This window comes from Pseudomonas turukhanskensis (assembly GCF_027922365.1).
Taxonomy (GTDB): domain Bacteria; phylum Pseudomonadota; class Gammaproteobacteria; order Pseudomonadales; family Pseudomonadaceae; genus Aquipseudomonas; species Aquipseudomonas turukhanskensis.
In genome coordinates, this window is sequence record NZ_BSFN01000007.1 from 1 (window position 1) to 57671 (window position 57671).

The 57671-nt window shown below is 61.6% G+C and carries 42 protein-coding genes and 1 pseudogene (1 of these 43 running past the window's edge); 24 read left to right on the plus strand and 19 right to left on the minus strand.

Going from position 1 to position 57671, the window contains the following annotated elements; genetic code table 11:
• Positions 1-322: 322 nt before the first annotated feature.
• Positions 323-760 carry a hotdog fold domain-containing protein gene (locus PKE98_RS13430; RefSeq protein ID WP_271195808.1) on the minus strand — a complete coding sequence of 146 codons (438 nt, stop codon included), beginning with the start codon at positions 758-760 and terminating at the stop codon, positions 323-325.
• Between the two features lie 107 nt (positions 761-867).
• On the opposite strand from PKE98_RS13430, the gene PKE98_RS13435 reads away from it, so the two are divergent.
• Positions 868-1446: a TetR/AcrR family transcriptional regulator gene (locus PKE98_RS13435; protein ID WP_271195809.1), complete on the plus strand. Its 579-nt coding sequence runs from the start codon at positions 868-870 to the stop codon at positions 1444-1446.
• A 91-nt stretch (positions 1447-1537) separates the two neighbouring features.
• Here PKE98_RS13435 and PKE98_RS13440 read toward each other — a convergent pair whose 3' ends face one another.
• Entirely contained in the window at positions 1538-2035 is a 498-nt protein-coding gene (locus PKE98_RS13440) for a DUF934 domain-containing protein (protein ID WP_271195810.1), read from the minus strand.
• Entirely contained in the window at positions 2019-3677 is a 1659-nt protein-coding gene (locus PKE98_RS13445; RefSeq protein WP_271195811.1) for a nitrite/sulfite reductase, read from the minus strand. The genes PKE98_RS13440 and PKE98_RS13445 overlap by 17 nt, the downstream gene beginning before the upstream one ends.
• 356 nt (positions 3678-4033) lie before the next feature.
• On the opposite strand from PKE98_RS13445, the gene PKE98_RS13450 reads away from it, so the two are divergent.
• On the plus strand, positions 4034-4168 hold the full coding sequence (locus PKE98_RS13450; RefSeq protein WP_271195812.1) for a hypothetical protein: 135 nt from the start codon (positions 4034-4036) through the stop codon (positions 4166-4168).
• Between the two features lie 118 nt (positions 4169-4286).
• Positions 4287-5381: an ABC transporter substrate-binding protein gene (locus PKE98_RS13455; protein WP_271195813.1), complete on the plus strand. Its 1095-nt coding sequence runs from the start codon at positions 4287-4289 to the stop codon at positions 5379-5381.
• Between the two features lie 9 nt (positions 5382-5390).
• On the opposite strand, the gene PKE98_RS13460 is transcribed toward PKE98_RS13455, so the two are convergent.
• Positions 5391-5624, minus strand: a complete 234-nt coding sequence (locus PKE98_RS13460; RefSeq protein ID WP_271195814.1) for a DUF2970 domain-containing protein — start codon at positions 5622-5624, stop codon at positions 5391-5393.
• Between the two features lie 142 nt (positions 5625-5766).
• Here PKE98_RS13460 and PKE98_RS13465 point away from each other — a divergent pair, with 142 nt between their 5' ends.
• On the plus strand, positions 5767-6069 hold the full coding sequence (locus tag PKE98_RS13465; protein WP_271195815.1) for a DUF1883 domain-containing protein: 303 nt from the start codon (positions 5767-5769) through the stop codon (positions 6067-6069).
• Positions 6070-6162: 93 nt separating this feature from the next.
• Here PKE98_RS13465 and metH read toward each other — a convergent pair whose 3' ends face one another.
• A complete protein-coding gene (metH, locus tag PKE98_RS13470) occupies positions 6163-9873 on the minus strand; it encodes a methionine synthase (protein ID WP_271195816.1) in 3711 nt (1236 codons plus the stop codon).
• Between the two features lie 290 nt (positions 9874-10163).
• On the opposite strand from metH, the gene PKE98_RS13475 reads away from it, so the two are divergent.
• The 15 genes from PKE98_RS13475 to nfuA all read left to right on the plus strand — a co-directional run bounded on the left by PKE98_RS13475 (position 10164) and on the right by nfuA (position 37463).
• Positions 10164-10850 (plus strand): hypothetical protein, encoded by a 687-nt coding sequence (locus PKE98_RS13475; RefSeq protein WP_271195817.1) that lies wholly within the window; start codon positions 10164-10166, stop codon positions 10848-10850.
• A gap of 54 nt (positions 10851-10904) precedes the next feature.
• Positions 10905-11819 carry a hypothetical protein gene (locus tag PKE98_RS13480; protein ID WP_271195818.1) on the plus strand — a complete coding sequence of 305 codons (915 nt, stop codon included), beginning with the start codon at positions 10905-10907 and terminating at the stop codon, positions 11817-11819.
• Between the two features lie 165 nt (positions 11820-11984).
• Complete coding sequence (locus PKE98_RS13485) at positions 11985-13208, plus strand: hypothetical protein (protein WP_271195819.1); 1224 nt, start codon at positions 11985-11987, stop codon at positions 13206-13208.
• Positions 13205-15391: an ATP-binding protein gene (locus tag PKE98_RS13490; protein ID WP_271195820.1), complete on the plus strand. Its 2187-nt coding sequence runs from the start codon at positions 13205-13207 to the stop codon at positions 15389-15391. The genes PKE98_RS13485 and PKE98_RS13490 overlap by 4 nt, the downstream gene beginning before the upstream one ends.
• A 102-nt stretch (positions 15392-15493) precedes the next feature.
• Positions 15494-19165 (plus strand): DUF4132 domain-containing protein, encoded by a 3672-nt coding sequence (locus PKE98_RS13495; protein WP_271195821.1) that lies wholly within the window; start codon positions 15494-15496, stop codon positions 19163-19165.
• Between the two features lie 46 nt (positions 19166-19211).
• Complete coding sequence (locus PKE98_RS13500; protein ID WP_271195822.1) at positions 19212-22871, plus strand: DUF4132 domain-containing protein; 3660 nt, start codon at positions 19212-19214, stop codon at positions 22869-22871.
• A 51-nt stretch (positions 22872-22922) separates the two neighbouring features.
• Positions 22923-26582, plus strand: coding sequence for a DUF4132 domain-containing protein (locus PKE98_RS13505; RefSeq protein WP_271195823.1), 3660 nt, complete (start codon positions 22923-22925; stop codon positions 26580-26582).
• Positions 26579-27700 carry an ATP-binding protein gene (locus tag PKE98_RS13510; protein WP_271195824.1) on the plus strand — a complete coding sequence of 374 codons (1122 nt, stop codon included), beginning with the start codon at positions 26579-26581 and terminating at the stop codon, positions 27698-27700. The genes PKE98_RS13505 and PKE98_RS13510 overlap by 4 nt, the downstream gene beginning before the upstream one ends.
• On the plus strand, positions 27693-30056 hold the full coding sequence (locus PKE98_RS13515) for a DUF5682 family protein (protein ID WP_271195825.1): 2364 nt from the start codon (positions 27693-27695) through the stop codon (positions 30054-30056). Before PKE98_RS13510 ends, PKE98_RS13515 begins: the two co-directional genes overlap by 8 nt.
• Entirely contained in the window at positions 30049-31185 is a 1137-nt protein-coding gene (locus PKE98_RS13520) for a VWA domain-containing protein (protein ID WP_271195826.1), read from the plus strand. Before PKE98_RS13515 ends, PKE98_RS13520 begins: the two co-directional genes overlap by 8 nt.
• Positions 31182-32822 (plus strand): hypothetical protein, encoded by a 1641-nt coding sequence (locus PKE98_RS13525; RefSeq protein ID WP_271195827.1) that lies wholly within the window; start codon positions 31182-31184, stop codon positions 32820-32822. Before PKE98_RS13520 ends, PKE98_RS13525 begins: the two co-directional genes overlap by 4 nt.
• Positions 32819-33142: a hypothetical protein gene (locus PKE98_RS13530; protein ID WP_271195828.1), complete on the plus strand. Its 324-nt coding sequence runs from the start codon at positions 32819-32821 to the stop codon at positions 33140-33142. Before PKE98_RS13525 ends, PKE98_RS13530 begins: the two co-directional genes overlap by 4 nt.
• A 79-nt stretch (positions 33143-33221) precedes the next feature.
• On the plus strand, positions 33222-35501 hold the full coding sequence (locus PKE98_RS13535) for a fatty acid cis/trans isomerase (RefSeq protein WP_271195829.1): 2280 nt from the start codon (positions 33222-33224) through the stop codon (positions 35499-35501).
• Positions 35502-35787: 286 nt separating this feature from the next.
• Entirely contained in the window at positions 35788-36813 is a 1026-nt protein-coding gene (locus PKE98_RS13540) for an acyltransferase family protein (protein WP_271195830.1), read from the plus strand.
• 65 nt (positions 36814-36878) lie between these two features.
• Positions 36879-37463 carry a Fe-S biogenesis protein NfuA gene (nfuA, locus tag PKE98_RS13545; protein ID WP_271195831.1) on the plus strand — a complete coding sequence of 195 codons (585 nt, stop codon included), beginning with the start codon at positions 36879-36881 and terminating at the stop codon, positions 37461-37463.
• A 113-nt stretch (positions 37464-37576) separates the two neighbouring features.
• Here nfuA and PKE98_RS13550 read toward each other — a convergent pair whose 3' ends face one another.
• From PKE98_RS13550 to PKE98_RS13585, 8 genes are all read right to left on the minus strand, one after another.
• Positions 37577-38743 carry an MFS transporter gene (locus PKE98_RS13550; RefSeq protein WP_271196031.1) on the minus strand — a complete coding sequence of 389 codons (1167 nt, stop codon included), beginning with the start codon at positions 38741-38743 and terminating at the stop codon, positions 37577-37579.
• Positions 38744-38807: 64 nt separating this feature from the next.
• A complete protein-coding gene (locus tag PKE98_RS13555; RefSeq protein WP_271195832.1) occupies positions 38808-39056 on the minus strand; it encodes a DUF1272 domain-containing protein in 249 nt (82 codons plus the stop codon).
• A gap of 25 nt (positions 39057-39081) precedes the next feature.
• Positions 39082-40095: a GlxA family transcriptional regulator gene (locus PKE98_RS13560; protein WP_271195833.1), complete on the minus strand. Its 1014-nt coding sequence runs from the start codon at positions 40093-40095 to the stop codon at positions 39082-39084.
• A 114-nt stretch (positions 40096-40209) separates the two neighbouring features.
• A complete protein-coding gene (locus PKE98_RS13565) occupies positions 40210-41319 on the minus strand; it encodes a DNA topoisomerase IB (protein ID WP_271195834.1) in 1110 nt (369 codons plus the stop codon).
• Complete coding sequence (locus tag PKE98_RS13570; protein WP_271195835.1) at positions 41316-42014, minus strand: DUF421 domain-containing protein; 699 nt, start codon at positions 42012-42014, stop codon at positions 41316-41318. The genes PKE98_RS13565 and PKE98_RS13570 overlap by 4 nt, the downstream gene beginning before the upstream one ends.
• 166 nt (positions 42015-42180) lie before the next feature.
• Positions 42181-42450, minus strand: coding sequence for a hypothetical protein (locus PKE98_RS13575; RefSeq protein ID WP_271195836.1), 270 nt, complete (start codon positions 42448-42450; stop codon positions 42181-42183).
• A gap of 211 nt (positions 42451-42661) precedes the next feature.
• Positions 42662-43795 carry a catalase family protein gene (locus tag PKE98_RS13580; protein WP_271195837.1) on the minus strand — a complete coding sequence of 378 codons (1134 nt, stop codon included), beginning with the start codon at positions 43793-43795 and terminating at the stop codon, positions 42662-42664.
• A 60-nt stretch (positions 43796-43855) separates the two neighbouring features.
• Positions 43856-45751: a c-type cytochrome gene (locus PKE98_RS13585; RefSeq protein ID WP_271195838.1), complete on the minus strand. Its 1896-nt coding sequence runs from the start codon at positions 45749-45751 to the stop codon at positions 43856-43858.
• Between the two features lie 273 nt (positions 45752-46024).
• Here PKE98_RS13585 and PKE98_RS13590 point away from each other — a divergent pair.
• Positions 46025-46186, plus strand: a pseudogene (locus PKE98_RS13590) (helix-turn-helix domain-containing protein); the annotation flags it as partial.
• Positions 46187-46319: 133 nt separating this feature from the next.
• Here the strand turns inward: PKE98_RS13590 and PKE98_RS13595 are convergent.
• The 3 genes from PKE98_RS13595 to PKE98_RS13605 are packed head-to-tail and all read right to left on the minus strand — an operon-like array spanning position 46320 to position 49105.
• Positions 46320-47186 (minus strand): copper resistance protein B, encoded by an 867-nt coding sequence (locus tag PKE98_RS13595; RefSeq protein ID WP_271195839.1) that lies wholly within the window; start codon positions 47184-47186, stop codon positions 46320-46322.
• Positions 47183-48883 (minus strand): copper resistance system multicopper oxidase, encoded by a 1701-nt coding sequence (locus PKE98_RS13600; protein WP_271195840.1) that lies wholly within the window; start codon positions 48881-48883, stop codon positions 47183-47185. The genes PKE98_RS13595 and PKE98_RS13600 overlap by 4 nt, the downstream gene beginning before the upstream one ends.
• Positions 48884-48901: 18 nt before the next feature.
• Complete coding sequence (locus tag PKE98_RS13605) at positions 48902-49105, minus strand: heavy-metal-associated domain-containing protein (protein WP_271195841.1); 204 nt, start codon at positions 49103-49105, stop codon at positions 48902-48904.
• A gap of 165 nt (positions 49106-49270) precedes the next feature.
• Here PKE98_RS13605 and PKE98_RS13610 point away from each other — a divergent pair, with 165 nt between their 5' ends.
• Genes PKE98_RS13610 through PKE98_RS13625 form a run of 4 tightly spaced genes read left to right on the plus strand, consistent with a single transcriptional unit; the run spans position 49271 to position 53939 of the window.
• Positions 49271-50560, plus strand: coding sequence for an NAD(P)/FAD-dependent oxidoreductase (locus PKE98_RS13610; protein WP_271195842.1), 1290 nt, complete (start codon positions 49271-49273; stop codon positions 50558-50560).
• A 14-nt stretch (positions 50561-50574) separates the two neighbouring features.
• Positions 50575-51132 carry a helix-turn-helix domain-containing protein gene (locus PKE98_RS13615; RefSeq protein ID WP_271195843.1) on the plus strand — a complete coding sequence of 186 codons (558 nt, stop codon included), beginning with the start codon at positions 50575-50577 and terminating at the stop codon, positions 51130-51132.
• Between the two features lie 23 nt (positions 51133-51155).
• Entirely contained in the window at positions 51156-52517 is a 1362-nt protein-coding gene (locus tag PKE98_RS13620) for a glutamine synthetase family protein (protein WP_373877855.1), read from the plus strand.
• Between the two features lie 45 nt (positions 52518-52562).
• The gene (locus PKE98_RS13625; RefSeq protein ID WP_271195844.1) at positions 52563-53939 is read left to right on the plus strand and encodes an aspartate aminotransferase family protein; all 1377 of its coding nucleotides are present in this window, start codon (positions 52563-52565) and stop codon (positions 53937-53939) included.
• 118 nt (positions 53940-54057) lie between these two features.
• Here PKE98_RS13625 and nuoN read toward each other — a convergent pair whose 3' ends face one another.
• The 3 genes in view from nuoN to nuoL are tightly spaced (at most 15 nt apart) and all read right to left on the minus strand, a layout consistent with a single transcriptional unit that may run on beyond the window.
• Complete coding sequence (nuoN, locus tag PKE98_RS13630) at positions 54058-55527, minus strand: NADH-quinone oxidoreductase subunit NuoN (RefSeq protein ID WP_271195845.1); 1470 nt, start codon at positions 55525-55527, stop codon at positions 54058-54060.
• A 1-nt stretch (position 55528) separates the two neighbouring features.
• Positions 55529-57061 carry an NADH-quinone oxidoreductase subunit M gene (gene nuoM / locus PKE98_RS13635; protein WP_271195846.1) on the minus strand — a complete coding sequence of 511 codons (1533 nt, stop codon included), beginning with the start codon at positions 57059-57061 and terminating at the stop codon, positions 55529-55531.
• Between the two features lie 15 nt (positions 57062-57076).
• Positions 57077-57671, minus strand: partial view of an NADH-quinone oxidoreductase subunit L gene (nuoL, locus tag PKE98_RS13640; RefSeq protein WP_271195848.1) — the final stretch only. The gene runs 1256 nt beyond the window's last position; the window shows 595 of its 1851 coding nt (coding positions 1257-1851); the start codon falls outside the window, past its right edge; the stop codon is at positions 57077-57079.

The following is a 57671-nucleotide window of genomic DNA, read 5'->3' on the forward strand; positions in this document are numbered from 1 at the left end:
CTGTACGGAGATCGATTTATCAGGCCAACCTGGTAAAAGCATGGCCTGCCTAACGGCAGGCCGTTACCGGCCCGCACACAAAAAATCTGACAGTCCCGGCTGAAGCCTTTCCTACAGGAGCACACAGTCCCTTGTAGGAGAGGCTTCAGCCTCGATGCGTTTAAAGCTTTAAGCCTCGCTTACCAATCTACATTTACCTGCAGATTCTGGGTCCTCGCCTGCGCGGGGACGACGGAAGTTTTTGCTGCTTCCACCGTCATTCCCGCGCAGGCGGGAATCCAGAGTGTCCAGGCGAGCGGGAATTACAGGGGCTTCGCGTGGTTTACGCCTTACTCACATACATGGTGATCTCGGCCCGAAACACGGCCTTATCCCCCACATACGCCATCACCGGCACCTTCACATCCCCCAACGTCTCCCAATCCACCGCGCTACCATCGGCCACGGTGCGGACGTCTCCGTCGGCCTTGGCCAGGTATTCCACGGTCATGCCTTTTGGAATCCAGCGGCAGCCCGCCGGAATCGATACATCTGTCATGGTGCCCGCCGCCAGCTCGGCCGAGTTGCACAGGGCAATCGCATGCACGGTGCCGATATGGTTCAGCACCTCGCGGCGTTTCGCGAAGGTGACTTCCGCATAGCCTGGGCGTAGCTCGACAAACTGCGGGGCAATGCTGGCGAAGTAGGGCGCAACCTGGCCAATCATGCCGCTGAATTGGGCGGCGCCGGCTTGTTGGTACATCTGCATCATCTGGCTCATAACAACTCCTGAAGGTAATTTTCGGTTGAATAGCAGTGCGCGCCGAGTCAGTATTACCAGCATTAGAAATTAATTCTAGAAAAATATTCTAGTTTGGCAGAGAGCCCATGGCCCGACCTTCCCGCAAAGACGACATCCTGCAAGCCGCCCTCGCGCTATTCACCGAGATAGGGGTGGATGCCACCACCATCGAAATGATCCGCGACCGTTCCGGCGCCAGCATCGGCAGCCTGTACCACCACTTTGGCAACAAGGAACGCATCATTGGTGCGCTGTACCTGGCTGGCACAGGTGAGTACGCGGCGATGCTGGAGTTGGGCTTCAAAGAGGCTAAAAGTGCCAAGGATTGCGTGAAATTGCTGGTGACCAGTTATATCGACTGGGTGATCGCCAACCCTGATTGGGCGCGTTTTGTGTTGCACAGCCGTGGGCGGGTAGAAGCGGGGGAAATGGGTGATCAGCTACGCGAGGCCAATCGCGAGCATTTCGCGCGCATTCTCGAGGCGTTGGCCGGTTATCGTGAGCAGGGCCTGTTCCGCGAGATGCCGGCCGATTGTTTTGCGTCGGTGGTCATTGGGCCGACCCACGACTTTGCTCGTAATTGGCTGGCCGGGCGGGCGCTAACCGAGTTCGCCGGCTGCCGAGAGCTATTGGCCCAAATAGCCTGGGAAAGCGTGCGGGCTTGAAGTTCGAAACTCGAGGCTGGCGCCTCGATTCTTGCAACCGCAACTCCACAAAAAAGCCCCGCATGGGCGGGGCTTTTTAATCACCGGCCAATTAAGCCCGGCGGCGGAACAACGGCTGCGGTTGATCCGCAGAGGCCTGATACACCTCGTTGAACTCGCTAAAGGCTTTCAGCGCATCGTCCGGGTCTTTGTCTTCACGCAAGGCAAAGGCATCGAAGCCTACACGGTGCAGCGCCCACAGCTGGTCGCGCAGCACGTCGCCAATGGCGCGCACTTCGCCTTTGTAGCCGTAGCGGGTGCGCAGCATGTAGGCGGTGGAGGAGTGGCGACCGTCGGTGAAGGCGGGGAAGTTCAGGGCGATGACTTGGAAGTTGTCCAGCTGATCGGCGATTTCTTCGATTTCTTCACCAGCTTCCAGCCATACGCCCAGGCCGCCATCACGGGCTTTCAAGGCGCTTGAGTGCTCCACGTACAGGCCCAGCGGCACTATCAGGTCGTCGCAGTTGGAAACGCCTTCCAGGGTCGCGTCCTTGGGCAGCAGGTGCCAGGTTTCGTCGACCAGTTGACCGTTCTTAATGATTCGCTGCATATACGCGCTCCTTGAACGGGTCGATGCCGACACGGCGGAAGGTATCGAGGAAGCTTTCTTCGTCGGTACGGGTTTCCACGTACACGTTGATGATTTTGCTGACCACATCCGCCATGTCTTTCTCAGCGAAGGACGGGCCGAGAATCTGCGCCAGGCTGGCATCACGGCCAGAGCTGCCGCCGAGCGAGACCTGGTAGAACTCCTGACCTTTCTTGTCCACGCCCAGAATGCCGATATGGCCGACGTGGTGGTGGCCGCAGGCGTTCATGCAACCGGAAATGTTCAGGTCGATATTGCCGATGTCGAACAGGTAGTCGAGGTCATCGAAACGACGCTGGATGGCCTCGGCAATCGGAATCGATTTAGCGTTGGCCAGCGAGCAGAAGTCGCCGCCCGGGCAGCAGATGATATCGGTCAACAAGCCAACGTTCGGGGTGGCAAAACCCAGTTCGCGCAGTTCGCCCCACAGGGTGAACAGCTGGCTTTGCTCGACGTCGGCCAGAATGATGTTCTGGTTATGGCTGTTGCGCACTTCGCTGAAGCTGTAGCGATCGGCCAGGTCGGCGATGGCGTCCAGTTGCTTGTCGGTGACGTCGCCAGGGGCAACGCCCGTCGGTTTCAGCGACAGGGTAACGGCGGCATAACCAGGCTTCTTGTGGGCGAATACGTTGCGGCTTGCCCAGCGATCAAAACCCGGGTGCTCGGCGCGCAGGGCGGCCAGGGCATCAGCCTGGTCTTCCAGCGCCTTGTAGGCCGGGTCGATAAAGTGCGCAGCCACGCGAGCCACTTCGGCTTCGGTGAGGGTGCTCGGGCCGTCTTTGAGGTGCGCCCATTCAGCGTTTACGCGCTCGGCGAACACTTCGGGGGTCAGCGCTTTCACCAAGATCTTGATGCGCGCCTTGTACTTGTTATCGCGGCGGCCATAGCGGTTGTACACACGCAAAATGGCGTCGAGGTAAGTGATCAGGTGCTGCCACGGCAGAAACTCATTGATAAAGCTGCCGACAATCGGCGTGCGACCCAAGCCGCCGCCGACGGAAACGCGGAAACCCAGCTCGCCGGCTTCGTTTTTCACCGCTTCCAGGCCGATGTCGTGCACTTCAATAGCGGCGCGGTCGCTCACGGCGCCGTTGACGGCGATCTTGAACTTGCGCGGCAGGTGCGAGAACTCGGGGTGGAAGGTGGACCATTGACGAATGATTTCGCACCACGGACGTGGGTCGACCAGTTCGTCTTTGGCCACGCCAGCGAACTGGTCGGTGGTGGTGTTGCGGATGCAGTTGCCGCTGGTCTGGATGGCGTGCATCTGCACGGTAGCCAGTTCGGCAAGAATTTCCGGTACGTCTTCCAGTTCCGGCCAGTTGAACTGCACGTTCTGGCGGGTGCTGATGTGGGCGTAGCCTTTGTCGTAGTCGCGGGCGATCTTGGCCATCATGCGCACTTGCGCCGAGGACATCAGGCCATACGGCACGGCCACGCGCAGCATCGGCGCGAAACGCTGGATATAGAGACCATTCTGCAGGCGCAACGGGCGAAATTCTTCGCCAGAAAGTTCGCCAGCCAGATAACGGCGGGTCTGATCACGGAACTGCTTGACGCGGCTCTCGATGATGTCTTGATCGTAACTGTCGTAGACGTACATACGGGTCCTGTTTTCAGGCTGCTTACTGCCAAATCAGCGCGCACGGCCGCGCACTCCTCCCGGAGCCGGGGGAAGATACCAGTTCAGGTTTATGCGCAAAAGTGATGTTTTAGTATAAGAACGAAACTTATGGTGATAAGAACCGCTGGCTATAAGTCATTCCTGTTTGGCCAAGCCTGCTTGGCAGGCGCGAGCTTGCTCGCGAATCCGGGCAAACACGTTGCAAATGCCGATTGCAGGGTTCGCGAGCAAGCTCGCTCCTACCAGATGTAAACCAGCCGTCATTTGTCGGAGCGCCCGCTGTGGTCTTAACTGCAGAACGGACCATCCCATAAGCACAACAACAAGGGGCAGCCATGACCGACCATACCCATACCTCCAGCGACACTCCGGAAGAAACCAACCGCGACAGCATCGTTGATGCTTGGGCCATCCTTATTCTTATCGCTCTGGCTGTTTCGACCGCTGTTTTCTGGGTAAGCCACCAGTAACGCGTTACACGCCGCTTTTTGATAGAAAGTGGCGTTTTTGTAAGCATTCGCTGACAGATGGTGACAGATAGCCATCACGCATCCGCGTATACTCCGCAGCTGGTTTGAGTGTGAGTGTATGAAGTTGAAGCGGTCATTGCGCACCGTAGTCGCGGTAGTGGGTTTACTCGCATGGAATTGCGTCAATGCAGCTAGCGTGGTGTTCCTCAACCCGGGCAAGACCGGTGAGGAGTTCTGGGATGGCTATGTCAAGTTCATGCAGGCCGCCGCGAGCGATCTGGGCATGCAGCTGCGCGTGCTCGACTCCCAGCGCGACCGCGACCTGATGCTCGCCCAGGCGCGCACTGTGTTGCAGGGCGACAGCAAGCCCGACTACCTCCTCTTTATCAACGAGCAGTACGCCGCCCCGGAGATTCTCCGGTTGGCCAAGGACTCCGGCGTCAAGCTGTTCGCTGTCAGCAATACCCTCACGCCCGACCAGCAGCACGTCCTGGGCAGCAGCCGCGAAATCTACCCCAACTGGATTGGGAGTCTGGTACCCAACGACGTCGACGCTGGCTACATGATGGCTACTGGCCTGATCCAGCACGCCCGTGAGTCGCATTCGGGCCAGCCCCTGGAAATGCTGGCCTTCAGCGGTGTAAAGCAAACACCTTCCAGTCAGCAGCGCGAGCAGGGGCTGAAAAAAGCCCTGGCAGAAAACCCCGACGTTCGCCTGCGCGTGATCGCTTACGGCGGCTGGCAGTGGCAGCGCTCCTACGACCAGGCGCGCACGCTGTTACCGCGTTACCCCAACGTAAATATGGTCTGGACTGCAAGCGACGAGATGGCCTTTGGTGTTATGCAGGCCGCGCAGGAGCTGGGGCATACGCCTGGCCAGGACATTCATTTCGCCACTATCAACTCCAGCGCCGAGGCGTTGCAGGCCAAGATTGACGGCCGTATCGAAGTGCTAGTAAGTGGGCAGTTCACCATTGGCGGCTGGGCACTGGTGATGCTGCACGACTACGACAATGGCGTGGATTTTGCCAAGCGCGGCGGCAAAGATCGCACCTTGCCCATTTATGTGGAGCTGGATGAAACCCAGGCGGCGCGGCTGGCCAAGCACGTGGTGGGCAAAGATAACTACGGCCTGGATTTTCGCCGGTACCTGCTACAGAAACAGTCCAAGCTGCGCGATTACAACTTTTCCCTGCGGCCGCTGATTGACTGAGCCGGGCGCTTACAGCCCGGCCAGGTGCAGCACCAGTTTCACCAGCGCAAACAACACCAGTACAAACAGCCCGGTAAACAGCACGCCGATAAAGATGAAGTGGCTGGGTTTGCCATGGCGGAAGTCGCGGGCGCGGTTTTTTCCGCTTTGCACCCCGAAGGCGGCGGCCACCACGCTGTGCAGCACTTGCCAGAGGGTGGGGGGCTGATCGTTGGGGTTATTGAGGTGGTCGGGGTCGTCCATTGCAGGCTCCATCGGTTGCATCCCTTGCAGCAACCATAGCCGAAGATCGCCAGCAGGCCCGGCCTCAGCCATACTAGCGCCCTGAATCACCCCCCTTTTTTGCCATTTACGCTCGTTCTTGCAACGCCGTGCGGAGCTTTTCATGAAATTCATACACCAGCGCGAACACCTCAACGAGGACGACATCGTCGTTATTCAGTGCTCGCAACCCTGCAATATCCGCTTGATGAACGACGCGAATTTTCGCAGTTTCAAAAATGGGGGTCGCCACACCTATCACGGTGGTGCCTTTGTAGATTTTCCCGCCAAGATCGTGGTGCCGAGCAGCGGTTTCTGGAATATCACCATCGACACCGTGAGCCGCAAGGCCATCAGCGTCACCCGCAAGCCGACGCTGACCCACTCGATCAAGATTGTGCGCAAATCCCCGTCGCAGCTGCGTTGAGATCAGCGAGGTCGTGGTTTGCAGGAATCGAGGCTGAAGCCTCGATTAGACCGTTCAAATAACCGCAATCACCGCCAGCAAAGCCATGCGGTCTCAGTTGTCGTAACCCAGATTCGGCGCTAACCACCGCTCGGTCACCGCCAGATCCTGCGCTTTGCGCGCGGTGTAACTTTCGATCTGGTCCTTATCCACCTTGCCGACGGCAAAGTACTGCGCCTGCGGGTGGGCGAAGTACCAGCCGCTGACCGCTGCCGCCGGGAACATGGCGTAGTGCTCGGTGAGGAACACGCCGCTGATGCCGGCCTTGTGCTCTTGCGCCGCCGGGTCCAGCAGTTCGAACAGCGTGCCTTTCTCGGTGTGGTCCGGGCAGGCCGGGTAGCCAGGCGCCGGGCGGATACCTTTGTAGGCTTCCTTGATCAGCTCGTCGTTGCTCAGTGCTTCTTCCGGGTCGTAGCCCCAGTAGTCTTTACGCACTTGCTGGTGCAGCCACTCGGCGCAGGCTTCGGCCAGGCGGTCGGCCAGGGCTTTGACCATGATCGAGTTGTAGTCGTCGCCGGCGTCCTGATACGCCTTGGCCACTTCCTCGGCACCGATGCCGGCGGTGGTAATAAACCCGCCCACGTAGTCGGTCACGCCGCTGCTTTTGGGCGCCACAAAGTCGGCCAGCGAGAAGTTTGGTTTGCCGTCGGTCTTGATGATCTGCTGACGCAGGTGGTGCAGCTTGGCCAGTGGCTGGCCGTCGTCGCCGTACAGTTCGATATCGTCGTCCTGCACCTGGTTGGCCGGCCAGAAACCGAATACGGCGCGGGCACGAATCAGCTTTTCGTCGATCAGCTTGGTCAGCATTTCGCGCGCGTCTTTGTACAGCGCGGTTGCGGCTTCACCCACCACTTCGTCGGTGAGAATGCGCGGGAATTTGCCGGCCAGGTCCCAAGAGATAAAGAACGGCGTCCAGTCGATGTACTCGGCCAGCACGTTCAGGTCGATATCTTCCAGCACCTTCACGCCGGTAAAGGTCGGCACGGTGGGTTGGTAGCTGGCCCAGTCAAACTGCGGCTTCTTGGCCACGGCGGCGGGGTAGCTCAGGCGCTCGGTGCGGGCGCTGCGGTTGGCGGTGCGTTCGCGCACTTCCACGTAGTCTTTGCGGGTGCTTTCGACAAAGCCTGCTTTCAGTTCCTTGGACAGCAACTGCGTAGCCACGCCTACGGCGCGCGAGGCGTCGGTGACGTACACCACGGCATCGTTCTGGTACTTGGGCTCGATCTTCACCGCCGTGTGCGCCTTGGAGGTGGTGGCACCGCCGATCATCAGCGGCAGGGTAAAGCCCTGGCGCTGCATTTCGCGCGCGACGTGCACCATTTCATCCAGCGACGGGGTAATCAGGCCCGACAAACCGATGATGTCGCACTTCTCGGCGATCGCGGTTTGCAGAATTTTCTCGGCCGGCACCATCACGCCCAGGTCAACGATGTCGTAGCCGTTGCAACCCAACACCACGCCGACAATGTTCTTGCCGATGTCATGCACGTCGCCTTTTACCGTGGCCATCAGGATCTTGCCTTTGGCTTCAGGCTTGTCGCCTTTTTCCAGCTCGATAAAAGGGATCAGGTGCGCCACCGCCTGCTTCATCACACGGGCCGATTTCACCACCTGCGGCAAGAACATCTTGCCCTCGCCAAACAGGTCGCCAACGATATTCATGCCGGCCATCAATGGGCCTTCGATGACCTCGATGGGGCGGGCGAACGAGAGGCGCGACTCCTCGGTATCTTCGACGATATGCGTGGTAATGCCTTTGACCAGCGCGTGTTCCAGGCGCTTGTTCACGCTCCACGAGCGCCACTCTTCGGTCTCGGCTTCTTTAACGCTGCCATCGCCCTTGTAGTTATCGGCAATCGCCAGCAGGGCGTCGGTGCCGTTCGGGGTGCGGTTGAGCACCACGTCTTCCACGCGGTCACGCAGCTCGGTGGGAATCTGGTCGTAGATCTCCAACTGGCCGGCGTTGACGATGCCCATGGTCAGGCCGTTCTTGATGGCGTAGTACAAGAACACCGAGTGAATCGCCTCGCGCACCGGGTTGTTGCCACGGAAGGAGAACGACACGTTGGACACGCCGCCCGAGCTCAAGGCGTAGGGCAGGTTGTCGCGGATATAGGCGCAGGCGTTGATGAAATCGACCGCGTAGTTGTTGTGTTCCTCGATGCCGGTGGCCACGGCGAAGATGTTCGGGTCGAAGATGATGTCCTGCGGCGCGAAGCCGACTTCGTCCACCAGAATGTCGTAGGAGCGTTTGCAGATTTCGATCTTGCGCTGCTCGGTGTCGGCCTGGCCGAGTTCGTCGAAAGCCATCACCACCACGGCGGCGCCATAGCGTTTGCACAGCTTGGCGTGGTGCTTGAACTGCTCGACGCCTTCTTTCATGGAAATCGAGTTGACGATGCCCTTGCCTTGAATGCACTTGAGGCCGGCTTCGATCACTTCCCATTTGGAGGAGTCGATCATGATCGGCACACGCGAGATATCCGGCTCGGAGGCGATCAGATTGAGGAAGGTGACCATCGCCTTCTTCGAATCGAGCATGCCCTCGTCCATGTTGATATCGATCACCTGGGCGCCGGCTTCCACCTGCTGCAGGGCTACTTCCAGGGCTTCGGTGTAATTGTCCTCGCGGATCAGGCGCGCAAACTTGGCGCTACCGGTGATGTTGGTGCGCTCGCCCACGTTCACGAACAGCGACTGGCGGTCGATGGTGAACGGTTCAAGGCCGGACAGGCGGCAGGCTTTGGGAATATCCGGAATGGCGCGCGGCTTGTATTTGGCCACTGCCTCGGCAATCGCCTTGATATGCGCAGGCGTGGTGCCGCAGCAGCCGCCGACGATATTCAGGAAGCCCGAGGCGGCAAACTCTTCCACCACCACGGCCATTTCCGCCGGGCTTTCGTCGTACTCGCCGAACGCGTTCGGCAGGCCGGCGTTGGGGTGGGCGGACACATGGGTGTCGGCCTTGCCCGCCAACTCTTCCAGGTACGGGCGCAGTTCTTTAGCGCCCAATGCGCAGTTCAGGCCCACCGATATCGGCTTGGCGTGGTTGATGGAGTTCCAGAACGCTTCAGTGGTTTGCCCGGAAAGCGTGCGGCCCGAGGCGTCGGTAATGGTGCCGGAAATCATGATCGGCAACTCGAAACCCAGCTCTTCGTACACACCCTGCACGGCGAAAATAGCCGCCTTGGCGTTCAGGGTGTCGAAGATGGTTTCGATCAGAATCAGGTCCGCGCCGCCCTCGATCAGGCCACGGGTGGCTTCGGTGTAGTTCTCCACCAGCTCGTCGAACGTGACGTTACGGAAACCCGGGTTGTTTACATCCGGCGACAGCGAGCAGGTGCGCGAGGTAGGGCCGAGCACGCCGGCCACGAAGCGTGGGCGGTCCGGGGTTTCCAGGGTTTTAGCGTCGGCCACTTCACGGGCCAGGCGCGCGCCTTCCACGTTCAGCTCATACACCAATGCCTCCATGCCGTAGTCGGCCTGGGACACCTGGGTGGCGTTGAAGGTGTTGGTTTCCAGAATGTCGGCGCCGGCATCCAGGTAGGCTTTTTCGATGGCCTGAATCACGTCCGGGCGGCTGAGCAGCAGCAGGTCGTTGTTACCTTTGACATCGCTGGGCCAATCGGCAAAGCGCTTGCCGCGGTAATCCTCTTCCTCCAGGCGGTAGCTCTGGATCATGGTGCCCATGCCGCCGTCGAGAATCAGAATGCGCTCTCTGAGGGCTTGCTGAAGAGACTGGAGGCGAGCGTGGCGATCGGACATGGAGGCATTACCTGAAAAGCGCGAAATAAAGTGGCCGCGATAATAGCAAAGCCACAACCGCCTGGAGCGCACCGGTGGTTCACATGAATTTGGCTCATGTTCCACCTTTTGTAGGAGCCAGCCGGCTGGCGAATGCCCTCAACAGCTTCGCTAGCGAGCTGGCTCTTACGATCAGTTGACAGTTTGTCCACCGCTGCCCGTCTCGCACCTGACAACTCCGGAACTGCGCATTTATAGCCTCTGGCCAACAATGGCGCCCAGTTCAGCCCGCCGGGCCAAGGAGTAAACCAATGGATATGCGCAGCGAAATAATGACCGCCCCCTTGAGTGACGGCCAACTGGTGTTGCTGGCAAATGCCGCGTTGCCGATGGCCGTGCGCGGTCATGCCGCTACCGATTGGAATGCCTTGGCCTGGACTGGCCAGTGCCAGGGGCTGCATAGCTGGCGTCTGGCGCGTATCGATGATGAGGAAATTGATCGCCTTGCCACGTTTTACCGCCGCCTGGCCTGCACGGGCGCCGAGCAGGCGCGGCGTCATCAGCAGCGCATTGTGCAGTTGCTGCGCGCCCGCCATCAGCAAGACCTGGCATTGATTCGCGCGCTGGCACTGCCAGGCCAGGTCATCGTGGTGGCGGCCAATGGATCGCACAATGACTTCTACCAGGTAGCGGATGAGCAGGCCTTGGGGGCGTTGATCTGGCAGCACCGTCTGTACGCCGCCAGCCTGGCGCCGCAGCAAGTCACCGGCCCGGCGAGCAGCAACTACCAGCGTTTGCTTGCAGCGCAACGCAGCCAGGGTCACGACAGCCTGCTGTTGCTGTTCACCGCGCGGCCGGTGGTGCTGCAGCTGGACGGCAGTGGCGTGCGCTTGCATGGCGCGAGCGCCGGCTACCTGGCTGCTGCCGTCGACATGCTGCCGCCCGGCACTCACTGGCAGGTGCAGGCCGACGTAAAAAAGACCTGCCGCGCCGCCTGACTGGCGCGGCTACCCACACCGGCTCGAAAACTCCCTGAGCAAGGACCCGCCTCTATGCAAGACACTGCCAAAGTTATGGAAATGGCCGGCTACTGGGCCGCGCACTCAATCTGGAGTGTGTGCGACGGCGAAACGCTGATTCCGCTTGTGGGCTACCTGGACGCCGACGACAACTGTTGCATGGAGCGCTTGGCCATGGGCCCGGTGGCTGCCCTTGTGCAGGGTGAGCGCAAGCTCGGCAGCCTTGAGGCCAACCAACAAGGCGCCGTGCTGATCAAGGAGGGGGGCATCGGCGCGGGTGGTGGCGGGGAGAAAAACCCTTGCCTGGTTCTCGACGTACGTTTCGCCGCCTCCCCGCACTGCAAGTTGCAGTACGTATTGCCCTATCGCAGTGGCCACCATGAACTGGGGTTTGCCGTGCATAACCCGGTGCTGGCCGAGTGTCAGGGGTTTGATGCCGAACAAGTAGAAATTCTAGGCCAGTTCTTTTTCAAAGGCCTGGCGGCCCATACGCAGGGCAGTGCGATCTGGCACAGCCATTACCAGCCACAGGTGGATCTGCAGGGCGATCCGGCAGGGCCCTTTACCCTTGAAGAGCTACAACTGCTGCGCCGTGCGCCGTTGTTGCTGTATGTGCTGCTGCGCGCTCAAGGCGGTGAAATACCGACGCTGTTCCGGCTGACGGAGCTATTGGCCACGGTGGGCCGCTACCTCAACCCGCTGCTGACGCGCCTGGTTAATCAGCCGGCAGCAGATTGCGCCGCACAGGCTCGTGCCATGTTCGTCCGGCAGGTGGATGCCTTGGGCGAGCTGCGGGTCATCCGCCAGGTGGCTGAAGCCAGCCTGCCTGCCGCAGAAAGCCGCGGGTTCGCGCAGGCCCTGCTGGCGCTGGCTGGCGACCTTGCTGAAGGCGCAGAGCAGGCCGTGCTTATTCAGCTGGAAACCGCCCTGGGCTTGAGTGATACGTGAGTTGCATCACGCTTTCTCTGCGCGCCCGCCAGGCGGTAAGAAAGTCGTATCACGCTCGGTACACGCTTCTGTTTAAATAGCCCCGCGAAGGGTAGTAGTGATGCCTGGGCCGGCGCTGCCGATGCCAGATCTACGCAGTAAACCCTCTTTTCAAAGGATTGAGTGATGTCGCAGAACTGCGCGCTGGATGCAGACTCGTTTTCTACCTTGCTCACGCTCTATATGCGTCGCATCCGCGCCAGTGCAGCGGGGGTCGCCAGTGAAATCGGCCTGAGCCGAGAAGCGGTCAACAACTGGCGCAATGGCTTGTCCTTGCCCAATCCAAAATCCCGCGACCGCCTGCTGGCCTGTGCGGTCTACCTGCGCCTGACCGAAGCCGAAACCAATCGGTTATTCAGTGCCGCCGGCTTTGAACGCGAGTTTCCCCTGCAAGGTGAGCCAGCCGCAGGCAGCCCGTTCGCTGCGTTTATCGAGCAGGTGTTCGAGCAGTTTGCGCGACTCACGCCATTTCCTATCTGCATGCTGCTCTCCCAGGCGCACTGGGGCCAGCCGCCGTTTCGCCTGGAACTGCTGGCGCGCGCCAAGACGCTCTACGGCGCCGATGCGGTGTTGCATATCCAGCCGCCCTATAGCGTAAGCACCGCCAGTAGCGACTACTTCGCCGCCATCGGCCGCCAGTGCGGGTTCGACGGGGTGACCTCTGACTACGAATTCGAAGCGGCGCTGGAACGTCGGCTGCTGTCGGGTGAGCGTCTGTTCTGCCTGGTCAGCCGCTTCGAGCAGGGCACCGCGCAGTTGCGCGAAACCCTTGCCGGCATTCTGCGCAGCCTGAGTGAAATGCACAGCTGCAACCTGCATTTGCTGCTGTGTGGCGGCGAAGGCTTGGCCGATCTGAAATACCGCAGCGGCGACCTGTCGTTGCTCAACATCGCCCACGTCAGCCACTGGCCGGAACTGGCGCTGGCCGACCTCGCCAGCCTGGCTGCCCGGCGCTGGCCCGAACGGCGCTTTGCCGCGGCCATGCTCGAACATCTGCTGGAGAGCTGTGGCGGACACCCGGCGTTGGCCGAGGAGGGGTTGCAATGGCTGGTTGAATACCCGGAAGCCGACGCTGCCGCACGCCAGACCCTGCATACCCACCTGCGTAGCAGTGCGCGCTTGTGGCAGGCCTTTCAGCCCCTGACGCAAGACCCTGCCGCACGCGAGCGTTTGCACGCACGCCTGTTGGCCGACGACCTCGGCCGTGCCCGTCCGTACCTGGCCGATGCCGAGTTGCGGCGGCTGTTTTGGAGCAACCTGATCGCCGTGCGCGGGCAGGGCGACAGCGCCCGCCTGTACTGGCGCTGCGAGGTAGTGCGCGAGGCTGGCCTGCAAGTGGTGCAGTCATGAATCTGCTGGCCGGCATCATCAAACACCCGCTGGCGCGCCGGCTGCTTATCGGTGCCCTGACCCTGGGGCTTGGCAGCGCCATCCTGACGCCGCAATTCAACCCGTTCACCCGTTATGCCAGCCAGGGCATCGTCGCCAGTTCCATCGTCTGGAACGAGGTGATTGAGTTCAAACGCGCCTACCTGGAAGCCACCTACGCCAACGATGGCTGGCCGCAGGACCTGGCCGAGTTCACTCCACCGCCGGGCGACCGGCATATCAGCGTGGTGTCGCCGCAGGCCAATCGCCTGCTGATCAACATTCAGGACAGCGATGACATGGGCGATCTGGCTGGCACCCAGATCATTCTCGATTACCGGCCAGGCTCCACCGAATTTGACTGCTCGCCCGGCGAGCCGCCAATTCCCACGCGTTATCTGCCGAGCAGCTGCCAGGTCACTGAAGACGGCGGCTGGGCCGAGCCGGAGATCATTGCGGATCTGCGCTGGCTATCGATTCTGTGTGCCGTCGTGGTGTTGATCTGCATGGTGCTGTTGCTGTTGCGCCACCCCTTGCTGAGCCCAGTGCAGGCGCGGCCGGGCAACCTCCTGCGAGTGCCGGTGGCGCAATTACCCAAACTCGACCGCCTGCTGCGCCTGATGGGGCGGCGCAAAAGCACCCTCCTGGCTGCGGGCGTCAGCGAGGCAGATTGGCAGCGTGCGCTGGCGTACGCCCAGGCCGAGCGTGAAGAACGTGTGGCCCCTCTGGCCCTGCGCCTGGGCGCCCAATGTCAGCTCAGCAGCGGCTGGGCCTTGCCGGGGCACGTGTACGAATGGCGTTTTACAGCCGATCTGCCCGTCAGCCTCGACCGCTGCCTGGTGTATCTGCCGCCGCGTGACGTGCGTGACGACCTGCTTGTGCAGCACCTGCGGGGCGTGCAGACTGGCCTCGATGTAATGCTGGTGCTAGCCGCCGAGGACTCGCTGGCCCTGGCTGACTATTGCACCGACGCCGCCAATTTCTATGTGGCGGTGGACGAGGCCTCGCAGAGCGAGTGGCTGCTGGGCAAGCGACCGGTGGAAGTGCTGCTGCGGCTGCTCGCTGCGCAGCTTAAAGTCACCCGCATTTCGCCCTACCAGACCCGTGGCGGGGTGGTGCGCAGTGGCTCTTTCTTCGGCCGCGCGCAATTGCTGGCGCGGGTGCTCAACCGCGAACCGGCCAATTATCTGGTGGTAGGTGGACGGCAGTTGGGCAAGAGCAGCCTGCTCAAGGCGGTGCAGCGGCGTTTGCTGGAGCACCCGCATATTGCCTGCCATTACATTTCCCTACGTGACCACCGCCTGGCGCCGCGCCTGGCGTTGCAATTCGGCTTGCCGGCTGAAACCTCGCTGGAGCAAGTGATTGATCACATCGTCGCCCACCAGGCGGGTAAACGCCTGTTTTTGCTCATCGACGAAGCTGACCTGTTTTTCCGCGACGAGGCACAAAACGGTTACCGCCAGCTCTCCACCCTGCGCGCGCTGAGTGAAGAGGGCCGCTGCTGGTTTATGCTCGCCGGCTTCTGGGACCTGTACGCCACGGCGGTGCTGGACTACCAGTCGCCCCTGCGCAACTTCGGCGAGGTGCTGACCATCGGCGGCCTGGAAGCCGATGCCTGTCGTGAGCTGGCCACGGTGCCGCTCCACCACTTGCGTCTGGGGTTCGCCAGCAATGCTTTAGTGGACGAAGTAGTGCAAGCCAGCGGCCAGCGCGCCAACCTGGTGGCCATCATCTGCCAGGAATGCCTCGATGCCCTGCAGCCGGGGGAGCGCGCGATTGAACGCCGCCACCTGCAAATGGCGCTGGCTTCCGCCGCTGTGCAAGACGCCCTGGCCGGCTGGGGGCGCCTGAGCCATGACCCGGACGCCTGTCGCCTGGACCGCATCGTCGTCTACCACACCGCCTGCCACGGCCAGACCAGCCTGTTGGAGCTGGTGGCGCTGTTCGAGGCCCAGCAACTGCCTGTCGACATGGACGCCCTCAATCGAGCGTTGTCACGCCTGGTGCTGGCCTTTGTCCTGCGCCGCGAGAACAGCCTTTACCGCTTTGCTATTCCCCTGTTCGCGTTGCAGTTCGAACCGGCGGAGTTGCAACTGTTTCTGCGCCAGGAACTGCAGGCCGGCATGCCGGCGAGCCGGGCGGTGGACGGAGGGTCAAGAGGCTGAACTCAGCACTGGACAAACGGGTGATTCAAGCACGTGCGAGGGCCTTGTTACTGTCGCCAGCAGGCCAACTCGATACTCAATTTTGCAAGGAAGCGCTGCGCCATGATCAAGCACGATGAAGCCCGTTACGAGGCGTTTGCAACACTTGTCGAGGGCCAAAACGATACCGAGTTTTTTCCACTGCTCGCCAGCGCCTATCAGGCTGTCGGGATTGGCGTTGGTCTGGATTTCGCTGCATTGCAAACAGCCTGCGAGCAGGGCGAAATGCCGCCCAACGAGTGGCGTTTGGCGTTGCTGGCACAAACGCCAGTCGACCTTTTCCCTTACCAGCGCTCATTCACCTTCAACGTGGTGGAGTGGCTTAACCGCAGGCTGTTTGCCGATGCACCGTGCGCTGCCTGGGTGGAGCGTGGCGAGCGCCTGGTCATGCTCTTGGCACCGCTGTTGGAGGGCCGTTATCTGGCGTCCATCCTGTGGTTTCATACCGACCCTGCCCAGCCTGAGCGCTTTCACGATTTTGCCGCCACGGTGGGCGCGCGCCTGCGCGACTGGGCGCAGCAATTGGCTGACGGCAGCGGCGAGTGGGCGGCGGTACATGCCTGGATGCGCCAGGCCGGTGCTGATCCCGCGCGGCTGTTGAACGCTATCCCCGAAGACGACCAGGCGCTGACCTATGAGTGGGCAACCGACCTTGCCGGTCTGCGCCTGCTGTTGATCAAGGTCCGGGAACAACTGCTGGCGGGTGCGCCTGGCGATGATCACTGGATCGACCTGCTGCTGGTGAACGCGTGGGTGGGTGAGCGTTGGTACCACCGTGAGCCAGCCGCGGCCGAGAACCTGCACCACCACTGCTGCCTGCCGTTGCTTCAGGTGCTTGCCGATAGCCCACGGCTGCGGGTGCTTGCCGGTCAGGACGGGCTCACCAGCGACTCCCCCATTTGCCGGCTGTTCCACACGCTCGACCTGGCGTCCTTGTTCTGCCAGACCCCGGAAAGCTTTCGTGCGCTGCTTGATGGCATGTCCGACGAATGCCTGCTCTGGCTCGCCCCGAGCGACGAGTTTGTGCGCCTTTATCCGCAGGCCGAACTGATTCGGGAGCAGCAGGTACTGGCGCGTCTGGGGCAACTCAAACCGCGGCTGACCACCGAGGAAGGTCTGGCCTGGTATGAACAGGTGCTTGAGCAACTGTCCGGCAATACGTTCAATGCCGTGCTGGAACTGCTGATGGACAAGATAGGTGAGCAGCGTTTGCACCCGCTGATCACTGACGTGTTGCTGTCGCGCGCGGACCAGAACTACCCGTATTGCCTGCTGGACTTCATCGACAATGCCGACTGGCTCTACAGCTACCTGGCTGGCGACAACCCATGGCTACACCGCAAGGCTGCCGATCGTCTGTTCAGTGTGGCCACGACGCGCGATGAGACGGACGAACGCGCTGACGATGACGATGACGACGTCGAACGCCCCTACCGCTACATCCGTCACCCTTACAACTGGCCGCTGCTGCTCAACGCATCGAGCAACTACCCGGCAGTGTTTGTCGATACCCTGCGCTCCTATAGTCTCGATCGCGACGATCTGAGCCGCTGGGAATTGATCTGGAACCGGCTTGACTCGCAAGACCGCGTGGAGATGGCACAGAGAGTTCTGGGCGTGGGCTTTCACAAGTACTACGGCCCAGCCGTGCTGGAAATGGCCGCGCGCCTCTATCAACAACAGCGCGAGCCCTGGCACGCGGCAGTCGCCAGTGAAGATGGCAGAATTCTGTGCCGGGAAATCGCGGTAATCGGGCCACTGGATTCACCCTTGCAGGAACTGTTGCCGGCAATGGCCGCCCGTTACCTGATGGACAGCAGCGGCTGGATGAGTGGCGGCGTTGAAGAGCCATTGCCCAGCGCTTATGTGACGCGCGCCCTTGCTGCCCACCCGCAGGCCTTTGCCGAGCTGGAAGAAAAGGCGCAGATCAAACTGCTGCCGCTGTTCAACGATGCCGCTGTGCTGGCCTGCGCCGCCATCCTGGCATCGCTGTTCGCCAGCAGCTCGAAGCTGCTGCGTGAACCGGCCGTCAATTTGATCACACGCAGCAGTGCTGCCACCCTCGACGCCGCGAATCTGCTCGCAGCAGCTCCCAAGGCGCGCAAGCTGGTGCTGATCGGTATGGCACTGTCCAGCGAGGTGGCCATGCTCGAACTGATCACCCGCCATTTCAGCGACAAAGCCCACGACGACTACAGTCGCGGCCTTAGCCTGGATGCCCTGGAGCGCGGCGGCCAGTCGCTGAAGGGCCTTGACCCCTGGGCCGGGCTCGACCTGGCCAGCCTGCAAACCCAGGCGCTGGGAGTAAAAATTCCGGCCGCTGTGAGCAAATACTGGAACGAAGAATTCGCCGCGCTGTTGGCGCCCTTGGGCGAAGCGTTGGGCCTGCAATTGCTGCACTTGCTTTACAGCGGCGGCGAACGTTTGCCGCGGCGTGCCCGCCAACTGCTGAGCTTTTTGCCGGCCGGCCAGCGCAGTGACTTCGCCTGGCTTGGCGTGCGCCAATGGATCGCCAGCAACGGCGCCACCGAGCTGGACTGGCTGCTGCTGGCGCTGCCGGTTTACGGCGATGAACGCATCGCCAACGACTTGGTAAAAGCGATCAAGGACTGGAAAAAAGCCCGCAAACAGAAAGCCAGTGCCGCCATGCGCTTGCTCTGCCAGTTGCCCGGCAACTTCGGCGTGGCTCAGGTGCGCGATCTATGGGAGAGCGGCAAATTCTCCGAATCCATCGAAAGCGCTGCCGAGCTGGCGCTTACCGAAGCCGGGCAGCGTCAGGGCATGACCCTGGCCGAGTTCCTCGAACAGCTGGTTCCGGACTTCGGTATGACCCAAGAGGGCCTGGTTCTGGATGTTGGGCCATATCAATACGTGGTACGCATGCGCCCGGACCTGAGCCTGCTGGTGCAGGACGAAAACGGCAAAACCAGTAAAAGTCTGCCCAAGGCCAAGGCCGGTGAAGACGCCGACAAACGCAGCGTCGCCGAGAACCAGTTCAAGGCCTTGGCCAAGAACCTCAAGCCGGTGTTCAAGCAGCAGGTCAAACGCCTGTCGCGCCTGTTTCAGTTGGGCAGCGCCTGGCCGAGCGAAACCTGGCACAAGCTGTTTATTCAGCACCCGGTGATGGCGGTGCTGGCGCAGGCGGTGGTGTGGTCGGCGGAGGATGCACAGGGTCAGCCGCTCAAACGTTTTCGCCCGGCCGAGGGCGGCGAGCTGATCGGCCTTGACGACGAGCCCTGGCGCCTGCCCGACGATGCCGTGGTGCACGTTACCCACCCGCTGGAGTTGGACGAAGCCGAGCGCGCTGCCTGGGTGGCGCACTTTGCCGACTACCAACTGGAATCACCCATTGAGCAGTGGACCACCCAGGTGCTGGTGCCAGAGGCCGAGATTCTGGTCGCCGAGCGTCTGCCGCTGCCGACAAACAAACAACTCAATCGCGGCAAATTCGCCAGCCTGGTGGAGAAGTGGGGCTATATCAAAGGCCAGGCCGGGGACGGCGCGCGGGTAAACGAACATACCTGGCGCGCCGATGGCGGGCGCTGGCTGGTAACGCTCAATCACGGTGATATCGACGCGTACTTCGATGCTGAAGCCAAGGTCAGCCTGGACAACATCGAAGTGCACCGCCGTGGCGTCAAAGGCTTTGAGCGGCAACGGTTGGGTGATTTGCCTCGGGCGTTTCTAAACACCTTGCTGAGCCAGGCACAGGCGCTGGAAGCCAGCGCGCTGTAACGGTTAAAGACCGATTTTTTAACGTTTATTGTTTGCAGGGATTGCCATGCTCAAGCACGACCAACAGCGTTTTCAGGTGTTCGCCAATCTGGGCGAAAGCGTCGATGAGGCCGATTTTTTTGCCCGCCTCAAGGCCGGGTATGACGACGTTGGCATCGGTAGAGAACTGGATTTTGCCGCCATACCCGCAGCTTGGGCGCGAGGCGTGGCCCTGCCGCTGGAGTGGCGCAAGGAACTGGCTACGCAAACACCGTTCAGCCAACGCAGCTACGGTGGTGATGGCACGTATGAAGCCATGGACGCTGTTCATAGGAAATTGTTTGTCGGCACACCGGATGCGAGCTGGATAGCACGCGGGGAATGGTTGGTGGTGCTGCTGGCGCCGCTGTTGGAGTTTTACCCGCTGGCGTCGGTGTTTTTACCGCGTGATCACCGCGCCAACCCCGTGCGCTACAAAAAAGCCAACGCCACCCTCGGCGCCGGGCTGCGGGAATGGGCCGCACAGGTGGGCAAGGGGACCGGCGAATGGGGAGAAACAAGCTCCTGGCTGCGCAGTGCCGGGGCGGAGCCGGGCTCGCTTGCCGCTGCATTGGCGCCCGGTAAAGGCGCTCTGGAGATTTACCAGATTGACGGCTTGCGCGCCCTGCGGCTGCAACTTCTGCTGGTTCGTGAGCAATTGCTGCTAGGCACGCTCAGCAACGACTTCAGCGTCGACCTATTGCTCTGCTGCATGAAGGTGCTGGTAGACAGCAGCAACGCGGCGAAAGAGCTGGATGTGCCATTGGGCGGCCTGCACCAGTTCAGCTTGCCGCTGCTCAAAGAGCTGGTCGGCAGCCCACGCTGGGAAAAGATGCTCGCCGCGCCCAACACCTATGGTTATGACATCGTCGGCCGCTTGCTCGGCGACTACGCCCTGGGCGCGCTGTTTGCCGCCAGTGCCGACGGTTTTCGCGCATTTCTGGCCGGCCTGTCCGAAACGGCATTGAGATGGACGAAGGCAACCGAGTCGTTTGCCGATCGTTATCCCGAGGCGGCACTGATACTGGAGCAAACGCACCATCAGCGCCTCGGGGAATTTACTCCGCGCAGCACATCGCCGGCTGCCCTGACTTGGTATCAGAGCCTGCTGGAGTCGCTCTCCGGGCGCCTGTTCCGCGATGTACTCGACCAGTTCAAGCGCAGTGGCGACGAAGCACAGTTGCACCAGGTGATCACCCGGTACCTGAGCCCGCGTGACGAGGAGCAGGATTTCAGCTGGCAGTTGCTTGAGCAGTTCGCAAATGCCGAGTACCTGTACAGCTACCTTTCCAGCAGTAACCAGACGCTACAGGCCAGGGCGGCCGAGCAGTTGTTCAAGGTGGCGACCATTCGCCTGGTAAGCGAAAAGCAAAATGACGAACGCGCCGATGCCTACGCCAAACACCCGCAGAACTGGCCGTTGCTGATGCGCGCCAGTGCGGCGTTTCCTGCGCTGTTTATCGAGTTGCTTGATGTAGAAATTCAGCGCGACGACCTGGAGCGTTGGGAGCTGTTATGGGACCTGGCTAGCGCCGAACAGAAGGTCAAGATAGCCGGGACCTGCCTGCAAACCCTGGGCGTGAAGTACATCCGCTCTCAGTTGATCGCATTGATGGAGCGTTTGAATGAGCAGGATTGCGCGCCATTTCACGCCTATATCAACGGCGATAGTGGCTGGTCGGCCGATGAGCAGATTGGCGCTTTGGCCAAGCAGAAAACGCCGCTGTTGCAATGGGCTCCGCGCATGGCCGCGCGCGCGTTGGTGGCCAACAAAGACTGGGCACGAAATCGGGCGCTGGACCCCAAAAGCGCCAGTGCCATTGCTGCACAAACCCTGGTGGATTACCCGCAAGCCTTCGCCGCGCTGGATGAAAAGGCGCGGATCAAGCTGCTGCAACTGTTCGACGATAGCAGCCTGGTGGCCTGTGGCGATGGGTTGGCCAAGTTGTTCAACAGCAGTTCGAAAACTCTGCGTGAGCCGGTACTGAGCCTGCTGACCCGCAGCAGCGCCGCTGCCATCCAAGCCTCCGGGCTGCTTGAGGCCTCGCCCAAGGCGCGCAGGTGGGTGTTGACCGGTATGGCGCTGGCCGAGGACCCGGCGATGGTCGAGCTGATCAATCGTCATTTCAACGACGAGGCCCATGACGATTACAGCCGAGGCCTGAGCCTCAACGTGCTAGAGCGTGCCGGTCTGGCTGTGGGCAGCCTCGACACCCTGGCCGACGCCGACCTGGCGACTCTGCAAAAAGAAGCGGCGGGGGTGAAGATTCCCGCTGCTGTAAGTAAACATTGGAGCGAAGAATTCGCCACGGTGCTGGCGCCGCTAGGTGAAACATTGGGCCGGCACCTGCTGTTTCTGCTCTATGACGGTGGCCAGCAGATTCCCCGTCATGTGCGGCAGATACTGGACTTTCTGCCCGCCGGCCGGCGCAGCGATCTGGCCTTTCTCAGCGTGCAGCGATGGATTGCCGCCAATGGCGCCGCAGAACTGGACTGGATGCTGCTGACCGTGCCCGAGTTTGGTGATGAGCGGGTCGCCAACGCGTTGGTGAAAGCGGTCAACGACTGGAAAAAACTGCGCAAGGTCAAAGCCAACGCCGCCCTGCATTTGCTCTGCCAACTGCCGGGCGACTACGGCGTGTTCCAGGCCCGCGACCTGTGGGAAAACGGCAAGCTCTCCGATGCCGTGCTGATCGCCGCCCGCCAGGCGCTCACCGAGGCTGCCACCCGGCGCGACATGATCCTCAGTGAGTTGCTCGAACAGTTGGTGCCCGACTTCGGCTTGACCCACGAGGGCCTGCAGCTGGATGTCGGTCCGTATCAGTACGTGGTGCGCATGCACGCCGACCTCAGCCTGGTGGTGATTGACGAGAACGGCAAAACCAGCAAAACCCTGCCCAAAGCCAAAGCCGGCGAGGATGCCGACAAACGCAGCCTGGCGGAAAACCACTTCAAGGCCCTGAGCAAAAACCTCAAACCGGTGTTCAAGCAGCAGAGCCGACGTCTTGCCCGCCTGTTCCAGTTGGGTAGCGCTTGGCCGGCCGCCACCTGGCAAAAACTGTTTATCCAGCACCCGCTGATGGCGGTAATCGCGCAGACCGTGGTGTGGTCCGCCAACGATGGCCAGGGCCAGCCGCTGCAGCGCTTCCGCCCGGTCGGCGGAGAGTTGATTGACCTCAACGACGACCCCTACAGCCTGCCTGCCAACGCCATCGTGCATGCCACCCACCCGCTGGAGCTGGAAGAAAGCGAGCTCGCCGCCTGGGTGGCGCACTTCAAGGACTACCAGTTGGAGTCGCCGATCGAACAGTGGACCACCCCGGTGCTGGTGCCGCCCGCTGACGTTATGGCCGCCGACCGCCTGGCCCTGCCGGCACGCAAGAAGCTCAACCGCGGCAAGCTCGGCAACCTGTTGGAAAAATGGGGCTACAGCCGCGGGCAGGCCGGCAGTGGCGGGCGCATCAACGAGCACACCTGGCTACTGGACGGCGGCCGCTGGCGCGTAACCCTCAACCACGGCGCCATTGGCGTGTACTTCGACGCAGAGGCCAAGGTCGGTTTGCAAGACATTCAGGTACACCGCCGTGAAGGCGAGGGGTTTGCCCCACAGCGTCTGGGTGAACTGCCGCCAGCGTTTCTGAACACCTTGCTGCACCAGGCGCAAACCCTCGAAGCCCATGCGCTGTAAGCGCTGCGGCCGCACAAGCAGATAGACAACTTTTTTATCGGGGATGCAGGGATGATCAACGCGTACGCAGCGCTGAATTTCAACAACGAACAGGCATTTTTCGACAGCCTGCAGCGGCTTTACGCCGAGGCACAGATTGGCCAGGGCCTGGACTTTGCCGCGGTGCTAGCTTATTGGCGGCGCGAGGCGCCGTTGCCGGCCGCGTGGCGCCAGGCGTTGGCCGAACGAGTGCATCTGGTGGCCGGCACTGGCGCTGACGATAAGCAACAACGCAGCCCTTCATCACTGTTTGGCTGGGTCTGCAAGGGCCTCGAGCCACAGCAGGTGCTCGCTACCGGCGAGCGGCTGGTGGTGCTGCTGACGCCGTTGGTGGATGTGGCTGATCTTGTTTACTGGCTGATGCCGACGTTCATCTATGCCGACGGAAAAACGATCTGGTTCCAACAGGACCGGCGCTGGTTGGCGGCGCAGTTCCAGGCCTTGCAGGCGGCGGCTGATGCTATTGCCCAGGGCACGGGTGACTGGCTGCCCGTGCACCGTTGGTATGTGGGCGCCGGCGTGCAGCCACAGGCGTTAAGTGCGCTGTTGCGCAGTGCCGATGATTACTACGTGCAAAGCGATACGTTCGCCGGGTTCTTGCACGTGCACACGCTGCTGCTGGTGGTGCGCGAGCAGTTGCAGCGCCTTGAGGTTTCCAACCAGGTCTGGAGTCAGTTACTGCTGCGCTTTACCCCGACTGGCGCCAGGCTCTATGACTGGCGTGGGCTTGAGTCTGAGCTGAGTGACGCATTGAGCCGGCAGTTTGTTGTGCCACTGCTTCGCGCGTTGCTCGCCTGTGAAGCCTTTACGCAGCTGGTTAGCGAGGCGCAGGACTACAAGGCGCCGTTGAATACGCTGTTCAACGACATGGGCCTTTCGTACGTGCTCGCTGAAGAGCCCGAGCGCATCCGCACCCTGGCCAAGCAACTGGCCGGCGGCAGTGTGGTGGGGCTGCGTGTTTCTACGGACTTCGGCAGCCGTTGCCCGGCTGCCGCGTTGGAGCTGGAACAGGTCAAACATGCGCGCCAAAGCCACATGGAAGTCAGCCTGAGCAGCCCGCAGGCGCTGCAGTGGTATCGGCAGTTATTTGCCACTGAGTTCGAGCAGAATCCCACCTACAAATCCGTCCTCAAACAGTTGGTGAACCACATCCCGGACGATGAGCTGGAGACGTTGATCAAGGCGCATTTTTTTGATGACGCCGATGCCGAGTTCCCAGCTCATTTTCGCTTTCGCAAAAACCGCGACCTGCTCGTTGGTTTTCTCGATGCCAAGAATACCGAGGTACGAGAGTGCGCCGCGTACCAGCTCTGGACGCTTGCCGGAGTTCAGCAACCGAGCTGGCATCACATCTATCCCGGCCCCGGCCAATTAACCATCGACCCACAGGGCTGGGACGTGGTGATGGCCGCATGTGCCAAGTATCCCGATCTGTTCGCCCAGCATTCGGTGTCTTGCGAAGACCTGCTGCGTGGCGGCGATCGGCCCGAGCGCTGGCAGATGCTGTGGGATGCAACCGCTGAGGAGGCGAGCCGTACCACCTTGATTGCCAATGCCTGCCGGGCGCTGACCTATCCAAGTTTGCATGCGCAGGTAATGCCGTATCTGGCGAACTGGTATGAGCAGGCGCCAGAGCTGGTGGAGCAGCACTTGGGCGACGGGGGTTATTCCAACGATAAAGTCGATGCATTGGCCGGTTGCCCGCCTAGCATGTGGCCGCTGGTGATTCATCTGGCGGTCATCAAGCTGGAGGCCGAGCCCGCTGCGCGCCGCGGCACCATTCGCCGTTTTCAGCGCCTGAAAGCCGGCGATGCCCTTGCCGCCAACCCGCAGCTTTACGCGGCGCTGGACAGCAAAAAGCAGACGCTGCTGTTGCCACTGCTAAACAGCGCCGGGGTGGTCGCCTGTGCCGATTCGCTGGGCAAGGTGCTGGCCAGCAGCAACAAGGCCATTCGTGAGCCAGCGGTAAAACTTATCGCCAGTTGTAGCGCCGATATCATCCAGCGCAGCGGTCTGCTGCCGGGCGCGGTAAAGGCGCGCCTGAGCGTGCTGACCGGCATTGCCCAATCCCGCGATCCGTTGATGGCGCCGCTGATTGCCGAGTATTTTGCCGATGCCGTGCATGACGAACAAAGCCGTGGCATGAGCCTGGATGCTCTGGAGAAAGCCGGCTATCCGTTGGCGGACCTGGACCCATGGTTCGGCCTGACCTTGGCCGGATTGCAGGATCAAGCACACCAGCTAGCGCTGGAGTTGCCGGAGGGTGTGTGGAGCGACGAGTTTGCGGCTCTGCTGCAGCCGTTGGGCGAGCCGCTGGGCCGTCTGCTGTTGGCCTTGATGCTCAAAGCGCATCACCTGCCCCGCAAAGCGCGGCAGATTCTGGCCTTGCTAAGCCCCGCCCAGCGCAGCGAATTTGCCTTGGTGTGCATTGACCGCTGGATCAGCGAGAACGGCAGCAACGACCACCTGTGGCTGCTGCAACCGATGCGTGAATACGGTGACGAGCGCGCTGCCAATGCCTTGGCCAAGGCCGTGCAGGAGTGGAAAAAGTACCGCACGCAGAAGTCGGCACTGGCTATCGGCTACCTCTGTGAGCTGCCGGGCAAGTACGGTTGTTACCTGGCGCGGCAGCAGTGGGAGAACGGCAAGCTAGGCAACTCGATCAAGGCCTCCGCCAGCACGGCGTTGACCGCACAGGCCGAATTGCGCGGCTTGAGCCTGGAGGAGTTCCTTGAGGTGCTGGCCCCCGACTTCGGTATGGGCCCACAAGGCTTGCTGCTGGACGTGGGACCGTACAGTTACAGCGTACGGGTGCATTCAGACTTGAGCCTGGTGGTGTTCGATGGTGCCGGCAAGGCGAGCAAAAACCTGCCCAAGGCCAAGCCCGGTGAGGACGCTGAAAAGCGTGTGCTGGCCGAGAATCAGTTCAAGGCCCTGAGCAAGAACCTCAAGCCGGTGCTCAAGCAACAAGGCCAGCGTTTGCTGCGGGCCATGCAGTTGGGGCACACCTGGCCCGGCAGCACCTGGCAACGCCTGTTCCTGGAACATCCGTTACTCAACCTGCTGGCGCAGCGCGTGGTGTGGTCGGTGACCGATGCCAACGGCCAGGCGCTGCAACGTATACGTCCGGATACCAGCGGCGGTGTGCAGACCCTGGCGGACGAGGCTTACGTTTTGCCCGAAGACTGCAACGTGCAGGTTACCCATCCGCTGGAGTTGGATGCCGCCGAGCGCACCGCCTGGGCCGCGCACTTTGCCGACTATGAAGTGGTATCGCCAATCGAGCAGTGGAGCACCCCGGTGCAGCCGGCCAGCAGCGAAGAGTTGCAAGCCAGCAAGATTTTGCGCGCCAATGGCAAACTGCTGAAACGCGGCACGCTGAGCGGTTTGCTGGAGCGTTGGGGCTATCTGCAGGAAAAAGACACCGATGGTGGCTCGGAATTTACCTCGCACTACTGGAGCCTGGATGGCGACAGCTGGCAGGTCACCGTGGGCCATAGCCCGATTCAGCTGGGCTACTTCGATGCCGACCAACAGATCGAAGTGGCGGATCTGGTGGTGTACCGCAAGGTCGGCGAGGCGCTGCAAAGCCAGTGCCTCGGCGACTTGCCGCCCGCCTTGTTGAATACCGTGCTGGTGCAGGCACAAACCCTGGCTGAGGCAGGCGTATGAGTAAAAGCAAAACCCAGGCGCCGCCGGCTGTAGTCGCCCAGCGTTTGCCGGCCGAGCAGTTGTATGCCGCTGAACTGGCGCGGCTGCTGGCCGCTGACAGTGGCGCACGGCCGGAAGGCTGGCGCCTGTCGCCAGCCATGGTGCGCACTTTCATCTTGGGCAGCGATGGCCGCGAGGTTGGCGGTGAGGTGGTGCAGCGCAAGATCTTTGGTAATGACGATGTGGTGGAGCGCTCCATCGTTACCCTGGTGGGCCAGCGCGGGTTGATGCTGGTGGGCGAGCCGGGTACGGCCAAGTCGTTGCTGTCCGAGCTGCTCGCCGCCGCCATTTGCGCCGACAGCACGCTGGCCGTGCAGGGCAGTGCCGCCGTGGTGGAGGAGAGCATTCGCTACGGCTGGAACTACGCCTTGCTGTTGCGCTCAGGCCCGGGGCCCGAGGCGCTGGTGCCGGGGCCGTTGCACCGGGCCATGAGCCGTGGTGCGTTGCTGCGGTTCGAGGAAATCAGCCGCTGTGCCATTGAGGTGCAGGACAACCTGATTCCGATCATGTCCGAGCGTTTGCTGCATATCCCCGAAATGCAGGAGGATCCCGGCAACTACTTGCTGGCCAAACCGGGCTTTAACGTGATCGCCACCGCCAACCTGCGCGACCGTGGGGTGAACGATATGTCTTCGGCGCTGAAACGGCGGTTCAACTTCGAAACCATGCGGCCGTTGGCGCGTTTGCAGGACCAGAAGGAGTTGCTGTTGCGTGAGGTCAATCGGCAACTGGCAGACCAGCAGATCAGCACCCGCCTGACGCCGGATGTGGCTGAGCTGCTGGTGAGCGCGTTTCAGGAATTACGCGCCGGGAGTGCCGAGGGCGTGGCGTTCGAGCCGCCGTCGACGGTGCTGTCTAGCGCCGAGGCGATTGCCGTGGCTTTTAGTGCAGCGGTGCAGTGCCATTACTTTGCCGAGCCCAAGGTGCGCCCGCAGCACCTGGCGCGCTTTATGGTCGGCACCGTGATCAAGGACGACGAGCAGGACAGCCGACGCTTTCGCGATTACCTGCGGGTCGTGCGCCGGGTGCGCACCAACAGCCCGCAATGGCAGGACTTCGCCGATAGCCAGGATGACTGAAACCGCTTTCGACGCAGCGGCCATGGACCGCCTGCCCGCCGATTATGAACAGTTCCCGCAGGTGTTCTGGGCCCCCGTGCGCCATCACAGCCCGCACTGCGCCTGGCAGTTGCGGCGTCTTATCGACTGTGTGCGGCCGGATGTGGTGTTGATCGAGGGGCCGGAAGAGGGCAATGGCCTGCTGCCGTTTCTACTCGACGAAGCCACTCGCCCGCCGGTGGCCTTTTTTATCTATTGCCACGGGAGCGCCGTGCAGCGGCGTTGTTTTGTGCCGCTGGCGGCCATGTCGCCAGAATGGGTGGCATTGCGCGAGGCCAAGCGTCTGGGCATTGCCGTGCGCTTTATCGATTTGCCGTTTATGACACGCCACCGGCATGAGTCCAGCAGCGACAATGCCGATGTGCTGGAGCCACTGTTAAATGACGACCAGTTGCTGGCTCGTGCCGATGCCATGGCGATCTTGCTGGCTACAAGCGGCTGTGCCGATTTTGACAGTTGGTGGGAGCGGCATTTTGAAAGCGGTGTAGCGTACGCCAGTGCCGAACAGTTTTTTGCCCGGGTGCTCAACCTGGGCGAATACCTGCGTGCCGGCAGTGTGCTGGACGCGCAAACCCTGGCCCGCGAAGCGCACATGGCCGCTTGTATCGACCAGGCGCGCAGCCAGGGCCAGCGCTGCCTGGTGGTGTGCGGTGCGTTTCATTGCGCCGGCATTCTTAAGCAGCTGGGGCAGGGCGGTGTGCCAGCGAAGCCGGGTGAGGTGGCCGGTGGGGTGCACCTGATCAACTATTCGTTAAGCCGCTTGAACGCCAGCGCCCAGTACGCCGCGGGCATTCCCGACTGCGCCTACCAGGCTCGAGTGTGGAGCACCCTGGCGCGGCGGCGGGAAAATCCCGGCGACGTACATGGGGAAACCCACGCGGCCATGGCCGCCGAATTGGTCAATTACCTGCGCGAACGCCGCTTTGCCGCCAGCCTGCCGGACGCTATCGAAGCGGTCACCCTGGCGCGGCGTCTGGCCGCATTGCGTGGCCACGGGACGGGGCGTCTGGAACTGCGGGAAGCGTTGCTCAGCAGCCTGCATAAACACAGCCTGGACGGCAGTGAGCGTCCGTTGCTGGCACACCTGGATGCCTTCTTTGCCGGTGACGAGGTGGGCCGTTTGCCGGCCGGCCTGCCGGTGCCGCCGTTGGTTGAGGATTTCCGCCAGACCTGTCGGCGCTTGCGCCTGCCACGCTCGGCCGCGCAGCCACTGGAGCGCGCGCTGGATATCTACCGCAGCCCCTTGCACCGCGAGCAGTCGCGGTTTCTCCATCGTCTGGCCAGTCTGGATGCGGGCTATGGCAAGTGTGTCGCCGGCCCAAGGTTTGCCAGTGGTGAAGACCTGGCGCGGGTACGCGAGGTATGGGTAATTCGCTGGCAACCGGAAATCGAAGCCACGCTTACCGAAAAAGGCCACTACGGCGCACGCCTGCTCGATGCCGCCACCGCCCGCTGCCTGGAGCGACTTAACGCATGTCGCCAGCAAGGCGCGGCGCCAGTGGCGATTTTGATCGACGCCCTTGCCATGGGACTGCACGCCTTGCTCGGCACCATCGTCAATCAGGTCCGCCACTGGCTGGCGCACGAAAGCGACCTGACCAGCCTGTGCCTGGGGCTGTTGCGTCTGGATGCGGCCCGGCACGCCAAGGTGGTGCTCGGGGGGGAAGGGCTGGAGGCGCTGGATGAGTTGCTGGCCGAGTGTTTTCAACGCATCTGCCTGTGCCTGCCGTGGGTCGGCGGGTTGAGCGAGGAACACCAGGAGGCGCTTGCCGACGCGCTGGTGGGCATGCTCAATCTGCTTGCGCTGCAAACCCCGGGCTGCGAGCCCGCGAGTTTTTTTGAAGCCCTGCAGTTACTGCTGGCGATGCAGCCGTCGCCGCTGCTGAGCGGGCTGGCACAGGGCGTGTTGCTGGAGGCTGGCCATCTGGGCTGCAAGGAGGTGGTGGCCGCCTATACCGAAGCGGCCGGCTATGCCGAGCGTGATGCGTCGGCACCGGGCCAGTTTATTGCCGGCCTGCTGCGGGTGGCACGGCATCGATTCCTGCAGCAGCCGGCCTTGCAGCAGGGCATCAGCGACTCGTTGCAGCGTTGGGACGAAGACACTTTTCTGCGCGTGCTACCAGGCTTGCGCCTGGCCTTTACACGCTTGTCACCGCGGCAGTTGAGCACCCTGGGCGGCCTGTTGTTCGGTGGCCCTGCGGCGGCGCTGCAGGCAGGCGGCAGGCATTGGTCGGTGGCCGACCTGCACGCCGCAGCCGAGCTGCGCGAAACCTTGGCCAGTGCGCGCCAGGTGTGGGATGGAGGTGCCCGTGGCTGATGCTGAACTGCGCCGTCGCTGGCGCCTGGCCCTGGGCCGCGATGCCGAGGGCAACGCAGCGGATGCCGCTCAGCCCCTGGGCAGCGGCGACGCCGAGCGTGATACTGCGCTGGATTTTCTCTACCAGCGCGAGTACCAGCAGCGCAGCGATGAAACCCGGAGCGGCGGCCAGGAAGCCTCGCGCATGACCCCGGCCACCTGGCTGGCCAAGGTGCGCAAGCTGTTCCCGGTGAGTACCGTTCAGGTCCTGCAGCGTCAGGCCATCGAACGCTACAAACTCACCGCCCTGTTGACCGACCCTGAGGTACTGCGCCAGAGCACGCCGACGCTCAATCTGGTGCAAACCCTGCTGAGCTTTCGCAATCACTTGCCGGACAGCCTGATGGCGGAGGTACGCCAGGTGATTCGCACGGTTTGCCAGGCGCTGGAGGAGCGGCTTGCCCGCAGGGTGCGTAGCCGTATCGAAGGCCGGCGCAATCGCCAGGCGCGCGGTGGCCGGCCCACCCACGCGGCGCTGGATTGGCACCTGACCATTCGCCGTAACCTCAAGCATTACGACCTCGAAGGCGAGGTGATGGCCCTGCAGCGCCTGTACTACAACCCGGCCCGGCAGAAGCAGTTGCCGTGGGACATCATCGTGCTGGTCGATCAGAGCGGCTCGATGGCGCCGTCGATCATTTATGCAGCGGTAATCGCCAGTATCTTCAGCCAGGTGCGGAGCCTGAACACCCGCGTGCTGCTGTTCGATACCCAAGTGGTGGATGTTAGCGGTCAGCTCGATGACCCGGTGGAAACGTTGTTGGCCGTGCAACTGGGCGGCGGCACCGATATCGCCCAGGCGGTGCTGCATGCCGAAGCTCTTATTAGCCAACCGCGGCGCAGCATGCTGGTGCTGCTCAGCGATTTTTATGAAGGCGGCTCGCATGCCAGCCTGTATGCCAGCGTCACGCGCCTGGCTGAGGCCGGCGTGAGCTTGTTGGGCCTGGCGGCCCTGGATCAGGACGCGCAACCTGATTACGACCCGGACACCGCCCAGGCTTTGATTGCGTGCGGTATGCGCGTGGCGGCCATGACGCCGGACCATCTGGCCGACTGGGTGGCTGAGCGCATGGCGGGACGACAGCCATGAGCCTGCAGTTGTGGTTAAGCGCCATCACCGACGAAACATTGGAGGCCTGGGCCAACAAGGGCTTGCTGCGCCGAGGTTACAAGCTGCTGGACGGGCAGACGCCTGCGCAATGGTTGCTGCAGGACGAGCATGCCCAAGCGCAGATGGATGGGTTTGAGCAACAGGTGGGCGGCGTCGGGTTTGAGCGGCTGCGCTGCAGTTGTCCGGCACTGGGCAGTTGTCATCACCTGTTGGCCTTCGTGCTGGGCTTGCGTGCCAGGCTGGCCTCGCAGCTTGCGCAAGCGGCCGGCAGCGCGGCGCCGAGCGCTCTGGCGTTGGCCGAACCCTGGCTTATTGCCGATGCCCAGCGGCGCAAAGAGCTGCTCGGTCAGCCGGCGCTGACCAAGGCGCAACGCTGGCAAGCCCAAGGCATCACGGCCGAGTGCAATCTGGACGCACAGCGCTTGGTGGCGCGCATAGACGTGAGCGGGGAATTTACCCTGAGCATTCCACGCGCTGTCGGCCTGGCCGGTTCGGTCTGTTCCTGTGGCGAACACCGTTGCGCTCACCGTGCCCTGGTGGTGCTGCAGCTGACGCGCCAGGCCACCCCAGAGGTCGTGGCAGAGCAGGCAGAGGCGCTGAATGACAGCCAGCACCAAGCCTTGCAGACGCTGGACCAGTGGCTGCTGGAGTTGACGACTCTGGGCATGGCCGGCGCCTCGGCGATGCTGGTGGCGCGCGGCGACGCCCTGGCAACCACCTTGCAGCAGGCCGACTTGCCGCTGCCGGGGCGGTTGCTGGCGCGTCTGGTGCGCGCGCTGGATGATGAGCGCCTCAGCCTGGTGGGCAGCACCGTGCGTCAGGCGCGGCTGCAATTGGCGCAATTGTTGGCCTTTCGCCGCGCTTTGGCTCGCACGCCGTTGCCCCAACCGTTGCCGGAGCTGGCCGGGGTGCACCGGAAACGGTACCAGCCTGTTTCTCAGCTCGAGCTGTTGTGCGTTGGCGCTGAATGCTGGACCACTGCCAGCGGTTTTGCCGGCTACAGCCTGTACTTTCTCAATCCGTCGAGCGGCGGCTTTTATACCTTTTCGCAAAGCCGCAGCCAGGCGCTCAACCCCGGCTGGCAGGCGACTCAGGCGTTTGCCGAGGACCTGTTTTGCGGGCGTCCGTTGCGCCATCTGCTGGGCAAGCGCTGCCAGTTGCTTAAAGGCTGGGTGAGTAGCGAGGGGCGGTTGTCCGGGCGTGAGGGCAGTCAGTTGCAGGTCGGCGAGGCGGTGACGATGGAGGAGTTGGGGGCGTACGCCCAGTCACCTGCGTCGCGCATGCAAGTGTTCGCCGAACACCGTCGACGCTGGCTGTACCGCAACGACCCGCAGCCCCTGGCACTGATCGCAGCGCACGTGGTGACGGCGCCGCAGTTCGAGCGTTTTGGCCAGCGGTGGCAGGGGGAGGCGATGGACGACACCGGACAGCCGCTGCGGATTGTCTTGCCCGCCCATCCGTTGACGGCGAAGGCCGCGCTTTGCCTGAGTCAGCCGAGGCATGGCGTGACTTTGCTGCTGGGGCGCTGGACGGTGGAGGGCGACTGCCCGACGCTGTATCCCGTGGTGGTAATTGATAACAACGGGCAGCAGCTGCTGTTTTGCGAGGCACGATGAACCAGGCGCTTGATCACTGGCTTGATAGTTGGGGCGAATGGCTCGACAGCTTGCTCGCCACGGGCCTGGGCAGTCCGAGCCAGGCCACGCGTGCGCATATCCAGGCCTGGTGCGCGGACGCCGCGTTATTGGGTTTCGCGGTGCAGAGCGAGCAGGCCGAGCGCCTGTTGCAAGGCGCCACGTCGGCGGTACAGCGCCATCAACTGTTTCTCGACCTGCTGCTGGAGCAGGACATGCTGGTACGTCTGAACGCGGCCAACCGTCTGTTGGCCAGTGGCGAAACAGTTGAAACTGCCGCTATACAAAACCAGTCAGAGTGAACCTTGAGCAGTCGCCATTGGCTGTCTAATTGTCGGCAGGTCGGTAAACTTGCCTGCTAATTGATGCAAGGAAGTGCCAATGCCATACCGTTTTTCCGTCGCAGTAGTCCTGTGGTTTGTTGCCATGGGTGCCGGCGCCGAATCCATCTCTTATACCCGCGATGTGCAGCCCATCCTCACTGAGAAGTGCGTGGCCTGTCATGCCTGTTACGACTCACCGTGCCAGTTGAACCTGGGCAGTGCCGAGGGCGTTTCGCGCGGGGCGAACAAGACGCCGGTGTATGACGGCGGCCGTACCCAGGCCACCGACACCACGCGCCTGTTTCTCGATGCCCATGGCCCCTTGGCCTGGCAGCGCAAAGGCTTCTACTCGGTGCTGGACGCCCAGAGCGGGCAAGCCGCGCTGATGGCGCGCATGCTGGAGCTGGGTGAACAAAACCCGGTTGAGCCCAATGCCAAACTGCCAGACAGCGTCAAGCTGGGGGTCGACCGCCCCAACACCTGCCCGGTGCCCGGCGAGTTCGATACCTACGCTAAAACCCATGCCCACGAAGGCATGCCATTGGGCGTTACCGGTTTGACGCCTCCTGAATTGCAAACCCTGAAAAGCTGGTTGGCCGCCGGTGCGCCGCTCGACCAGCAGGTGCTGCAAGCCAACGACATTGAGCTGGCCCAGGCGAAACAGTGGGAAGACCTGCTCAATGCCCCTGGCGCGCGGGAAAGCCTGGTGGCGCGTTGGCTGTATGAGCACCTGTTTCTTGCCCACCTGTATTTCCAGAATGGCGACAACCGCCATTTCTTCCAGGTGGTGCGCTCACGCACGCCCAGCGGCACGGCCGTCGACCTCATCGCCAGCCGCCGGCCGAACGATGATCCTGGCGTTGTTTTCTATTACCGCCTGATTCCCGTGCAGGGCGTGATCGTGCATAAAACCCACATCACCTACCCGCTGAGCGCGCAGAAGCTGGCGCGGGTAAAAGAGCTGTTCTACGGCAACGACTGGCAGGTACTGGCGTCCCCCGGTTATGGCCCGCAGCGCCGCGCCAACCCGTTTGAAACCTTTGCCGCCATTCCGGCCCGGGCGCGTTATCAGTTCATGCTGGAGAATGCCGAGTACTTCGTGCAGACCTTTATCCGGGGCCCGGTGTGCCGCGGCCAGATTGCCACCGACGTTATTCGCGACAATTTCTGGGTGATGTTCCAGGACCCCGACCACGACCTGTTTATCACCGATCCCAACTACCGCGGCCAGATCACCGACAAGCTCGCGTTGCCAGGGCAGCTCGATGACCTGAGTGCCACGCTGAGCCTGTGGCGAACCTATCGAGACAAACGCAACGAATACGAGGCTGCCCGCCAGGACGCTTATGCTGATGCACCGGCGCCGAGTTGGTCGCATATCTGGGCGGGCAATGACAACGCCGTGCTATCGATCTTCCGTCACTACGACAGCGCCACCGTAAAGAAAGGCCTGATCGGCGAGGTGCCACAGACCATTTGGTGGATGGACTATCCGCTGCTGGAGCGCACCTATTACCAGTTGGTGGTGAACTTCGATGTGTTCGGCAACGTCTCGCATCAGGCGCAGACTCGGTTGTATTTCGACCTGATCCGCAACGGTGCCGAGCAGAATTTCCTGCGCTTGATGCCGCCAGACGCCCGTGAAGCCATTCTTGCTGACTGGTACCAGAACAGCGGCAAGCTCAAGGTGTGGATGGACTATCAGGACATCGACGACGACAGTCCCACCGGTCTCACGTTGCCCGAAACCGATGCCAAAAATGGCTTCGCCAAGCAACTGCTGGAGCGCTACGCCGGCTTCAATATGCGCCCGGACCCGATTAACCGCTGCGTCGATGGCGCCTGCTACCGCCGCAATTTCCCCAAACCGCAGCAAGATGCCGAGCAGGCGCTCAGCCGCCTGACCAACAAGCCTGGGGCGGGGCTCAAGGTGATTCAGCACCTGCCGGAAGCGACCATGGTGCGGGTGGAAGAGGGCGATGGCAGCGTCGACTTTTACAGCCTGCTGCGCAACCGCGCCCATACCAACGTGGCCTTTATGATGGGCGAGAGCCTGCGCTATCAGCCGGGGCTGGACACGCTGACGGTTTATCCAGGGGTGATGAGCAGCTACCCGAACTTTATGTTTAACGTGCCGGTTGCGCAGGTGCCGGCGTTTGTCGCGGCCATGGAGCAGGTTCGTGATGACGCGGCGTTTGAGCTGCTCGTTAAACAGTGGGGCGTGCGCCGCACGCATCCTGAGTTCTGGCGGTATTTCCATGATCTAGACCGGTATATCCAGCGTACCGAGCCGGTTGAAGCGGGGATTCTCGATATGAACCGCTACGAAAACCTTTGACCTCCTGGCCGATCTCTTAGTCGTCGGCCGTGCGGCGTTGCGTCCTCGCTTTTAATGCTCACGTACTGCAGTACGCTGCGCTTAAAAGCTGCGGGGCGCCTTGCCTGGCTCTAGCCTGAGAGATCTCGTGCGAGTGCGGCCGGGCGGTTTGACTCTCTGATTTATGGACCTTTTCCAACCTCGCCAGGGTCAACCCTGTAACGCGAGGTGGCGTGCCGTGGTGTTGGTTTGCCATGAGCGCGCCGCAGTTGGCGCCGTCTGGCGCGCTGGTTGGGAGTAGGGTTCTATGCTGATTTCACTGCAAGCGCTAAGAGCTTTAGCGGCTTGGTTGGTGGTGGGTCACCACATCATGCAGGTGTTTTTCGATTTCAAGGCAGACAGCCCCCTGGGGCAATTTTTTATCGACAAGGGCGCCGTGGGCGTCGACATTTTTTTTGTGATCAGCGGCTTTGTGATCTACCTGTCTACCCAAGGCAAAGACATCGCCGCCGGGCGTTTTCTGCTTAACCGGGTACTGCGCATTGTGCCGGCGTACTGGCTGTTTTCCCTGCTGGCCGCGCTGTTGATTGTGTACGCCAAACCGATGATGCCGGGGCAAGCGTTCGACCTGCAGCACTTTGTGCTGTCGCTGCTGTTTATTCCCGCCAACAACCCCGCAGGCTACGGGCTGTACCCGACGCTGGCGGTGGGCTGGACCCTCAACTACGAAATGTTCTTCTACCTGCTGTTCGCCCTGGGCTTCAGCGTGCCGGAGCGCTATCGCCTGTGGCTGATCGCCGGTGCGCTATTTCTGGTGGGCACGGTGGCCACGCGGGAAGACTGGGTGAGCGACTTCTACCGCAACAGCATCGTGTATGAGTTTCTGTTCGGTATTGTGCTGGGCATGGCCTACCAACGCGGCTGGATTCGCCCCGGGAAGTGGCTGCCGGTAGCGGTGATCGTTACCTCGGTATTGAGCATCTATCACCTCGACACCGCCATGCGCGTGCTGCATTGGGGTGTGCCGAGTGCATTGATCGTAGCCAGTTGTATTTCGTTGGAAGGCTATTTCCGCGGCAACCGGGTGCTCAAGTCCCTCGGCGACTGTTCGTATTCGGTGTATCTGGTGCATGTGTTGGTGCTGTCGCTGGGCTGGTACCTCACCCAACGTTACGACCTGAACATTTATTGGATGATCGGCGCCTGCATTCCGGCTATCGTGCTCGCCTCCTGGGGCAGCTACGAGCTGATCGAGAAGCGGTTTTTCCAGCAGGCCAAGGCCTGGCTGGACGATGAAAGAACCGTTGCGAACAGATCGGCTATTCCCGACTGAATTACTAGGGCTTTATTCACAAGCCCCATGGGCGTAAACTGCGCCCATGTTTGCGAGGAGTTGCCATGAGCGCCATCACCATTACTGAAGCTGCCCACGATTATCTAGCCGATCTGCTGAGCAAGCAGAGCACGCCCGGTATCGGCATCCGCATCTTCATTACCCAGCCGGGTACCCAATACGCCGAAACCTGTATTGCCTACTGCAAGCCAGGCGAAGAAAAACCTGAAGACCACGCCGTAGGGCTGAAAAGCTTTACCGCTTATATCGACGCCTTCAGCGAAGCCTTTCTGGAAGACGCCGTGGTCGACTACGCCACCGACCGTATGGGCGGCCAGCTGACCATCAAGGCGCCGAACGCCAAAGTGCCGATGGTGAACGAAGACAGCCCGGTCAACGAGCGCATCAGCTACTACCTGCAAACCGAGATCAATCCGGGGCTGGCCAGCCACGGCGGCGAAGTGAGCCTGATCGACGTGGTGGAAGACGGTATTGCGGTGCTCAAGTTTGGCGGTGGTTGCCAAGGCTGCGGGCAGGTCGACCTGACGTTGAAAGAGGGCATCGAGAAAACCCTGCTCGAACGCATTCCCGAACTCAAAGGCGTGCGTGACGTGACTGACCATACCAACAAGGAAAACGCTTACTACTAAGCGCGTTCAGTTGGCTTCAGTTGGCAAAAAGGCGACCTTCGGGTCGCCTTTTTTATGCCTGTCTGGGAGGGCCTGTTCCAGGAATCGAGACTTCAGCCTCGATGCTTTGGACCTTAAACCGCCACAGCGGATCTGCGGGCCGGCAGCAACATCAGCAACGCAATCGCCACCAGTGGCAACACACCCATGTTGATCGCCGCCCACCCGAGCCCGGTGATCAACGCGCCGGAGGCAAACGAGGCGCAGGCCGCCACCGATCCATTCACCAGTTCCATCAAGCCCTGCGCCTGGCCGCGTTCGCCGGCAACATGCCCTTCGGCAAGCAGCGTGGTGCCGGCGATGAGTGCCAGGTTCCAGCCCAGGCCGAGCAGAAACGAGCTGATGAGAAAGTGCGTATGGCTCAGCCCCAGCAATGCCACCACGGCACTGGCCAGCAGAATGCTGCCGCCCAGTACCGCTACCCGGCGACTGCCGAGGCGATCTACCAGCGGCCCGGCAACAAAAGCGGGCAGGAACATACCGAGCATGTGCCACTGAATGACCCCGGCGCTGGTCGCCACATCAAAGCCGCAAAAGCTCATGGCCAAGGGCGTGGCGTTCATCACCAGAATCATCAGGCCATGACCGATCGCGGTGGTGGCGATGGCGGCGCGCACCAGCGGCCGTGCCAACAGTTCACGCATTGCCGCCAGCCCGGGTTTGCCAGGCGCCGGTGCGGCGCCTTCGCGCAGTTGGCTGACCAGCAGCAGGCCCAGGGCCGCCAACGCCGCAATCATCAGGTAGGCGCCCATGTACGGCGTGCTCAACGCGCTGCGTGACCACAGCGCCAGGCTCGGCGCGATCAGTGCCGCCACCACACCGCCGCCAATCACACAGGCGGTGGCGCGGCCTTTCTGCTGTTCGTCCACAGCTTCCAGTGCAGCGAAGCGGTAATACATCGCTGAGGCCTGGTACGCGCCGATGGGTAGGGCGCCGAGGCAGAACAGCGCGAAGTCGCCAATGCCCACCCCCAACGCGCAGATCAACCCGCCGACCACGCCACTGCCAGCGCCCAGCATCAGCCCCGGTCGACGGCCATGGCGTTGCATAAACAGCGACAACGGTTGCACCGCGAGCAGGTTGCCCATCACCAGCAATGCCAGGGGCAGGGTGGCCAGCACATTGCTGGGCGCCAATTGCAGGCCCACCAGGGAGGTAAGGGTGATGCCGATCAGCGAGCAGGACCAGTACAGGGCTTGACCGGCAAACAGCAGGCGAACGGAAGCATTGCGCAGCAGCAACATGATGGCGCCTCGTAAAGGTTGGGGGCAGTCAGCTGAGCGCGGGCGCGCTCAGCTGGGTGGATTAACGTGCGTTAACACAGCCTTCGGGTTTCAGCACGCGTTCGGTTGATGCGGGGTTGTTCACCAGTTTGGCGGCTGGCCGACGCGGGCGTTGCAGCAGTTCACCACCGCAGTTAGGGCATGCGCCTTCGAGATGGGTTTCGGCGCAGTCGACGCAGAAGGTGCATTCAAAGGTGCAGATGCGTGCGTCTACCGAGTCGGGCGGCAGGTCGCGGTCGCAGCATTCGCAGTTGGGGCGCAGTTCAAGCATGGCGTGTTCCTTCTCGCAGGCGTGGTTAGCTAAAGCGTTGGGCGTATTCCTGGGGGCTTACCGCCAGGTGTTTATGAAAGGTACGGCGCAGGTTCTCCGGGTGGCCGAAGCCGGTCAGGCGCGCCACGGTGCTGATCGAGGCCTGGGCGTCTTGCAGCAACGTGCGAGCCGCTTCAAGGCGCAGGCGTTCGACATAGCGCCCGGGACCCATGCCCATTTCCTGAGTAAATACCCGCGAAAGGGTACGCGGCGTCAGCTTGGCCTGTTGCGCCAGCGTTTGCAGCGACAGATCAGCCCCAAGGTTGGCTGGCAGCCAATCCAGCAACGCGGCCAGGCGCGGTACGCGGCTGGGCTCGGGCGTCAGCAGGGCGCTGAATTGGGTCTGGCCACCGGGCCGGCGCAGGAACATCACCAGGCGCCGGGCGACGCTCAGGGCGATAGCACGGCCCAGGTCGGCCTCAACCAGTGCCAGGGCCAGGTCGATGCCGGCAGTGACGCCGGCCGAGGTGAAGACGTGGCTATCGCCATCCTGATTGCGTGGGTCGTAGGTGTGCAGACGATCGCTTTCGATCCGTACGTTGGGAAAACAATCACGCAGTTCATCGACATCGGCCCAGTGCGTGGTGGCCTGGCGGCCGTTCAGTACGCCGGCCTGGGCAAGAATCAGGGCGCCGGAGCAGATGGAACCGAGACGCCGCACCTGGGGTTCAGCAGCGTGCAGCCAGGCCAGCAGCTCGGTTTCCTGCATTTGCGCGTTCACCCCCAGCCCGCCAGGCACCAACAAAGTGTCCAGATGCGCCGGGTTCAGTTCTCGCCACGGCCGGTCCACGCACAAGCGCAGGCCGGCAGAGGTGGCTACGGGAGTGTGGTGGGCGCCTATCAGCAGCAAGTCGTAAAACGCCGGCAAGCCTTGGCGTTCGCGCTCGACATTGGCTGAGGCAAACACCTGCATGGGGCCGGTAACGTCAAGGCTCATCACCTGCGGGTATATCAGGCAAGCGACGGTGCGCAGGGGTTCGGCCGGGAAGGGTTTGGACATGGGCAAGGCATCTGGGGAAATCGATGGCCTATTCTGTCGCGCGAAGCTGTTGGCAACAATGACAATAAGCCCACAGATCTTGCCATGTCAGGTAGAAATCGCGGCCGTCTAGCCTTACGGGGTGGGCGATAACTGCTCGAGAAACCGCATGAGCGTCACTTCTTCCTCGCGCAGCCCTTTTCGGGTTCGAGGTTTACCCAGGTTGGCGAGTTCGCCGGCGATAAAGTGATCGAGCACGGCGGGGTGCACGTAGCACTTGCGGCAGATGGCCGGAGTGTTGCCCAGCTGGCTGGCGACATCCTTGATGACTTCGTTGATCACGCGCTTTTGCTCGGTCACCGAGCGTTCTTCTGCCGGTAGGCGCCGCAATTGGTCCAGTGCCAGGGCGGTGCCGGCCCAGGTGCGGTAGTCCTTGGCGGTAAAGTCGCTGCCGCTTTGTTTCTGCAGATACTGGTTAATATCCGAGGAGGTCACTACTCGGCGCTGCTGATCGTCGTCCAGATACTGAAACAGGTGCTGTCCCGGCAGCTCCAGGCAGCGGCGGATAATGCGCGCCAGCCGCGGGTGTTGCAGGCTGACCTGGTGCTCGACGCCGCTCTTGCCGCGAAACTGAAAACGGATGCCGGCACCTTTTACCTCGACATGGCGGTTGCGCAAGGTGGTCAGGCCGAACGATTTGTTGTCGCGGGCGTATTGGGTGTTGCCTACCCGAATCAGCGTGGAATCCAGCAGCGCGACGACTGTGGCGACCACTTTGTCATGGCCCAGGCCTGGCAACTGCAGGTGTTCTTCTGTGCGTGTGCGCAGCTTGGGCAGGGCACGGCCGAACTCCAGCAGGCGCTCGTATTTGTCGGCATCGCGAATTTCCCGCCAGCGCGGGTGGTAGCGGTACTGTTTACGGCCGCGGGCATCGCGCCCGGTGGCTTGCAGGTGGCCTTTTGGGTCGGGACAGATCCACACGTCCTGATAGGCCGGTGGAATGGCCAGCTTGTTGATGCGCTGAATTTCGTCGGCGTCGCGGATGCGCTCGCCGTCGAGATCAAAATAGGCGAATTTGCCGCGCAGCTTGCGACGCTTGAAGCCCGGTTGGCTGTCGTCCACGTAGTGCAGGTCGGGCGGTAAGGTGGGGCACAAAAGCGTGCCGGTATCCACGCCTTCGTCATCAGGCAGCGGGCGCTTGCCTTTGGCCAGCGGCAGTACTTCGGGTTGGATGGCGCTGGTCATGACGGGGCGTACCTCTGGCTGCTGATTGCTTCGCTCCACTCTTCATGCTTGCAGCGGGAGCAGGGACCGCCGCCGCCAGCTTGCAGCTCTGTGGTTTTGCCGCAGCAGGTACAGGCATACAAACCGGCAGCCGGCACCTGGCGATACTGCTGGCGCAGAGGGCTGGGCAGCACGGACAGGCCAGGGCGCACCTGGTCTTCGGGCTGAAAATACAGGCTGACGTCCCCGTTCACTTCCATGATCCCGATGCGCACTTGGCCCAGGTGCTCCACGCCCTTTTGCCGTAGCTCCATAAAGAACTCGTCGGTGGAGATGTTCTTGCGTTCCAGATTCGGCACGTCGCACACGCCATCTTCGATGATCACTGCGGGTTTGCCTTCCAGCCAGTCACCGAAACGTGGCATGCGCTCCATGGCATAGGTGGTGACGCGGTACATCACCAGCAGGGTGAGAAACACCATGGCTACCGGCAACAACGGCACATCGTCATAGAAGGTGACATCGCCCGCCGCCGAGCCCAGGGTGAGAATTACCACCAGTTCGAACAGCGACAATTGGCGCACACCGCGGCGCCCGGAAATCTTCAGAAAGCTGAACACCACCAGGTACGCAAAGAGCGTGCGCAAGGTGACTTCAAAGAGAAACTGCAGGGGCAGTTTGTCGATCAGCATCCGCTGCCAATCGAAGGCGGTCATGGGCGATGGCTCAGGAGTAAAGGCATGGGGCGTGCTACCTGTCAGGTGTTGAAGGTAGACGGCGGGACAGGCGGTTAGGTTCGGTGTTTTTCATGCGCGTTCAGCGCTGGCCAAAACGACTGCGGGCAGCTTGAAGGCTGCCCGCAGGGTGTTGCATGGAATTCGCTTACGCAGTCATCTTCCATGGCTCCAGGTCATAACCCTGCTGGTTCAATTCGGCCCGCGACTGTTCAAGCAGGCGCTGCAGTTCAGCTGGGTTGGTGAACGCGCTGGGGGACACCTGAGTGCGGCCCAACAGACGGGTATTGGTACGGTCAATTACCGAAAAATTCACTTCACCGGTGCCATCTTGTGGCGCCCAGGCGACGCATTGGAACGGTTGAAAAGCGCGGTGAGCAATCAACAAGGCTTCGTTAACACGGAGCGGGGTATTCATGGGGTTGTTTCTCCGATGGGTCCCAACAGTAAGCGGCCGCTGGAGCGAGTCTTCGCTACTGTGGCCTTCAGGGTGTTGATGGCCGCACCTGACCCTTGAGTCACAATAAAGTCGCTGATTAGCAGAAATAAGTCGCAAATCTGATAAAAGCGCCAGGTTTTTCAACAAAAAGCCCCGCATGGCGGGGCTTTGGAAGGGCTACTACGGTTTTTTATTGAGCGTTGCGCTCGTGGCGGTAGGCGCTTACGGCTTCATATACGGCTTTACGCAGGCGGTTGATGCCGCCTAACGGACGATGCTCGGGCAATGCGTGCCAGGGGTTGAACGACTGGTTGTCGCAAGCAATGGTCTGCTCGGTGCTGTCGAAATCCTGTGCCGGCACCTTGATGGTGGCGACGGTTTCGAACGGCGAGATGGCTTCGCTCCACTGGATGCTCGTGTCTTCCAGCGGCATGTAGTGGTCGGGGTTTTGCCGTTGCACTTGCAACTCGAAGCAGGCCGGCATGCGGTCCAGCGACAGCTGCTGGTACAGCGCGTCATGCAGGAAGTTTGGCATGTCGGTATTCACCGCTGGCAGTGTGTAAGCCGGGCAGCGCTCCGGTGCGGGCACCACGCGGTATTTGATGTTGTGCGGGCCAAATTTGAACGGCGCTACGGAGTCGTAGGTGGTGGCGACCGGGCTGTTCGGGGCCGGTGCCAGTGTCTTAAGGGCGATGGTCAGGTGGCGAATCTGCCACGTGCGCGGGTCCAGGCTGGGGAAAAAGGCGAGTACTTTTTTGCCGTCGGCCTGGGCCTTGAAGTTGCTCTGGTATTCAGCCACGTCGCTGACGAAAAACGACGGGTGATTGAACATCACAAAATCCTGTTCACCGGCAACGGCGGGCGAGTTCATCAGCTTGGCGCCCGGCACGTCGAACAGCTTGATCGCCATGCCGCGGGCGTCGCGGACACGGTCGAACTGCGGATAGGCGTTGCCGTTGGATAAACGCATCAGCGCTTGCCAGGTTTTGCCAGGTTCGCTGAAAACCCCCTGACGCAGCTCCCCGTTCAATTCGGGCAGCACGGTGACTTCGGCTTTCACGCAGCCGTGAGCCTTGGCGTGGGCGTCACGCAGGACGCGAGTCTGATCTTTGTGTTGCTCCACCACGCGAATGGCATCTTCGATAATGCCGCGGGTCATGGCTGCTTCGCCGGGCGGAATCTGCTCCTGGGCAGACACCGGGCCTGAGAATTTCCAGGCGTAATACAGCTCGGCGATGCCCCAGCCACCCAGGCCGACCACGGCCAGAAATAACACCAGTTTGCCAAGTAGACGGCCAAGCCAGAGCCAGAAACGTTTGAGCATGTAGCGAATCCTTGTGAAGTCGGTGGCTAAGCCGGGCAGGGGCGCCCGGCGTCCCTGTCGTTACTTACTGGCCTGAGTGGCGATGCTCTGGCAACTCGGGCCGGGGTTCCACGGCGCGGGCGTAACAGGCTGCAATTGGCTTTCCAGTGCCGGGTTGCCCAGCACCTTGAGGTATTCGATCAGCGCTAGCCGTTCGTTGGGCTGCAGGCCGCGCCCGATCACACCTTGCTGCCGGCAACCGTCGCGGAATTCATGACCCTGGTTGCTGTTGCCGGTGATGCTGGTTTTAAACAGGAACCCACCATCGAATTTCTCGCTGCGGTAGCCCGCGCGTTCCGGGTCGTACTCGTGGTTGCCGACCCAGAACTCTGCACGGCGCTCGTACACCGGCGACAGCAGCTCGAACAAGGTCGGTACCGAGCCGTTGTGCAGGAAGGGCGGCGTCGCCCAGATGCCATCAAGCGGTCGCGCCTTGTAGCCACGCTTTTCCTGCACGCCGATGGGCAGACCGTAGCCGTCCATTTTCCAGCGCTCTTCACCGCTGATGCCGGCATCCTGATACGCGCGGTTCTCTACGTACGCGGTGATATAGGCCAGGCCCTTGGCGCTGGAAATGCTACGGAAATTCAGGTCTTCCAGCTTGCCGTCGAACAGCTTCACGCCTAGGCCGCTCAACTGCTCCTTGCTCCAGCCGAGCTTGCTGATGTTGAAGCGGTGGTCGGCGATGTTGTCGGCGGTGGTGGGGTCGGTGCCGACAATGCTGACCGGCACGATGCGCATACGCCATTCCGGGTCGCGGCTGGGGGCCAGGCGTTTATCCGGCGCCTTGGGGTCGGGCGCGTGGCAGTAGGCGCAATTTTCCTGGTACAGCGCATGGCCACGGCTGGCCAGCTCGATATTGACCTTGCCCAGCACTGGCTCCGGCCACGCTGGCGGCTTGAGCTGTTTGAGGGTTTCTTCCAGGGTGTAAAGATCACGCACCCGCACGGTGGAGGCGTAGCGCTCGGCTTCCGGCACACGGCCCTGGTTGTTCTCGAACAGTTTTACCGAAGCGCCGACACCCAAGGCTTCGCCGATATTGCGCGCCATTGGCTGCATGGCCGAGCCGTTCCACTGTACCCAGTCGAATTTCCAGATATCCCACAACTGCGGGTAGCTCACCGGTGCATTGCCCATGCGGTAGTTGCTGGGGTCGATGGCATCGCCAAATACGGTGTTGGCAATTCGGCCAAAGGCGTCGGTGCGGCCAAACCCTTCTTCGGTGGGGTACAGGCCGCGGTGGGTGTCGTTCCAGGCTTGGGAGAGCAGGCGGTCGAGCGTCACCTTCAGGTCGGTGCGCAATTGTTCGCGGCCTTCGGGGTATTTGCTGCCCAGCACGGTCTTGGCAAAGCGGTTGAATTTGAGCGGGTTGTAGTAGGTAAAGGCCAGGCTCATGCCCAAGGCTTGGCCGAAACTGCCGCCTTTCAGCGTGGGCACTGTGGAGGCCAGCGAATGCAGCGCAGCGCCACCGTCGATACGCACTGCCTGCCCTTTGAAACGCAGCTCGCCGGTATGGCAGGCCGCGCAGCTGATATCCAGCAATTGCACGCCGGTTTCATCTTCTTCGTGGCGAGCAAAACCCACCGGCAAATTGCCGGGGTTCAAGGCGGTAGGTTTTTGATTGGGCTCGGTTAGAAAACCGAAGCGGGCCAGGTACTCGGGGGCGGCAAATTTGGCGTCGGAGAAGGGCAATTCCAGCGCCGTAAACCACTCATAGCGCATGCCTTTAACTTCGGTGCCTTGCGGGGTGTAGTAGTAGGTTTGCCGAGCCTCGGGGGTCCACTGTTCCAGATAGTGCAACTGGCTGGGCTGTTCATAGCCTGGCAGGTTGGGGTTGGCGATGTAATACAACACGACGGCGAGCAGCGCCAGAACGGCGAGCACCACCAGAAGCAAGACTCGCTTCACAACCTTCATGGGAACAGTCCTTGTGCGTTTTTTGTTGGCTGAGCGTTTATGCCAAGCAAACGCAGGAATGGCAAGAAGCTAATCACCTATTGTTCTTATGGAATCGGGAACTTTTTTAATAGGCATACGGCACTGCTTATAAGAAAAGCATCCAACCAGCGTCAAAAAACTTGCTAGGGTTCAAACAGGGGCCGAAAACGCTTGTTTTTAATCGGAAAAAATATAACGGACATCAGGGAGCAGAACGCCATGCTCGACATGCTCGATAGCCAGGACTCGCCGCCACCCATCTCCACGCTGAATGTTTATAAGAGCAACGCGGAACGCCAGGCCTTGAGCGATGCGCTGGCGCGTTACGGCAGCAATATGAGTGTGGCAGCACGCATGCTCGGCATCTCGCGGCCTACGTTCTACAGGCTGCTGCACAAGCATCGATTGCGGTGAGGGCTACACCGGTTTTCTGATGCGGAGTTAGGCGATGAGGGATTGGCGAACAGTGCTGGCCCGTTCTGATTTGTATAAAGATCATATGCTCCGCTGATGATCTTTATACGGATCCTCAGCGCCTAAGCGCGTCTTAAAACCATAGCCTGATACCCACAACCAATCGCGCGTGTGCGTCATCCTCTTCCGCGGCCGTGTGGCCATGGCTTTTGTTCCAGGTCAGGCCCACGTACGGCGCAATTTCCGGTCGCAGGTGGTAGCGCAAGCGCAGCCCGAGCTCGGTGGTTGCCAGACCTGCACCTACCTCACGTTCGGCATCGTCCTTCCCATAGAAGTTGGCTTCGGCCAGTGGCTGCAGCACCAGGCGCTGGGTGAGCAGCAGGTTGTATTCGGCCTTTAGACGCAGGGCGCTCTGGTTGTTTTCGCCGAGGTAGGCGGTGGCTTCGGTTTCCAGGCCATAGAGCGGTGTGCCTTGAATACCCAAGGCCGCCCAGGTTTGCGCGGGGCCGGGTTTGAAGTCTTGCCGGGCACCGAGCACTACGTCCCACCAGGGGCTAATGGCGTGGCCCCACAGCGCTTGCAGTTCGGCGTTGTCGGTGCGGCCATCTACCCGTTCGCCTTCGCTGCGCAGTACCAGACGGTCGATATCACCACCCAGCCAGGCGTCGATATCCCAGGCCAGGGCATTGCCGGCATCGAGGTTTTGCCATTCCAGGCGGTCGATCAGTACGTAGCTGTTGAGTGTGTGCTCGTGGCTGTCGTGGCCGCTGTGCAAGGCTGGGAACGCGGCTTGGCGGTCGGCGTCGGTCAGCGGCGCAATCGGGGTGCGGCTTTCGCTTGCGGCAGGCAGTGGGGTGCTGCCTGCGCTCATGTCGTGGTCCATGCCGCTCATATCCATGCCGGGCATGCTCATGCCGTGCATCGAGTGGTCCATCGCCTCGGCTGCATGGGCGCTGTTCAGCAGCGTGGCGGCCAGGGCGGCGCAGGTCAGGAGCTTCATGATGCGTGTCCTTCTTCTACGCGCACTTCGCGCATCATGCCGGCGCTCATGTGCAGCAGCAGGTGGCAGTGATAGGCCCAGCGACCGAGGGCATCGGCGGTGACGCGGTAGCTGCGTTTGCTGCCCGGCGGCAAGTTGATGGTGTGTTTGCGCACTTGAAAGTTGCCGTGCTCGTCTTCCAGGTCGCTCCACAGCCCGTGCAGGTGGATGGGGTGGGCCATCATGGTGTCATTCACCAGCACGAGGCGCACGCGTTCGCCGTAGGTGAGGCGGATGGGCTCGGCAGCGGAGAAGGGCACGCCGTCGAAAGACCAGGCGAATTTTTCCATATGCCCGGTCAGGTGCAGTTCCAGAGTGCGGCTGGGTTCGCGACCATCGGGGTCGGCGAATGCGCTGTGCAGGTCGCTGTAGGTGAGTACGCGACGGCCGTTGTCGCGCAGGCCGATACCGGGGTCATCGAGCTTGGCGCTGGGCATCATGGTTTGCATGTCCACCAGCGGGTTGTCGCTTTCTGTAGCCGGGTGGCTTTGCATACCGACCCTGTTCGAATGATTCATGCCGGCCATACCGCTCATATCACCATGGTTCATGCCCATCTCATTCATGCTCAGAAGGGGGCGTGGGTCGAGCGGTGGCACTGCGCCGCGCAGGCCTTCACGCACCGCTAGGGTGCCGCAGGCATAGCCGCTACGGTCCATGGCCTGGGCGAAGAGGGTGTAGGCCTCGGCGTTTTCCGGTTGCACGATCACGTCGTAGGTTTCGGCGGAGGCCAGGCGCAATTCATCGACCACCACCGGGTTGATGTACTGGCCATCGGCAGCGACGACGGTCATTTTCAGGCCGGGAATGCGCAGGTCGAAGTAGGTCATGGAGCCGGCATTGATCAGACGCAGGCGAACGCGCTCGCCGGGGTTGAACAGGCCCGTCCAGTTGTCATCCGGCGCGTGGCCGTTCATGAGATAGGTGTAGGTCTGGCCGCTGACGTCGGCGATATCGGTAGGCGTCATGCGCATCTGCGCCCAGCCCAGGCGTTCGCTGAACGTGGCCTTCCAGCCGTCGCGACCCACGTCGTCGATAAAGTCGCCTAGGGTGCGTTTTTTGCCGTTGTAGTAGTCGGCCTGTTTTTTCAGGGTCGGTAGCAGGCCGTTGGGGTTTTCATCGGTCCAGTCGCTGAGCATCACCACGTAGTCGCGATCAAAACTGAAGGGTTCGGGCTCGAGCGGGTCGATTACCAGCGGTGCGTAAAGACCGGCCTGTTCCTGCATGCCGGAGTGGCTGTGGTACCAGTACGTGCCGTGCTGTTTGACCGTGAAGCGGTAGGTGTACTGGTCGCCGGGCGCGATGCCATCGAAACTCATGCCGGGCACGCCGTCCATGTTGGCCGGCAGCAAAATGCCGTGCCAATGAAGCGAGGTGGCCTCGCTCAAGCGGTTTTTTACCCGCAGGGTTACGGTGTCGCCTTCGCGCCAGCGCAAGAGCGGGCCTGGCAGGCTGCCGTTGATGGTGATGGCGGTGCGAGGCTTGCCGGTGATATTCACCGGGCTCTGGCCGATGCTCAGGTCGAACTCGGTGCCGCTGAGCGTCGGTAGCTGGCCGGGGCTGTTCAGGGCCCATACCGGCGTGCGCCACAAGCCAAGGCCGCCGAGCACCGTGCCAGCTGTCAGGGTTTTAACAAACGTACGTCTGCTGAATGACATGACGACTAATCCCCAGCATTAGTGAAGGCTGATTCGGCTCGCGAAGCCCAGTTGGTTAACTGCCAGATTCAAGCGTTCGGCAGGGGTGCTGCTGTCGACGTGCACGAGGCCGGCGCGACCATCCACTTGCACCTGAGCGTCGGGGTCCAGTGCATGAATGGCCTGGGTGATTTTGCTGACACAACTGCTGCAGCCGATGCCGGATACGTTGAGCGTGATCATGGGTTTCTCCCTGCAATAAGTGGCGTTGGGCTGAGTTTCAGCCTTGTCACAATGGCAAGGTCAAGGGGGAACGTTTGAGCATTGAAGTTGCCCCGGTGAAATTTTTCAGATAATTTTCATGAAAGTATTTTTAATAAATTTCACCTGCGTGAATTTGGATGGTCCATGTTTCAGCGCTCTTCTCAGCACGTCGACAGCTATTACGCCCACAGCTGCGCCGCTTTAATGAAACCGCGCGCGCCGTTACAGGGTGAGCACAACACCGATGTGGTGGTAGTCGGTGCGGGTTTCAGCGGCCTGCACACGGCACTGCGTCTAGCCAAGGCGGGCAAACGGGTTACGCTGATCGAGGCCAGCCGTGTGGCCTGGGCCGCCAGCGGGCGCAATGGCGGGCAGGCAATTCTCGGTTGGTCGTGCGATATGCCGCCACTGGAGGCGGCGTTGGGCCTGGAGCGTGCACGGCGCCTGTGGGACAGCATGCGCTGGGCCGCCCAGGAGCTGCGTGAACTGCCGGGCCGCCATGGCTTTGATTGCGACTACCGCGCCGGCCACCTATGGACCTCGGTGATGCCTCGGCGCAATGCCATCCTGCATGAGTGGCAGCACGAGGCCAGCCACAAATGGGGCCATGACGCGCTGCAATTTATTCCCCGAGACGAGTTGCCCAACTGGGTGTCCAGCGAGCGTTACCAGGCCGGCCTTTACGACCCCGAGGGTGGTCATCTCAATCCTTTGAAACTGGCACTTGGCCTGGCCGCTGCTATCGAGGCGGCTGGCGGATGCATTCACGAGCACAGCAAAGCGCTCAGCTATCGCCAGGAAGGCCTGGGCTATGTGGTGAAAACCGAGCAGGGCAGTGTGCGTGCCGATGTGTTGGTGCTGGCCTGCAATGCTTATATCGACGAGCTCGACCCGGCCCTGGCCAAGCGTGTTCTGCCGGTTGGCACCTATCAGGTGGCCACTGCGCCGCTGGATGAGGCGCACGCCAGGGCGCTGCTGCCGACCAATGCCTGCGTCACCGACAACCAGTTCGTACTCGACTATTTCCGCCTCACGCCGGACCACCGTCTGCTTTTCGGCGGCGGCTGCACTTACCTGGGCGGCATGCCCAAGGACATCGCTGGCGCGACTCGGCCGTTCCTCGAACGTGTGTTCCCGCAGTTGGCTGGCGTGCCGATCGAATTCGCCTGGGGCGGCCATATCGACATCACCCTCAAACGCACCCCGGACCTTGGTCGCGAGGGCAACCGCTACTGGCTGCAAGGCTATTCGGGCCATGGCGTGCTGCCGACCCTGGCCGGCGCCCGCGCGGTCAGCGACGCCGTTCTCGGTAACTCTGACCTGCTCGATTTGTACCAAGGCTTGAGCAACCCAAGCTTTCCCGGCGGCCGCTACCTGGCGGCGCCGCTGGAGGCGGTGGGCAAGGCCTGGTACCGCCTGCGCGACAGCATCTGATGGAGCACACCCCGGTGACCAAAGAAGAAGAAATTGCCGCGCTGGCGATCCTGATCCACGACCTGCGCAAGCACAAGAAATACACCCTGCAGGAGCTGGCGGACAAAATCGGCCGCTCGGTGGGTTTTCTCTCTCAGGTGGAGCGGGGGTTGTCGCGCCCGACGGTGGCAGATTTGACCGCTATCAGTCAGGCGCTGGACGTGACCACCACGTATTTCTACAACCTGTCCAAACCCAAGCAGCTGCCGTGGGTAACCCGCCCGGACGAGCGCCGTACCCTGTATTTCGCCAACGGTATTACCGACATTCTGGTATCGCCGAAAATGTCAGCGAGTTTTTCCATGCTGGAAAGCTTGCTGGAACCAGGCTCCAGTTCCGGTGAGCGGACCCTGAGCGATATTTCCGAGCAGGGCGGCTATGTGCTTGAAGGCGAGCTGACGCTGTGGCTCGGCGACAGTGATGAACCCGTGGTGTTGCGCACCGGCGACGCCTTCCAGCTCGACCGTCACGCCCATTGCCGCTACGGCAACCTCTCCGAACAACCGACCCGCGTGTTGTGGGTGTACACATGATCAACTCTGAAGGACTTGCTGCCATGACTGCCGCCCCCCTGAGCGCAGAAAACGCCGACCTGCTCGCCGAAGTACGCGCCTTTCGCCAGCGCTACCCCGAGGTGCGTTACGTCGATCTGATTTCCCTGGATATTCCCGGGCATTTCTACGGCAAACGCTACCCGGTGGAGATGCTGGAAAAGGTGGCGGCCGGCAGTGCCCTCAAGCTGCCGCAAAACTGCGTGCTGCTGGGCGTGCAGGGCGGGCTGTTCAAGATTGGCGACTACTGTTTTCACGACGGTGACCCCGATGCCGTGCGCCGTCTGGTGCCGGGCACGCTCAAGCCGGTGACTTGGGAAGCGACGCCGGTGGGGCAGATGCTGATCACCTCCGACGGCACCGCCGCGCCCATCGAGTTCGAGCCGCGCGAAGTGCTGGCCCAGGTGCTGCAACGCCTGCGCGGCAAGGGCATTCACCCGGTGGTGGCATTCGAGCTGGAGTTCTACCTGTTCGACAAGAAACTGCGCGATGGCTTGCCGCAGTTTCCCCGTGACGCGCTGAGCGACGACGGCGATGACATGCCGAACATGCATATCGAGCGCCTGACCCGTTTCGCCCCGGTGCTCGATGACATGGTGGAAACCGCCCGCCTGCAAGGCATCGACACCACGGTGATTACCGCAGAACTGGGCCCCGGCCAGTTCGAAATCAACTTCGGGCATCTGGACGACGGTCTCAAAGCCGCCGACTGGGCCGCCCTGTTTTGCCGCAGCACCCGTGGTGTCGCGCTCAAGCACGGTTACCGCGCCAGCTTTATGGCCAAGCCGTACCTCGAACACCCGGGCAGCGGCATGCACGTGCACGTGAGCCTGTACGACGCCGAGGGCAACAACCTGCTGGCGGCCAACGAGCAGCAAGCGCTGCGCCACGCGGTGGCCGGTTGCCTGGAGTTGCTGCCGCATTGCATGCCGATCTTTGCCCCGAACCAGAACGCCTACCGCCGTCTGGGCGGTACGGTCAACGCGGCGACACGTGCCAGCTGGGGTTATGAAGACCGTGATGCCTGCGTGCGCATTCCCGAGTCGGACGCGAAGAACCTGCGTATCGAGCACCGTATTTCCGGTGCCGATGCCAACCCGTACCTTGTGCTGGCGGCCATTCTGGTCGGCCTGGAACAAGGCCTGGCCAACGGTCGTGAGCCGATTGCGCCACTAAACGAAGACCGTAGCAGCGGCCTGGATTTCCCTCTGGACATCCTTCAAGCCGTGCGTGCCATGCAGCAGCAACCTGAACTGCGCCAGGGTCTGGGCGCCGAGTTCGTGGATGTGTACTGCGAAAACAAGCGCCAGGACCACCTGGCCTTCCTGCAGGAAATCAGTGCGCGTGAGTACCGCTGGTTTCTTTGACTTTTCCATGCCGGGCGCAGTGCTGCCGGGCCGTAAGGAGTGCGTATGAGCAAGTCAGCCGATGTACCGCAAAAAAAGAACCCCAAAACGCTGGAATGGCAAGCCCTTAGCGGCAGTCATCACCTGGCGCCCTTCAGTGACTACAAGCAACTGAAACAGGTGGGCCCGCGCATCATCACCAACGCCGACGGCGTGTATTTGTGGGATAGCGAAGGCAACAAGATTCTCGACGCCATGGCCGGTCTCTGGTGCGTGGCCATCGGCTACGGCCGAGACGAGCTGGCCGATGCCGCCGCCAAGCAGATGAAAGAGTTGCCGTTCTACAACACCTTTTTTATGACCGCGCACCCGCCGGTGCTGGAGCTGGCAAAAACCATCGCCGAGCTGGCGCCAGCGCACATGAACCACGTGTTCTTTACCGGTTCGGGCTCCGAAGGTAACGACACCATGCTGCGTATGGTCCGTCATTACTGGCAGGTAAAAGGCAAGCCGCAGAAGAAGGTGATCATTGGCCGTATCAACGGCTATCACGGTTCTACCGTGGCCGGCGCGGCGCTGGGCGGGATGCAAGGCATGCACGACCAAGGCGGTACCTTGCCGGACATCGTGCATATCCCGCAGCCTTACTGGTTCGGTGAGGGCGGCGACATGAGCCCGGCCGAGTTCGGTATCTGGGCGGCCGATCAACTGGAAAAGAAAATTCTCGAAGTCGGCGAAGACAAGGTTGCCGCCTTTATTGCCGAGCCGATTCAGGGCGCCGGCGGTGTGATCATTCCGCCAGAAACCTACTGGCCGCGCGTGCGCGAGATTCTGGCCAAGTACGACATTCTGTTCGCTGCCGACGAAGTGATCTGTGGCTTTGGCCGCACCGGCGAGTGGTTCGGTAGCGACTATTACGGCAACACCCCGGACCTGATGACCATCGCCAAGGGCCTGACCTCCGGGTACATCCCCATGGGCGGCCTGATCGTCAGCGACAAGGTGGCAGACGTCATCAATGAAGGCGGCGATTTCAACCACGGCTTCACCTATTCCGGGCATCCGGTAGCTGCGGCTGTGGCGTTGGAAAACCTACGGATTATTCGCGAGGAGAAGATTCTCGAGAACGTGCGCGAAGAGACTGCGCCGTATCTGCAGAAACGCTTGCGTGAGCTGGCGGATCATCCGCTGGTAGGGGAGGTGCGTGGCCTGGGCATGCTCGGTGCCATCGAACTGGTAAAAGACAAAGCCACCCGCGCGCGTTACGAAGGCAAGGGCGTGGGCATGATCTGCCGTGGGCATTGCTTCAACAACGGCCTGATCATGCGCGCCGTTGGCGACACCATGATCATTGCGCCGCCGCTGGTGATCAGCAAAGCCGAGATCGATGAGCTGGTGGAAAAGGCGCGCAAGTGCCTGGACCTGACCTTGGCTGATTTGTAGGAGCCAGCTCGCTGGCGAAGCTCTTCGTTTGCAGGGTTCGCGAGCAAGCTCGCTCCTACGATTTTCACCCACAAAAAAGCCCGGCATTTAGCCGGGCTTTTTCATTGCCATGCAAACCTTAGTGAATCAGGGCCATGGTCGAGTGCTGCACCAGTTCTAGCAACGGCTGCGGGTACACGCCGAGGAAGAACGCCAGCAGCGCAACCGCCACCAGCATCAGGCCGCCCGTGCGTTGGCCCCAGTTAAACGGTGCATCGTGGCGATGCAGGTTCGGCTCCACCAGGAACAGGGTGACCATCACGCGCAGGTAGTAGAACACGCCAATCGCGCTGCCCAGCACCATGGCTGCCAGCAGCCACCATTGATGGGATTGCACACCGACCATGATCACGTAGAACTTGCCGATAAAGCCGGACGTCAGCGGAATACCGGCCAGCGACAGCATCATTACGGTAAGTACCGCGGTCAGGTACGGACGGCGCCAGAACAGGCCGCGGTATTCGTACAGGGCGTCGGCGTCGCGACCGCTGTAAGGCGTCGACATCAGGGTGATCACCCCGAAGGCGCCGAGGCTGGTCAGCACGTAAGTGGCCAGGTACACGCCCACCGCTTCCACGGCCAGGCCATGGCCGGCGATCACGGCAATCAGCAGGTAACCGAAGTGAGCGATGGAGGAGTAACCCAGCAGACGCTTGAGGTTGTTTTGCAGCAGTGCCAGCAGGTTACCGACCAGAATCGAAGCGACAGCGATCACCGACAGCACGGTGGTCAGCAGGCCTTCGTTGGCAGCCGGGGAGAGCAGGAACAGGCGCACCATCACCACGAACACGGCCACTTTACTGGCGGTGGCCAGGAAGGCAGCGACCGGCGCCGGAGCACCTTCGTAGACGTCTGGCGTCCACAGGTGGAACGGTACCAGCGACAGTTTGAACGCCAGGCCCACCAGCATCATGCCCAAGCCCAGTTGCGCCATGGCGCTCTGTGCACCGGTGGCTGCCAGCTTGGCGCCGATGCCGGCGAAGCTCAGCGTGCCAGCGTCTGCGTAGAGCAGGGCCATACCGAACAGCAGGAAGGCCGAACCGGCGGCCGACAGCACCATGTATTTGATGCCGGCTTCCAGCGAGCGCTTGTTGAAGAAGGCGTATGCCACCATGCCGTACACCGGCACCGACAGCAGCTCCAGGCCGATGAACAGGCCCGCCAGGTGCTGTGCGCAGACCAGCACAATGCCGCCGGCAGCCGCCAGCAGAATCAGCAGGTACAGCTCGTCGCGGTTGCCTGGGAAGCCGACCTTGTCGTCGCCCATATAGGCATGCACCAGCGTTACGCAGGCCAGGGTCGCGACCAGAATCAGGCCGATATAGAAGTTGGCGAAGTTATCGACCAGCAGCAGGCTGGTGACGGCCAGCGGGGTGGCTTTGACAGCCGGGATCAGCGACAGCAGAGCCAGGTTCAGACCCAGGCCCGAGAGCACGAAGGTCTGGCTGTGGTTGCGGCGCCAGGCGATTGCCAGCATTACGACCACGATGGTGGCGCAAACCACCAGCAGCGGCAGCAGGGCGAGCAGGTGTTGAGTCGTGAATTCCATATTACAGACTGCCCGATGCGAGTTGAGGGAGAGCGGCACCGAGCCACTGTTGAACGCCATGCATGGTGGCTGCGGAGGTGTCGAGGATCGGCTGCGGGTACACCCCGAGCAAAATCAGCAACACCGCCAGGCCCAGCACCATGAACATCTCACGGGCATTCATGCCTCGCAGCGCATCGTCGGATTTGGTCGGGCCGAAGTAGGCACGGTGAATCATGATCAGCGAGTACACCGAACCGAACACCAGGCCGGTGGCCGCGACAATCGTGAACCATGGGAAGGCTTTGAAGGCGCCGATCAGAATCAGGAATTCGCCAACAAAGTTACCGGTGCCCGGCAAGCCCAGTGCGGCTGCCGCAAAGAACAGGCTGATGGCTGGCAGGTACGGCAAGCGACCCCAGATACCGCCCATTTCACGCATGTCACGGGTGTGCAGGCGCTCATAGAGCTGGCCGCTGAGGATAAACAGTGCCGATGCCGACAGACCGTGGGCAATCATCTGCACCACTGCGCCTTGCAGAGCGATCTGGCTGCCGGAGTAGATGGCGATCAGCACGAAACCCATGTGCGACACGCTGGAGTAGGCAATCAGGCGCTTGATGTCGGTCTGGGCGAACGACAGCAGGGCACCGTAAATGATCGCGAACACGCCCAGGTACATAGCGATAGTGGCGAACTCGGCCGAAGCATGCGGGAACAGCGGCAACGCGAAACGCAGCAGACCGTAGGCCGCCGTTTTCAGCAGGATGCCGGCCAGGTCGACGGAACCGGCGGTAGGCGCCTGAGCGTGCGCATCCGGCAACCAGGAGTGAAACGGCACCACCGGAAACTTCACCGCGAAGGCAATGAAGAAGCCCAGCATCAGAATGTATTCGGTGCCTTCCGACATCTTGGTTTTCAGCAGGTCGGCGTAATTGAAAGTGATGACGCCGGTGCTGCTGTAGTTGACGAACACCAGGCCAAGAATCGCGATCAACATGATCAGGCCGCTGGCCTGGGTGTAGATGAAGAACTTGGTGGCCGCGTTGATGCGGGTGTTGCCCTTGCTACCACTGTGACCCCAGAGCGCGATGAGGAAGTACATCGGCACCAGCATCATTTCCCAGAAGAAGAAGAACAGGAACAGGTCGATAGCCAGGAACACGCCCACCACGCCGCCAAGAATCCACAGCAGGTTGAGGTGGAAGAAGCCGACGCGGTTCTGGATTTCATTCCAGGAGCAGAGCACGGAAAGCACACCGAGCAGGCCAGTCAGCACGATCATCAAGACCGACAGACCGTCCATGGCCAGGTGAATGGTGATGCCGAAGCGCTCGATCCATAGCACCTTGAATTCATGGGCCCAGACCGGGTCAGCACCCGGCACGGGGGCGCGGCTGAAGTCGCCGGTGGTCCACAGCCACAAGCTCAGGCCGAACAGCAGCACCATGCTGAGCAGGGCGATCCAGCGCGGCAGGGTGTTGCCGAACCGTTCGGCCTGCCAGCACAGCAGGCCGCCGATAAAGGGAATCAGGATTAGCCAAGGCAGAATCATGACGGGCTGTTTTCCTTAATTCAAAATCAGAAGAAGGGCGAGCAGCAGCACGGCACCGCCGGCCACCGAGGCCGAGTACCAGCGCAGGTTGCCGGTTTCGGTGCGGCTCATCAGGCTGTTGCCCAGGCGTACCAGACGCGGGATTAAACCGATGCTGCTATTGATGGGGTCGTTGCCCAGCAGGCGGGTAATCAGCAGGTACGGCTGCACGAAAATCTTGTCGTAGAGCCAGTCAAAACCCCATGCCGCAAACCACCAGGCCGACAGCAACTTACCCGGGCCGCTGTTGGCGACGGCGCTAACAAAGCGGCGCTTGCCGAGGAACAGCACGGCAGCCAGGGCGATACCGGCAATGGCGATAAGGCCGGACGACAGCTCCAGACTGTGCTTGGCTTCGCCACCGGCGTGGCCGAAGCTTTCTGGCAATACGCCAGCCAGTGGCGGGCTGATAAGGGCGCCGATAAAGGTCGACAGCACGATCAGTACACCCAGCGGCAGCCAGTGGCTGATGCCGTGGCCAGCGTGGGCCTCGGTTTTCGCCTCGCCGTGGAAGGCGATAAAGATCAGGCGGAAGGTGTACAGCGAGGTCATGAACGCACCGACCAGGCCG

Coding starts and splice junctions, on each gene's coding strand:
- PKE98_RS13430 (WP_271195808.1), bottom strand. CDS start 760: ATGAGCCAGATGATGCAGATGTACCAACAAGCCGGCGCCGCCCAATTC.
- PKE98_RS13435 (WP_271195809.1), top strand. CDS start 868: ATGGCCCGACCTTCCCGCAAAGACGACATCCTGCAAGCCGCCCTCGCG.
- PKE98_RS13440 (WP_271195810.1), bottom strand. CDS start 2,035: ATGCAGCGAATCATTAAGAACGGTCAACTGGTCGACGAAACCTGGCAC.
- PKE98_RS13445 (WP_271195811.1), bottom strand. CDS start 3,677: ATGTACGTCTACGACAGTTACGATCAAGACATCATCGAGAGCCGCGTC.
- PKE98_RS13450 (WP_271195812.1), top strand. CDS start 4,034: ATGACCGACCATACCCATACCTCCAGCGACACTCCGGAAGAAACCAAC.
- PKE98_RS13455 (WP_271195813.1), top strand. CDS start 4,287: ATGAAGTTGAAGCGGTCATTGCGCACCGTAGTCGCGGTAGTGGGTTTA.
- PKE98_RS13460 (WP_271195814.1), bottom strand. CDS start 5,624: ATGGACGACCCCGACCACCTCAATAACCCCAACGATCAGCCCCCCACC.
- PKE98_RS13465 (WP_271195815.1), top strand. CDS start 5,767: ATGAAATTCATACACCAGCGCGAACACCTCAACGAGGACGACATCGTC.
- metH (WP_271195816.1), bottom strand. CDS start 9,873: ATGTCCGATCGCCACGCTCGCCTCCAGTCTCTTCAGCAAGCCCTCAGA.
- PKE98_RS13475 (WP_271195817.1), top strand. CDS start 10,164: ATGGATATGCGCAGCGAAATAATGACCGCCCCCTTGAGTGACGGCCAA.
- PKE98_RS13480 (WP_271195818.1), top strand. CDS start 10,905: ATGCAAGACACTGCCAAAGTTATGGAAATGGCCGGCTACTGGGCCGCG.
- PKE98_RS13485 (WP_271195819.1), top strand. CDS start 11,985: ATGTCGCAGAACTGCGCGCTGGATGCAGACTCGTTTTCTACCTTGCTC.
- PKE98_RS13490 (WP_271195820.1), top strand. CDS start 13,205: ATGAATCTGCTGGCCGGCATCATCAAACACCCGCTGGCGCGCCGGCTG.
- PKE98_RS13495 (WP_271195821.1), top strand. CDS start 15,494: ATGATCAAGCACGATGAAGCCCGTTACGAGGCGTTTGCAACACTTGTC.
- PKE98_RS13500 (WP_271195822.1), top strand. CDS start 19,212: ATGCTCAAGCACGACCAACAGCGTTTTCAGGTGTTCGCCAATCTGGGC.
- PKE98_RS13505 (WP_271195823.1), top strand. CDS start 22,923: ATGATCAACGCGTACGCAGCGCTGAATTTCAACAACGAACAGGCATTT.
- PKE98_RS13510 (WP_271195824.1), top strand. CDS start 26,579: ATGAGTAAAAGCAAAACCCAGGCGCCGCCGGCTGTAGTCGCCCAGCGT.
- PKE98_RS13515 (WP_271195825.1), top strand. CDS start 27,693: ATGACTGAAACCGCTTTCGACGCAGCGGCCATGGACCGCCTGCCCGCC.
- PKE98_RS13525 (WP_271195827.1), top strand. CDS start 31,182: ATGAGCCTGCAGTTGTGGTTAAGCGCCATCACCGACGAAACATTGGAG.
- PKE98_RS13530 (WP_271195828.1), top strand. CDS start 32,819: ATGAACCAGGCGCTTGATCACTGGCTTGATAGTTGGGGCGAATGGCTC.
- PKE98_RS13535 (WP_271195829.1), top strand. CDS start 33,222: ATGCCATACCGTTTTTCCGTCGCAGTAGTCCTGTGGTTTGTTGCCATG.
- PKE98_RS13540 (WP_271195830.1), top strand. CDS start 35,788: ATGCTGATTTCACTGCAAGCGCTAAGAGCTTTAGCGGCTTGGTTGGTG.
- nfuA (WP_271195831.1), top strand. CDS start 36,879: ATGAGCGCCATCACCATTACTGAAGCTGCCCACGATTATCTAGCCGAT.
- PKE98_RS13555 (WP_271195832.1), bottom strand. CDS start 39,056: ATGCTTGAACTGCGCCCCAACTGCGAATGCTGCGACCGCGACCTGCCG.
- PKE98_RS13560 (WP_271195833.1), bottom strand. CDS start 40,095: ATGTCCAAACCCTTCCCGGCCGAACCCCTGCGCACCGTCGCTTGCCTG.
- PKE98_RS13565 (WP_271195834.1), bottom strand. CDS start 41,319: ATGACCAGCGCCATCCAACCCGAAGTACTGCCGCTGGCCAAAGGCAAG.
- PKE98_RS13570 (WP_271195835.1), bottom strand. CDS start 42,014: ATGACCGCCTTCGATTGGCAGCGGATGCTGATCGACAAACTGCCCCTG.
- PKE98_RS13575 (WP_271195836.1), bottom strand. CDS start 42,450: ATGAATACCCCGCTCCGTGTTAACGAAGCCTTGTTGATTGCTCACCGC.
- PKE98_RS13580 (WP_271195837.1), bottom strand. CDS start 43,795: ATGCTCAAACGTTTCTGGCTCTGGCTTGGCCGTCTACTTGGCAAACTG.
- PKE98_RS13585 (WP_271195838.1), bottom strand. CDS start 45,751: ATGAAGGTTGTGAAGCGAGTCTTGCTTCTGGTGGTGCTCGCCGTTCTG.
- PKE98_RS13595 (WP_271195839.1), bottom strand. CDS start 47,186: ATGAAGCTCCTGACCTGCGCCGCCCTGGCCGCCACGCTGCTGAACAGC.
- PKE98_RS13600 (WP_271195840.1), bottom strand. CDS start 48,883: ATGTCATTCAGCAGACGTACGTTTGTTAAAACCCTGACAGCTGGCACG.
- PKE98_RS13605 (WP_271195841.1), bottom strand. CDS start 49,105: ATGATCACGCTCAACGTATCCGGCATCGGCTGCAGCAGTTGTGTCAGC.
- PKE98_RS13610 (WP_271195842.1), top strand. CDS start 49,271: ATGTTTCAGCGCTCTTCTCAGCACGTCGACAGCTATTACGCCCACAGC.
- PKE98_RS13620 (WP_373877855.1), top strand. CDS start 51,156: ATGACTGCCGCCCCCCTGAGCGCAGAAAACGCCGACCTGCTCGCCGAA.
- PKE98_RS13625 (WP_271195844.1), top strand. CDS start 52,563: ATGAGCAAGTCAGCCGATGTACCGCAAAAAAAGAACCCCAAAACGCTG.
- nuoN (WP_271195845.1), bottom strand. CDS start 55,527: ATGGAATTCACGACTCAACACCTGCTCGCCCTGCTGCCGCTGCTGGTG.
- nuoM (WP_271195846.1), bottom strand. CDS start 57,061: ATGATTCTGCCTTGGCTAATCCTGATTCCCTTTATCGGCGGCCTGCTG.